The sequence below is a fragment of the Flavobacterium sp. genome (genome assembly GCF_044357305.1).
GTDB lineage: Bacteria > Bacteroidota > Bacteroidia > Flavobacteriales > Flavobacteriaceae > Flavobacterium.
The window spans coordinates 57,672-115,342 of record NZ_JBIKPS010000005.1; the positions used below are offsets into that span (position 1 = coordinate 57,672).

At 33.1% G+C, this 57,671-nt stretch carries 49 protein-coding genes and 1 pseudogene (2 of these 50 cut by a window edge); 31 read left to right on the plus strand and 19 right to left on the minus strand.

All coding sequences use genetic code 11. The features are described from left to right. The 3 genes from ACIQ2J_RS05325 to ACIQ2J_RS05335 all read right to left on the minus strand — a co-directional run. Window positions 1–72, minus strand: partial view of an OmpA family protein gene (locus ACIQ2J_RS05325; protein WP_396167357.1) — the start only. It extends 1,941 nt beyond the left edge of the window; only the first 72 of its 2,013 coding nucleotides appear in the window; its start codon is at window positions 70–72; its stop codon lies off the left edge, out of view. Between the two features lie 12 nt (window positions 73–84). Further along, window positions 85–993, minus strand: coding sequence for a type IX secretion system membrane protein PorP/SprF (locus ACIQ2J_RS05330; RefSeq protein WP_396167358.1), 909 nt, complete (start codon window positions 991–993; stop codon window positions 85–87). 78 nt (window positions 994–1,071) lie between these two features. Further along, window positions 1,072–8,214 carry a gliding motility-associated C-terminal domain-containing protein gene (locus tag ACIQ2J_RS05335; protein ID WP_396167359.1) on the minus strand — a complete coding sequence of 2,381 codons (7,143 nt, stop codon included), beginning with the start codon at window positions 8,212–8,214 and terminating at the stop codon, window positions 1,072–1,074. Window positions 8,215–8,544: 330 nt separating this feature from the next. On the opposite strand from ACIQ2J_RS05335, the gene ACIQ2J_RS05340 reads away from it, so the two are divergent. Both ACIQ2J_RS05340 and ACIQ2J_RS05345 read left to right on the plus strand, forming a co-directional pair. Further along, the gene (locus ACIQ2J_RS05340; protein WP_396167360.1) at window positions 8,545–9,390 is read left to right on the plus strand and encodes a transketolase; all 846 of its coding nucleotides are present in this window, start codon (window positions 8,545–8,547) and stop codon (window positions 9,388–9,390) included. Window positions 9,391–9,458: 68 nt separating this feature from the next. Further along, window positions 9,459–10,412 carry a transketolase family protein gene (locus ACIQ2J_RS05345; protein WP_396167361.1) on the plus strand — a complete coding sequence of 318 codons (954 nt, stop codon included), beginning with the start codon at window positions 9,459–9,461 and terminating at the stop codon, window positions 10,410–10,412. A gap of 74 nt (window positions 10,413–10,486) precedes the next feature. Here the strand turns inward: ACIQ2J_RS05345 and ACIQ2J_RS05350 are convergent, their stop codons facing one another. Further along, complete coding sequence (locus ACIQ2J_RS05350; protein WP_396167362.1) at window positions 10,487–10,837, minus strand: 4Fe-4S dicluster domain-containing protein; 351 nt, start codon at window positions 10,835–10,837, stop codon at window positions 10,487–10,489. A 115-nt stretch (window positions 10,838–10,952) separates the two neighbouring features. Here ACIQ2J_RS05350 and ACIQ2J_RS05355 point away from each other — a divergent pair, with 115 nt between their 5' ends. Beyond that, a complete protein-coding gene (locus tag ACIQ2J_RS05355; protein WP_396167364.1) occupies window positions 10,953–12,011 on the plus strand; it encodes an acyl-CoA reductase in 1,059 nt (352 codons plus the stop codon). Here ACIQ2J_RS05355 and ACIQ2J_RS05360 read toward each other — a convergent pair. After that, the gene (locus ACIQ2J_RS05360; protein WP_396167365.1) at window positions 12,008–12,625 is read right to left on the minus strand and encodes a Uma2 family endonuclease; all 618 of its coding nucleotides are present in this window, start codon (window positions 12,623–12,625) and stop codon (window positions 12,008–12,010) included. The two genes, ACIQ2J_RS05355 and ACIQ2J_RS05360, sit on opposite strands and share 4 nt — an antisense overlap. A 193-nt stretch (window positions 12,626–12,818) precedes the next feature. Here ACIQ2J_RS05360 and serC point away from each other — a divergent pair, with 193 nt between their 5' ends. The 7 genes from serC (at window position 12,819) to ACIQ2J_RS05395 (ending at window position 17,825) form a co-directional block, all read left to right on the plus strand. Then, window positions 12,819–13,889: a 3-phosphoserine/phosphohydroxythreonine transaminase gene (serC, locus tag ACIQ2J_RS05365; protein WP_396167367.1), complete on the plus strand. Its 1,071-nt coding sequence runs from the start codon at window positions 12,819–12,821 to the stop codon at window positions 13,887–13,889. A 30-nt stretch (window positions 13,890–13,919) separates the two neighbouring features. Then, window positions 13,920–14,531, plus strand: a complete 612-nt coding sequence (locus ACIQ2J_RS05370; protein ID WP_396167368.1) for a hypothetical protein — start codon at window positions 13,920–13,922, stop codon at window positions 14,529–14,531. Between the two features lie 2 nt (window positions 14,532–14,533). Beyond that, on the plus strand, window positions 14,534–15,127 hold the full coding sequence (locus tag ACIQ2J_RS05375) for a GNAT family N-acetyltransferase (RefSeq protein WP_396167369.1): 594 nt from the start codon (window positions 14,534–14,536) through the stop codon (window positions 15,125–15,127). Between the two features lie 51 nt (window positions 15,128–15,178). Next, window positions 15,179–16,132, plus strand: a complete 954-nt coding sequence (locus ACIQ2J_RS05380; RefSeq protein ID WP_396167370.1) for a D-2-hydroxyacid dehydrogenase — start codon at window positions 15,179–15,181, stop codon at window positions 16,130–16,132. A 124-nt stretch (window positions 16,133–16,256) separates the two neighbouring features. Then, a complete protein-coding gene (locus ACIQ2J_RS05385) occupies window positions 16,257–16,820 on the plus strand; it encodes a DUF937 domain-containing protein (RefSeq protein ID WP_396167371.1) in 564 nt (187 codons plus the stop codon). A 200-nt stretch (window positions 16,821–17,020) separates the two neighbouring features. Then, window positions 17,021–17,425 (plus strand): hypothetical protein, encoded by a 405-nt coding sequence (locus ACIQ2J_RS05390; RefSeq protein WP_396167372.1) that lies wholly within the window; start codon window positions 17,021–17,023, stop codon window positions 17,423–17,425. A gap of 70 nt (window positions 17,426–17,495) precedes the next feature. Continuing rightward, the gene (locus ACIQ2J_RS05395; RefSeq protein WP_396167373.1) at window positions 17,496–17,825 is read left to right on the plus strand and encodes a DUF6787 family protein; all 330 of its coding nucleotides are present in this window, start codon (window positions 17,496–17,498) and stop codon (window positions 17,823–17,825) included. 32 nt (window positions 17,826–17,857) lie between these two features. Here ACIQ2J_RS05395 and folE read toward each other — a convergent pair whose 3' ends face one another. Then, entirely contained in the window at window positions 17,858–18,475 is a 618-nt protein-coding gene (gene folE / locus ACIQ2J_RS05400) for a GTP cyclohydrolase I FolE (protein WP_396167456.1), read from the minus strand. A gap of 212 nt (window positions 18,476–18,687) precedes the next feature. Here folE and ACIQ2J_RS05405 point away from each other — a divergent pair, with 212 nt between their 5' ends. From ACIQ2J_RS05405 to ACIQ2J_RS05415, 3 genes are all read left to right on the plus strand, one after another. Then, window positions 18,688–19,350, plus strand: a complete 663-nt coding sequence (locus tag ACIQ2J_RS05405; RefSeq protein WP_396167374.1) for an ABC transporter ATP-binding protein — start codon at window positions 18,688–18,690, stop codon at window positions 19,348–19,350. A gap of 76 nt (window positions 19,351–19,426) precedes the next feature. Then, window positions 19,427–21,127 carry an LIC_10190 family membrane protein gene (locus ACIQ2J_RS05410; protein WP_396167375.1) on the plus strand — a complete coding sequence of 567 codons (1,701 nt, stop codon included), beginning with the start codon at window positions 19,427–19,429 and terminating at the stop codon, window positions 21,125–21,127. Then, window positions 21,120–21,884, plus strand: coding sequence for a TIGR02757 family protein (locus ACIQ2J_RS05415; protein WP_396167376.1), 765 nt, complete (start codon window positions 21,120–21,122; stop codon window positions 21,882–21,884). The genes ACIQ2J_RS05410 and ACIQ2J_RS05415 overlap by 8 nt, the downstream gene beginning before the upstream one ends. Before the next feature lies 1 nt (window position 21,885). Here ACIQ2J_RS05415 and ACIQ2J_RS05420 read toward each other — a convergent pair whose 3' ends face one another. Then, window positions 21,886–22,635 (minus strand): hypothetical protein, encoded by a 750-nt coding sequence (locus ACIQ2J_RS05420; RefSeq protein WP_396167377.1) that lies wholly within the window; start codon window positions 22,633–22,635, stop codon window positions 21,886–21,888. Between the two features lie 192 nt (window positions 22,636–22,827). Here ACIQ2J_RS05420 and udk point away from each other — a divergent pair, with 192 nt between their 5' ends. From udk to scpA, 6 genes are all read left to right on the plus strand, one after another. Then, entirely contained in the window at window positions 22,828–23,436 is a 609-nt protein-coding gene (udk, locus tag ACIQ2J_RS05425) for a uridine kinase (protein ID WP_396167378.1), read from the plus strand. Between the two features lie 16 nt (window positions 23,437–23,452). Beyond that, window positions 23,453–23,806, plus strand: coding sequence for a septum formation initiator family protein (locus ACIQ2J_RS05430; RefSeq protein WP_396167379.1), 354 nt, complete (start codon window positions 23,453–23,455; stop codon window positions 23,804–23,806). A 338-nt stretch (window positions 23,807–24,144) separates the two neighbouring features. Beyond that, window positions 24,145–25,530 (plus strand): methylmalonyl-CoA mutase subunit beta, encoded by a 1,386-nt coding sequence (locus ACIQ2J_RS05435; protein ID WP_396167380.1) that lies wholly within the window; start codon window positions 24,145–24,147, stop codon window positions 25,528–25,530. A gap of 27 nt (window positions 25,531–25,557) precedes the next feature. After that, on the plus strand, window positions 25,558–25,905 hold the full coding sequence (locus ACIQ2J_RS05440; protein WP_396167381.1) for a hypothetical protein: 348 nt from the start codon (window positions 25,558–25,560) through the stop codon (window positions 25,903–25,905). Beyond that, window positions 25,895–26,194, plus strand: a complete 300-nt coding sequence (locus ACIQ2J_RS05445) for a type II toxin-antitoxin system RelE/ParE family toxin (protein ID WP_396167382.1) — start codon at window positions 25,895–25,897, stop codon at window positions 26,192–26,194. Before ACIQ2J_RS05440 ends, ACIQ2J_RS05445 begins: the two co-directional genes overlap by 11 nt. A 7-nt stretch (window positions 26,195–26,201) precedes the next feature. Continuing rightward, window positions 26,202–28,334, plus strand: a complete 2,133-nt coding sequence (gene scpA, locus ACIQ2J_RS05450) for a methylmalonyl-CoA mutase (protein WP_396167383.1) — start codon at window positions 26,202–26,204, stop codon at window positions 28,332–28,334. A 391-nt stretch (window positions 28,335–28,725) separates the two neighbouring features. On the opposite strand, the gene ACIQ2J_RS05455 is transcribed toward scpA, so the two are convergent. Beyond that, the gene (locus tag ACIQ2J_RS05455; RefSeq protein WP_396167384.1) at window positions 28,726–35,469 is read right to left on the minus strand and encodes a leucine-rich repeat protein; all 6,744 of its coding nucleotides are present in this window, start codon (window positions 35,467–35,469) and stop codon (window positions 28,726–28,728) included. Between the two features lie 237 nt (window positions 35,470–35,706). On the opposite strand from ACIQ2J_RS05455, the gene ACIQ2J_RS05460 reads away from it, so the two are divergent. From ACIQ2J_RS05460 to ACIQ2J_RS05470, 3 genes are all read left to right on the plus strand, one after another. Then, a complete protein-coding gene (locus tag ACIQ2J_RS05460) occupies window positions 35,707–36,873 on the plus strand; it encodes a helix-turn-helix domain-containing protein (protein WP_396167385.1) in 1,167 nt (388 codons plus the stop codon). A gap of 795 nt (window positions 36,874–37,668) precedes the next feature. Beyond that, the gene (locus tag ACIQ2J_RS05465; protein ID WP_396167387.1) at window positions 37,669–38,022 is read left to right on the plus strand and encodes a helix-turn-helix domain-containing protein; all 354 of its coding nucleotides are present in this window, start codon (window positions 37,669–37,671) and stop codon (window positions 38,020–38,022) included. 17 nt (window positions 38,023–38,039) lie between these two features. After that, window positions 38,040–38,522 carry a hypothetical protein gene (locus tag ACIQ2J_RS05470; RefSeq protein WP_396167388.1) on the plus strand — a complete coding sequence of 161 codons (483 nt, stop codon included), beginning with the start codon at window positions 38,040–38,042 and terminating at the stop codon, window positions 38,520–38,522. 136 nt (window positions 38,523–38,658) lie between these two features. Here ACIQ2J_RS05470 and ACIQ2J_RS05475 read toward each other — a convergent pair whose 3' ends face one another. After that, window positions 38,659–39,027, minus strand: coding sequence for a winged helix-turn-helix transcriptional regulator (locus ACIQ2J_RS05475; RefSeq protein WP_396167389.1), 369 nt, complete (start codon window positions 39,025–39,027; stop codon window positions 38,659–38,661). 100 nt (window positions 39,028–39,127) lie between these two features. On the opposite strand from ACIQ2J_RS05475, the gene ACIQ2J_RS05480 reads away from it, so the two are divergent. From ACIQ2J_RS05480 to ACIQ2J_RS05520, 9 genes are all read left to right on the plus strand, one after another. Beyond that, a complete protein-coding gene (locus ACIQ2J_RS05480) occupies window positions 39,128–39,397 on the plus strand; it encodes a hypothetical protein (RefSeq protein ID WP_396167390.1) in 270 nt (89 codons plus the stop codon). A 183-nt stretch (window positions 39,398–39,580) separates the two neighbouring features. Continuing rightward, complete coding sequence (locus ACIQ2J_RS05485; RefSeq protein WP_396167391.1) at window positions 39,581–40,462, plus strand: SDR family oxidoreductase; 882 nt, start codon at window positions 39,581–39,583, stop codon at window positions 40,460–40,462. A gap of 135 nt (window positions 40,463–40,597) precedes the next feature. Then, window positions 40,598–41,365: a ParA family protein gene (locus tag ACIQ2J_RS05490; RefSeq protein WP_396167392.1), complete on the plus strand. Its 768-nt coding sequence runs from the start codon at window positions 40,598–40,600 to the stop codon at window positions 41,363–41,365. A 3-nt stretch (window positions 41,366–41,368) separates the two neighbouring features. Further along, a complete protein-coding gene (locus ACIQ2J_RS05495) occupies window positions 41,369–42,268 on the plus strand; it encodes a ParB/RepB/Spo0J family partition protein (RefSeq protein ID WP_396167393.1) in 900 nt (299 codons plus the stop codon). 56 nt (window positions 42,269–42,324) lie between these two features. Continuing rightward, entirely contained in the window at window positions 42,325–42,828 is a 504-nt protein-coding gene (locus tag ACIQ2J_RS05500; RefSeq protein WP_396167394.1) for a DUF5683 domain-containing protein, read from the plus strand. A 50-nt stretch (window positions 42,829–42,878) separates the two neighbouring features. After that, the gene (gene dapB / locus ACIQ2J_RS05505) at window positions 42,879–43,592 is read left to right on the plus strand and encodes a 4-hydroxy-tetrahydrodipicolinate reductase (RefSeq protein WP_396167395.1); all 714 of its coding nucleotides are present in this window, start codon (window positions 42,879–42,881) and stop codon (window positions 43,590–43,592) included. Between the two features lie 72 nt (window positions 43,593–43,664). Further along, window positions 43,665–44,027, plus strand: coding sequence for a four helix bundle protein (locus ACIQ2J_RS05510; protein ID WP_396167396.1), 363 nt, complete (start codon window positions 43,665–43,667; stop codon window positions 44,025–44,027). A gap of 55 nt (window positions 44,028–44,082) precedes the next feature. Then, window positions 44,083–45,636 (plus strand): signal peptidase I, encoded by a 1,554-nt coding sequence (gene lepB / locus ACIQ2J_RS05515; protein ID WP_396167397.1) that lies wholly within the window; start codon window positions 44,083–44,085, stop codon window positions 45,634–45,636. 43 nt (window positions 45,637–45,679) lie between these two features. Next, window positions 45,680–46,300: a WbqC family protein gene (locus ACIQ2J_RS05520; protein ID WP_396167398.1), complete on the plus strand. Its 621-nt coding sequence runs from the start codon at window positions 45,680–45,682 to the stop codon at window positions 46,298–46,300. 11 nt (window positions 46,301–46,311) lie between these two features. Here ACIQ2J_RS05520 and ACIQ2J_RS05525 read toward each other — a convergent pair whose 3' ends face one another. The 10 genes and pseudogenes from ACIQ2J_RS05525 to coaBC form a co-directional block, all read right to left on the minus strand. Then, window positions 46,312–46,968 (minus strand): HAD family hydrolase, encoded by a 657-nt coding sequence (locus ACIQ2J_RS05525; RefSeq protein WP_396167400.1) that lies wholly within the window; start codon window positions 46,966–46,968, stop codon window positions 46,312–46,314. An 83-nt stretch (window positions 46,969–47,051) separates the two neighbouring features. Further along, complete coding sequence (locus tag ACIQ2J_RS05530; RefSeq protein ID WP_396167401.1) at window positions 47,052–47,756, minus strand: response regulator transcription factor; 705 nt, start codon at window positions 47,754–47,756, stop codon at window positions 47,052–47,054. 6 nt (window positions 47,757–47,762) lie between these two features. Next, window positions 47,763–49,346 (minus strand): sensor histidine kinase, encoded by a 1,584-nt coding sequence (locus tag ACIQ2J_RS05535; RefSeq protein WP_396167402.1) that lies wholly within the window; start codon window positions 49,344–49,346, stop codon window positions 47,763–47,765. Window positions 49,347–49,417: 71 nt separating this feature from the next. Then, window positions 49,418–50,134: a dephospho-CoA kinase gene (coaE, locus tag ACIQ2J_RS05540; protein ID WP_396167458.1), complete on the minus strand. Its 717-nt coding sequence runs from the start codon at window positions 50,132–50,134 to the stop codon at window positions 49,418–49,420. Further along, a pseudogene (locus tag ACIQ2J_RS05545) lies at window positions 50,120–51,115 on the minus strand (glycosyltransferase); the annotation flags it as partial. The gene coaE and the pseudogene ACIQ2J_RS05545, both read right to left, overlap by 15 nt. An 89-nt stretch (window positions 51,116–51,204) precedes the next feature. Beyond that, window positions 51,205–53,313: a T9SS type A sorting domain-containing protein gene (locus ACIQ2J_RS05550; protein ID WP_396167403.1), complete on the minus strand. Its 2,109-nt coding sequence runs from the start codon at window positions 53,311–53,313 to the stop codon at window positions 51,205–51,207. 126 nt (window positions 53,314–53,439) lie between these two features. Next, a complete protein-coding gene (gene fabV / locus ACIQ2J_RS05555; RefSeq protein ID WP_396167404.1) occupies window positions 53,440–54,630 on the minus strand; it encodes an enoyl-ACP reductase FabV in 1,191 nt (396 codons plus the stop codon). Window positions 54,631–54,705: 75 nt separating this feature from the next. Continuing rightward, window positions 54,706–56,358 (minus strand): DNA repair protein RecN, encoded by a 1,653-nt coding sequence (recN, locus tag ACIQ2J_RS05560; RefSeq protein WP_396167406.1) that lies wholly within the window; start codon window positions 56,356–56,358, stop codon window positions 54,706–54,708. A 10-nt stretch (window positions 56,359–56,368) separates the two neighbouring features. After that, window positions 56,369–57,253, minus strand: a complete 885-nt coding sequence (locus ACIQ2J_RS05565; protein ID WP_396167407.1) for a DUF4835 family protein — start codon at window positions 57,251–57,253, stop codon at window positions 56,369–56,371. Continuing rightward, window positions 57,246–57,671, minus strand: partial view of a bifunctional phosphopantothenoylcysteine decarboxylase/phosphopantothenate--cysteine ligase CoaBC gene (gene coaBC, locus ACIQ2J_RS05570; protein ID WP_396167409.1) — the end only. Its footprint extends 783 nt past the window's final position; only the last 426 of its 1,209 coding nucleotides appear in the window; its start codon lies off the right edge, out of view — the gene reads right to left on this strand; the stop codon is at window positions 57,246–57,248. Before coaBC ends, ACIQ2J_RS05565 begins: the two co-directional genes overlap by 8 nt.

Sequence of the window (57,671 nt, forward strand, 5' to 3'; positions counted from 1 at the left end):
TTCCAATTGAGAATATCCATTAAAGGATAAAAAACTCAAACCTACTAAATAGATTTTTATTAAATTTTTCATGATTTTGTAGTTTTAAAAGAACAATCTTGGTGAAGTAACTTTGTTTTTATTATCAAATAATTCAAATCGCAAAAAAACTTCGTGCGAACCTGAATTGTATTTTCTCAATTTAGTAGTTTCTAAATCATAGGCATAGCCAATATACAAACCATCACTAACTTGAAATCCTGCCATGACAGAAACGGATGCATCCCATCGATATGAAGCTCCCATTACAAATTTATCATTGAACATAAAAGTTGCTGAAGCATCAACCTGCAAAGGAGTTCCTCGTTCAATCTTGGTTAATAAAGCTGGTTTAAATTTTATTTCTGGATTCAATTGATAAATATGACCTGCGATGAAATAGTAAGTTATGCTTTGAGTAAATATTTTCAAATCATTATTATTAAACCTTTTGGTGTCAATAAACTGAGGAATTGAAAACCCCAAATAGGTTTTATTGGAATGAAAATAAACTCCGGCTCCAACATTAGGATAAAATTTACTAAAATTTTGAAATTGAGGATCATTTTGATCGGTCGGATTCAACTGAGAGGCATCTAAATTCATAAAACTTCCTCTTCCTTTTACTCCAAAGGACAATTTATAGGTTTCTGAAGTTGGAATAGTATAGGAAGCATCCACCGAAATTGAATTTTCTATAGTTGGTCCAATTCTATCGTTTAAAAAAGATGCTCCTATCCCTACCCTACTATTATCAATTGGAGTATGCATAGAAAAAGCATTGGTAACGGGCGCTCCATCTATTCCAACCCATTGCGTTCGGTGTAACCCGAACAAACTTAAAACTCCCCTAGACCCAGCATAAGCAGGATTTACAGTAATAGTATTATACATGTACTGTGAATATTGTGCATCTTGTTGTGCAAACGATACAAAACTTGTAATTAAAACGAAAAACCGTATAATAGTTTTCATAAGTAGTTATTTTTAATTATTTATAGATTTTTTTATTTTAACCCAGTAATTTTAATTACTGGGTTTTTATATAGCAACTTATTTTGAAAGATAGACGTATCCTTTTTTATTTAAATATTCACCTTCACTTGTAGTATAATTTAATATATAATAATAGGTTCCTGTTGGTAATTCCATGGCTCTATCTATTGTAACTCTTCCTTCAGAAATACCTTTAAAAACTCTTGAATTATTATCGTATTGATCGGTTTCATAAACAAGTACTCCCCATCTATTATATATTTCAACCCTATTAGATGGAAAACAAATTGTGTTTTCAATATTTTCAATGTTAAAAAACTCGTTTAATCCATCATTATTTGGTGAGAATGCGTTATGAACAATAAGATCCTCTTGAGTTACAGCTACATTTTGGTTGACCGTAATACTATTTCCATGGCCATCATCAAAAGTCCAATGAACAATATAATTACCGTGTAAAGAATACGTTAACGGATCAGTAGTAGTACCTGTCAATAGCTCAGCACAATTATCGGTTGTAGTTGGTATATCAACTGTTACAGAACAAATGCCTGATATATTTGCCAACATTAGTGTCACTGGAGGCGTTGTGTCGCTTATAATCACACTTTGATTCACCGTTATAATGTTACCATTTCCATCGTTAAATGTCCAATGAATTATGTGAGTTCCTTGCGTGGTATATGTCAACGGATCAGTTGTAGTTCCGTTTATGGTTCCTGCACAATTATCTGTGGTGGTTGGTGTTACTGCCGTTGCCGAACACTGACCCGTTACATCCACTAACATTGGTGTCAATGGGTTAGTGTTATCCTGAACAATCACATTTTGATTTACATTGATACTATTTCCGTTACCATCACTAAAGGTCCAATGAATAATATGGGTTCCTTGCGTGGTATAAGTTAAAGGATCGGTTGTGGTTCCATTTATGGTTCCTGCACAATTATCGGTTGTTGTTGGAGTCGTTGCAGTTGCAGAACATTGCCCTGTAACATTGGCTAAAGTTGGTGTTACAGGATTAATCGTATCGTGTACAATCACATTTTGGTTTATAGAAATACTATTGCCATTGCCATCACTAAAAGTCCAATGAATTATGTGGGTTCCTTGCGTGGTATAAGTTAACGGATCGGTAGTAGTTCCGTTTATAGTTCCAGCACAATTATCGGTAGTTGTTGGAGTTGTTGCCGTTGCAGAACATTGTCCCGTTAGATCCACTAACATCGGGGTTATTGGATTAATAGTATCGTGTACAATCATATTCTGATTTACAGAGATACTATTGCCATTGCCATCACTAAAAGTCCAATGAATTATGTGAGTTCCTTGGGTGTTATATGTTAACGGATCGGTTGTAGTTCCATTTATTGTCCCTGCGCAATTATCCATAGTCGATGGAACTGTTGCAGTCGCAGAACATTGACCTGTAACATCGGCCAGTTCTGGTGTTTCAGGATTGATTGTGTCATCCACAATCACATTTTGATTTACTTGGATACTATTACCGTTGCCATCATTAAATGTCCAATGGATGACATGAGTTCCTTGGGTGTTATATGTTAACGGATCGGTTGTGGTTCCATTTATTGTCCCAGCACAATTATCCATAGTCGATGGAACTGTTGCAGTCGCAGAACATTGACCTGTAACATCCGCCAATTCTAGTATTTCTGGATTAGTTGTATCATCAACAATCACATTCTGATTTACTTGGATACTGTTACCGTTACCATCACTAAAAGTCCAATGGATAATATGAGTTCCTTGGGTGTTATAAGTTAACGGATCGTTGGTAGTTCCTAAAATTGGCATTATTGACATTTCAGAACAATTATCGTATGTAGAAGGAACTGGAGCTGTAGCAGAGCATTGTCCTATAACATCTTCTAATACTGGTGCCATCGGAGGTGTAGTATCGTGTATAATCACATTCTGATCTACTAGAATTATATTTCCATTACCATCATTAAAAAGCCAATGGATTACAAAATTTCCTTGCATATTGTAAGTTAATGGATCTGTGGTTGTTCCAACAATAGGTAATTGAGAACAATTATCGGTTGTTGTTGGAGCAGTAGCTGTTGCATAGCATTGACTTATAATATCATTAAGTATTGGTGTGTCTGGATTGGTAGTGTCATCTACAATCACATTTTGAGTTACAGTGATGCTATTACCATTTCCATCATTAAAATGCCAATGAATTATAAATGTCCCTTGTGTAGTATAGGTTAATGGATCATTTGTGGTTCCGGAAATTGTTCCTGCGCAATTATCGGTTGTGGTTGGAACTGTAGCTGTTGCAGAACATTGTCCCGTTACATTGGCTAGCATTGGTGTTATTGGATTGGTAGTATCATCTACAATCACATTTTGATTTACAGTGATGCTATTGCCATTGCCATCGTTAAAATTCCAATGAATTACATGTGTTCCTTGCGTAGTATACGTCAATAGATCATTTGTGGTTCCGTTTATAGTTCCTGCGCAATTATCTGTGGTCGTTGGAACGGTTGCTGTTGCAGAACATTGACCCGTTACATTGGCTAACATTGGCGTTACTGGATTGGTAGTATCATCTACAATCACATTCTGATTCACAGTTATGCTATTGCCATTGCCATCACTAAAAGTCCAATGGATAATGTGTGTTCCTTGCGTAGTATACGTCAATGGATCGGTTGTAGTTCCGTTAATTGTTCCTGCGCAATTATCAGTTGTGGTTGGAACGGTTGCTGTTGCAGAACATTGACCCGTTACATTGGTTAACATTGGCGTTACTGGATTGGTAGTATCATCTACAATCACATTCTGATTCACAGTGATGCTATTGCCATTGCCATCACTAAAAGTCCAATGGATAATATGAGTTCCTTGTGTAGTATACGTCAATGGATCATTTGTGGTTCCAGAAATTGTTCCTGCACAATTATCGGTTGTGGTTGGAACGGTTGCTGTTGCAGAACATTGACCCGTTACATTAGCTAACATTGGCGTTACTGGATTGGTTGTATCGTGAACAATCACATTCTGATTCACAGTTATACTATTGCCATTGCCATCACTAAAAGTCCAATGGATAATATGAGTTCCTTGTGTAATATAAGTCAACGGATCATTTGTGGTTACAGAAATTGTTCCTGCACAATTATCGGTTGTTGTTGGTGTCGTTGCTGTTGCAGAACATTGACCCGTTACATTAGCTAACATTGGTGTTATTGGATTTGTAGTATCGTGAACAATCACATTCTGATTTACAGAGATACTATTGCCATTGCCATCGTTAAAAGTCCAATGGATAATGTGTGTTCCTTGCGTAGTATACGTCAATGGATCATTTGTGGTTCCAGAAATTGTTCCTGCGCAATTATCTGTGGTCGTTGGAACGGTTGCCGTTGCTGAACATTGACCTGTTACATTGGCTAACATTGGTGTTATTGGATTAATCGTATCGTGAACAATCACATTCTGATTCACAGTGATGCTATTTCCATTGCCGTCACTAAAAGTCCAATGAATTACATGTGTTCCTTGTGTAGTATACGTCAACGGATCGGTTGTAGTTCCGTTAATTGTTCCTGCGCAATTATCGGTTGTTGTTGGTGTCGTTGCTGTTGCAGAACATTGACCCGTTACATTGGCTAACATTGGCGTTACTGGATTGGTAGTATCATCTACAATCACATTCTGATTCACAGTTATGCTATTGCCATTGCCATCACTAAAAGTCCAATGGATAATGTGTGTTCCTTGCGTAGTATACGTCAATGGATCATTTGTGGTTCCAGAAATTGTTCCTGCACAATTATCGGTTGTTGTTGGTGTCGTTGCTGTTGCAGAACATTGACCCGTTACATTAGCTAACATTGGCGTTACTGGATTGGTTGTATCGTGAACAATCACATTCTGATTCACAGTTATACTATTGCCATTGCCATCACTAAAAGTCCAATGGATAATATGAGTTCCTTGTGTAATATAAGTCAACGGATCATTTGTGGTTCCAGAAATTGTTCCTGCACAATTATCGGTTGTTGTTGGTGTCGTTGCTGTTGCAGAACATTGACCCGTTACATTAGCTAACATTGGTGTTACTGGATTGGTATTATCGTGAACAATCACATTCTGATTCACAGTGATGCTATTGCCATTGCCATCGTTAAAATTCCAATGAATTACATGTGTTCCTTGCGTAGTATACGTCAATGGATCATTTGTGGTTCCAGAAATTGTTCCTGCACAATTATCGGTTGTGGTTGGAACGGTTGCTGTTGCAGAACATTGTCCCGTTACATTGGCTAACATTGGTGTTATTGGATTAATAGTATCGTGAACAATCACATTCTGATTTACAGTAATACTATTGCCATTGCCATCACTAAAAGTCCAATGGATAATGTGTGTTCCTTGCGTAGTATACGTCAATGGATCATTTGTGGTTCCAGAAATTGTTCCTGTACAATTATCGGTTGTTGTTGGTGTCGTTGCTGTTGCAGAACATTGTCCCGTTACATTGGCTAACATTGGCGTTACTGGATTGGTAGTATCATCTACAATCACATTTTGATTTACAGTTATACTATTGCCATTGCCATCACTAAAAGTCCAATGGATAATATGAGTGCCTTGCGTAGTATACGTCAATGGATCATTTGTGGTTCCGGAAATTGTTCCAGCGCAATTATCGGTTGTATTTGGAACGGTTGCTGTTGCAGAACATTGTCCCGTTACATTGGCTAACATTGGCGTTACTGGATTGGTAGTATCATCTACAATCACATTTTGATTTACAGTGATGCTATTGCCATTGCCATCGTTAAAATTCCAATGAATTACATGTGTTCCTTGCGTAGTATACGTCAATGGATCATTTGTGGTTCCAGAAATTGTTCCTGTACAATTATCGGTTGTTGTTGGTGTCGTTGCAGTTGCTGAACATTGTCCCGTTACATTGGCTAACATTGGCGTTACTGGATTGGTAGTATCATCTACAATCACATTTTGATTTACAGTTATACTATTGCCATGACCATCATTAAAAGTCCAATGAATGATATGAGTGCCTTGGGTATTGTAGGATAAAGAATCAGTTGTTGAACCAGTTATTGTACCAGAACAATTATCTGAAGTGGTTGGAGTAGTTGCCGTTGCCGTACATTGACCTGTTACATTGGCTAACATTGGAACAACTGGAGGTGTTGTATCATGAACTTTCACATTCTGATTAACTTGTGTACTATTTCCATGGCCATCGACAAAAGTCCAGTGAATTATAAAATCTCCCTGGGAATTATAAGTTAAGGAATCTGAAGTAGTTCCTGCAATAGGTGTTTGTGAACAATTATCCGTTGTAGAAGGGACTGTGGCCGTTGCAGAACATTGCCCAATTACATCCGTTAATATTGGTGCTTCGGGAGGAGTCGTATCATGAATAATCACATTCTGATTCACTTGAGTGCTATTACCATGGCCATCATCAAAGTTCCAATGAATAGTAAAAATTCCTTGAGTGAAATACGTTAATGAATCAGTAGTAGTACCAGTGATCAGTGTTTGAGAACAATTATCTGTGGTAGTTGGAGTTGTTGCTGTCGCAAAACACTGACCTGTAACATCCGAAAGCATTGGCGCAACTGGAGGTGTCGTATCAAAACTTCTAATTAAATTTTGAGTAACATTAATCGTATTCAAACAAGCATCGGTTACACTATAAGTTCTAATTCTAGTTTCGGTGCATCCGTTTACTATTGGACTACCTTCGCTCACAAAGGCTACCGTTGGTGTTGAACAAGTGTCGGCTTCATCGGTTACTACATTTATATCTGGTGATGGAAAAGTTCCGTTATATCCAGTTAAAACTATAGAAGTAGGATTGCTTGCCGTTGGCAATGTAATATCTTGAATAGTAATAACTTGATTGTCACTTCCAACATTGTTGCATATATCTTTTACTCTAAAGGTTCTTGTAACCAAAATAGGACAGGAACCCGAAGTTACATCCTGATACGTTATACTCGATAGTGCAGAAGCATCAGTATAAGAACCTCCCATTTGATTAAAAACTGCTAAAGAAATAGTAGTTTCTGTTGTTGAAAATGCGGGTAAACTATTTGTAGCTATAGTTGCTGTATCACAACCTTCATAAATAGCATTAGCAGGCGCAACAACTTGAGGATTATCCGAATCCCCATTGCCAATAGTTTCACTTAGAGTTTTTTGGCAGTTATTAAAATCGGTTACAGTAACAGTATAATTACCCGCAGTTAATCCTGAAATATCTTGAGTAGTCGCTCCATTATTCCAAGCATAACTATAAGGAGGTGTTCCACCTACAACACTTAAATCTATAGAACCTGAAGCATTTCCATCACAACCTACATTAGTAGCAACTGCCGAAAGAATTAATTCTGTCGGAAGAATAATATTCTGTGTTTGAGTATTCGATAATAACTGTGCATCGGATGCTGTTAGTATTGCAGTATTTCCTGATCCAGAATAAATATGAGTTGGGTTTGCAAGAGTAGAATCGGTAATTCCATCATTATTAAAATCCCAAGCAAAAACATAAGGCGCAACTCCACCAAGAGTTGTAGAGGTAAAATGTACTGTGGTGGAAGTTCCTACTGTACATGCTTTATAAGTAAACTGAACAGCAAATGGCTTTTTTATAGCAGTATTAGGACTAAAATCACATTGCGCAGCGCTATAATCATCACACGTATAATTCTCTCCTGGATCATTATTTTCGTTCGTTTTCCAAGCAATAATAGTATTAGCGAGTGCCAGTTCCTGTCCACAAACATAATTAAATGGTCCATAAATTTGAACTTGTCCTCCACCTGGAGCAACAGTTCCTAAATCAACATTTATAAAATGATGTACCCCATTAATTATTAAATCCGCATTTAATCGAACAAAATGAATTTCAGCAGAAGAATTGGAAGTGTAATCTAACATAATATAGGCCGTACTAGTCGTTCCAGGAGTACAAGTAGTATTAGAAAGTGGTACAGAACCCGGAGTATTTGTAGCACTTAAAAATACATCATCCAAAGTAAAATTATTTGAAGTGCAATGATAATTACAATCGAATAAATTTACTTGAGAAAAAGAATGGCTTACACAAAACATAAAAATAAATACAAACGCTGTTCGTACCATTTTTGGAATTGGGAATGGATGGGTAATTTTTTTCATAATTTTTATTTTTTAAAATTTATTAAACAATAATAATTTGATAGTACGTATAATCCAACAATGCTTGAATACTTGTTATTTATCAAATAATTACTAGATTAAAGTTATTAAAGAATTATTATCAGTTTGTTATACAAAAACTTAAAAATTTAACAAGATTCTATAGAAAATAGGATTTCAAATACTAAAAATGCTATTAGTCAAAATCAGATTTAAATTTTTAATTAATCTAAAACCTTAATAACTTTTGAAAAGTCTCGTATCTATTAACCTACCATCTATTATCTAAAAATCTTATCTTTGACGCATTATAATTTTTAACTACACAAAATGTCTGACATTAAACAACTACAAGATTTCACAACGCAAGTACGAAGAGACATCCTTCGAATGGTTCACGCAGTAAATTCAGGTCACCCAGGTGGTTCTTTAGGCTGTGCCGAGTTTTTAGTAGCTTTGTACCAAAACATCCTTACCCGTAAAGAAGGTTTTGATATGGACGGAGTTGGAGAAGATTTATTTTTCCTTTCTAATGGTCATATTTCTCCTGTTTTTTATAGCGTTTTAGCTAGAAGCGGATACTTTCCGATAGCAGAATTGGCTACTTTTAGAAAACTTAACACGCGTTTGCAAGGGCATCCAACTACCCACGAAGGTCTTCCAGGCATTAGAATTGCTTCTGGATCTTTAGGTCAAGGTTTATCGGTTGCGATTGGTGCTGCTCAAGCAAAAAAACTAAACAACGACACTAATTTAATTTATGCACTTACTGGCGATGGCGAATTGCAAGAAGGTCAAAATTGGGAAGCCATCATGTATGCTGCCGCAAAAAAAATAGATACTTTAATTGCTACAGTAGATTTAAACGGAAAACAAATTGATGGATCTACCGATGAAGTATTGAATATGGGAAGCGTTCGTGCTAAATTTGAAGCATTCGGTTGGGACGTTTTAGAAATAAAGGAAGGAAACAACCTAGAAGCAATACTTGTTGGAATGAGTGAAGCCAAAGCAAGAACAGGTAACGGAAAACCAGTTTGTGTTTTATTACATACCGAAATGGGGAATGGCGTGGATTACATGATGCATACCCATGCTTGGCACGGTAAAGCACCTAACGACGAGCAATTAGCAAAAGCATTAGAACAAAACCCAGAAACTTTAGGAGATTATTAAATGCGATAAGCTATAAGCCGTATGCTTTATGCCTACTGCCTATAGCCTAAAGCCTACAGCTATTAAAAATGAAAAAATATACAAACACAGGAAGTAAAGATACCCGTTCGGGATTTGGTGCAGGAATGACCGAATTAGGACAAAAAAATGAAAACGTTGTTGCTTTATGCGCCGATTTAATAGGCTCATTAAAATTTGACGATTTCAAAAAAAATCACCCAGAACGTTTTTTCCAAATTGGAATTGCAGAAGCCAACATGATTGGAATTGCTGCCGGATTAACTATTGGAGGAAAAATTCCTTTTACAGGAACCTTTGCTAACTTTTCTACTGGAAGAGTTTACGATCAAATTCGCCAATCAGTTGCTTATTCCGATAAAAATGTAAAAATTTGTGCTTCGCATGCAGGTTTAACCCTTGGTGAAGATGGCGCAACCCACCAAATATTAGAAGATATCGGTTTAATGAAAATGCTTCCAGGAATGACGGTAATCAATACTTGTGATTACAACCAAACCAAAGCGGCTACATTAGCCATTGCAGACCACCACGGACCTGTTTACTTGCGTTTTGGAAGACCTGTAGTGCCAAACTTTATGCCATCTGATGAACCTTTCGTAATTGGGAAAGCAATCTTGCTAAACGAAGGTACCGATGTAACGATAATTGCTACCGGCCATTTAGTTTGGGAAGCATTAATTGCCGCAGAAGCATTGGAAGCAAAAGGAATATCTGCCGAAGTAATCAACATACATACTATTAAACCGTTGGATGAAGAAGAGATATTAAAATCGGTTGCTAAAACAGGTTGTGTAGTTACTGCCGAAGAACACAATATCCTTGGCGGATTAGGAGAAAGCGTTGCAAGAACCTTAGCATTAAACAATCCAAGACCACAAGAATTTGTTGCGGTTCAAGATTCATTTGGCGAAAGCGGAACTCCAGAACAATTGATGGAGAAATACAAGTTAAACAATCAAGCCATTGTAGAAGCTGTAGAACGAGTGATTAAGAGAAAGTAATTCTTTCATTCAATTATAAAACAATAAAATCCCGAAATATTTCGGGATTTTATTGTTTTCAATGCAATTGGATTTTATTCGTTATGCAAAAATGCTTTTCTATTTAAAAGCGTTTCTTCGCTTTCTACATGACTGTCATCTGGAATACAACAATCTACAGGGCATACTGCGGCACATTGTGGCTCTTCATGAAATCCTTTACATTCAGTACATTTACCAGGAACAATGTAATAAACATCATCGGAAACCGGAGTTTGGGCCGCATCCGAATCGACTTCAGTTCCATCCGGCAAAATAACTTTCCCTTTTAGTTTAGTACCGTCCTTGTAACGCCAATCGTCTGCACCTTCATATATTGCCGTATTAGGACATTCTGGCTCACAAGCGCCACAATTAATACATTCGTCTGTTATAATTATTGCCATTTTTAAATTTTAGATATTAAAATTTAGATATTAGATTTAAAAAATCTATTTTCCTAAATGATTTGTTTAATTTTGTGCAAAATTACAATCAAAACCATTCATAAACAAGTTACAAATGTTACAAATCGAAAAAAAAAACTGCTTTATTGCATTAGGGAAGTTTTTAAGCCAATTTTCATTAGATAATTCTGCTAAAAACCCTTCCGTTGTAAACAATGATTTGTTTTATGAGGATTTCTTAAAGTTAATTGATTTATCGCAATCCCACAACGGATGGTTTACTCCCAATCAAGTTCATTTTGCTATAGAATCCTGGGCAGAAGCACTTACCGAAGAAAACATAAATCTTTGGTTGTCTAAATACGATTTCAGTACCGTGCAACCCAAAACCATTGCATTAATTTTAGCAGGAAATATTCCGCTAGTAGGTTTTCATGATTTTTTATCGGTTATAATTTCCGGACATAAAGTATTGGTAAAAACATCTTCTAACGATCAAAAACTGTTGCCTTTTTTAGCCAAATATCTTATTTCAATACATCCTGAATTAGAAAACTACATTACCTTCACCGAAGGAAAAATGGAAGGTTTTGATGCCGTTATTGCCACTGGAAGCAACAATACAGCACGTTATTTTGAATATTATTTTAAAGACAAACCGAGTATTATTCGAAAAAGCAGAAATTCGGTTGCAATATTAACTGGAAACGAAACCTCTGACGATTTAGCAAATTTAGGTGAGGATATTTTTAGATATTTTGGCTTGGGATGCCGAAATGTTTCCAAGCTATTTGTTCCAAAAGGCTATAATTTTGATGCTTTTTTTCAAGCAATTTACGAACAAAAGGATGTTATTTATTACGAAAAATATGCCAACAATTACGACTACAATAAAGCAGTTTTCTTGATGAGTAATTTCAAATTATTAGATAATGAGTTCTTGACAATTAAGGAAGATACGAGTTACGCCTCTCCTATTTCCTCCGTGTTTTATGAATATTACGAAGATGTAAACGAAATCAAAAATCGTTTAGAAATGGATGCTGAGCAAATTCAATGCATTGTTTCTAATGGGATTACAGAAAATAGCATACCTTTTGGGCAAACCCAAAAACCAAACCTTTGGGATTATGCGGACAATGTAGATACTTTGGAGTTTTTGTTGGGAATTTAGGTAACTTCAAATTTCACGTTATCGTAAATATCGGATAATCTTAATTTAATTTCAAGTGCTTCAATTTCGAAACTATCTTGAATCGATTTATATTCCGTCATCAACCAACTTTGGTCTTGATTTCTGTAATATTTAATAACATTCAATTGTTCACTATCTATTAAAATATATTCTTTTAAGGTTTCAATTTGTCTATACAATTCAAATTTTTGACCTAAATCATAACTTCTAGTTGTTTTAGATAATATTTCAAAAATTACAATAGGATTTATTGCAGTATCGGTCTCGTTGTTTAAAGTTTCTGCTTCGTTACAATATACACTAATATCAGGATAAGTATATAAGGTGTTTTCGGGGATATTTACTCTTAAATCACTTCCATAAGGACGGCAAGGTTTTCCTTTTAATTTATGTTTTAATTCATAAATACAATTGGCCGATATTTCATTATGGACTTTAGATGCTCCACTTATAGCAACTATTTCCCCTTTTGTATCTTCATATCTATGTAAAGGAAAAACTTCCCCTTTGTAATATTCATGTTTATTTAATGCCAATCGCTCAGCATCAAGATACTCTTGTTCAGTGATGTAATGTATCTGTGGAATTCCCATTGCAAACCTTTTGAAATACAAATATACTATTTATTTTAATTTTTAATAATTAAATTTTAATTGAAATATAGACAAAACAGGTTATAAACTATTACGTTATCGTTAATAAAACAGGCCAATTATTGCCAAATTCTAACCCCTATTTCCAACACTATTTCCGAAATTTGCACCTTTAGAAATTGGAAACTACACCATGAAAAAACACAACTACAGCGCAGGACCTTGTATCTTACCACAAGAAGTATTCGAAAAATCGGCACAAGCCATTTTAAATTTTAATAATTCCGATTTATCTTTATTGGAAATTTCACACCGTAGCAAAGATTTTGTTGCCGTAATGGACCAAGCAAGAGCCTTAGTTTTAGAACTTTTAGGATTAGAAGGTAAAGGATACCAAGCCTTATTTTTGGCAGGTGGAGCAAGTTTAGAGTTTCTTATGGTTCCTTATAACTTAATGAAAACCGATGGAAAAGCGGCTTATTTAGACACGGGAACTTGGGCAAACAATGCCATTAAAGAAGCTAAACATTTTGGAGAAACCCTTGTAGTTGCATCCTCAAAAGAAGAAAATTACAACCACATTCCAAAAGTATATTCTATTCCTACCGATGCTTCTTATTTTCACTGTACCAGTAACAACACGATTTTTGGAACCCAAATGAAATCGTTTCCAGAAACAGATCTTCCAGTGGTTTGCGATATGAGTTCGGATATTTTTTCTAGAACATTAGACTTTTCTAAATTCGATTTAATTTACGCTGGAGCACAAAAAAACATGGGTCCTGCAGGAACTACTTTGGTAGTTGTTAAAGAAGAAATATTAGGAAAATCAGGTCGTTATATTCCGAGTATGTTGGATTATGAAAAACATATTAAGGCTGAGAGTATGTACAACACGCCACCAGTTTTCCCAATTTATGCATCACTTTTAACGCTAGAATGGTTGAAAAACCTTGGCGGAATTGCAGCAATAGAAAAAATTAATGAGGCTAAAGCAGCATTACTTTATTCAGAAATTGACAGAAATCCTTTATTTAAAGGGGCTGCCGCTGTAGAAGACAGAAGTATTATGAACGCAACTTTCTTATTAAACGATGAAAGCCACGCTCCTACCTTTGACAAAATGTGGAAAGATGCTGGGATTTCTGGATTGCCAGGACACCGTTCGGTTGGTGGATACCGCGCTTCTATGTATAATGCGTTACCATTGGAAAGCGTTCAGGTATTGGTAGATGTGATGCAAGCGTTGGAAAAAAGTATTTAATTTTTTCAGTATATTTGAAGTCTAAAAATAATGAATGATGAAATACAACATATCATTTCAAGAGAGAGCCAAATTGGGCAAGGAATTGTTATCAAAACAATTACCGATTTCCTTGCAAGATGCCAAGAAGCAAGTGGAATGGCTAAAACAGATAAGCTCTTCAAAGAAAAAGAAACAAAGAATTTAATTAAGTTTATTGAAATTGAGAAACTTTGGTATTCCTCTATTAACATTAATGATTATATTGCGGAAGGTGCCGAACAAAAAGTTTACATTAAAAATGACAAAAGCGTATTAAAACTTAATGATTCTATTTATTATCTTTCTTGGATAGATTATTTTCAAAATTTACTACTTCATAATTATTTTTTCCCTGACACTTCCTACGATTTATTAGGTTTTCATCTACATGAAGAAATATTATATGCTGTTGTACAACAACCATTTGTAAAAGCAACTAAAAAAACTGATTTAGATTTAGTAAAACTTTTTTTAACCAATAATGGATTTCAAAACACAAGAAATAATGATTATTTTAATCCAGAATTAGGATTAATTTTAGAAGATTTACACGATGAAAATGTGCTTACTCAAAATGGAATATTGTATTTTATAGACACCGTTTTTTATATTACAGATTGATAATGACTTTCAACTTTAAAGAAAAATATATTTTAGAAAATGAAGTTGTAAGGTTGGAGCCTTTATCTATGAATCATTTTGATGCATTAGTACAATTTTCAATTAACGAACCCGAGCTTTGGAGTTTTAATGCAAATGGTCCTGATAGCCCAGAAGATTTAAAGAAGTATATTGAAAAAGCGTTGTCTCAAAAGGAAAAACTGGTAGAATATCCATTTATTGTTTTTGATAAAATTAAAAATAAAATTGCAGGAAGTACCCGTTTTTATAATATAAGTCTGGAAACTAAAAATTTAGAAATAGGATTTACTTGGTACGGAAAAGAATTTCAAGGAACTTTGCTAAACAAAAATTGTAAGTATTTACTTTTGGAATTTGCATTTGAAAAAATGAATTTAGAAAGAGTTGGTTTTAGAGCCAATAATTTAAACAAAAAAAGTATCAATGCTATGAAAAGCATTGGATGTATAGAAGAAGGTATATTAAGAAATTTCAGTACCGATGCCAAAGGAGATAGAATTGATGCTATTATTTTAAGCATTATAAAAAATGAATGGTTTAATGGTACGAAAGAAAATTTGAAAAATAAAACATAAATAATCAACTGAGTCTAAACTTTTAAACTCTTAAACTCATAAACATAAAAAATGAAAGTATTAGCTAACGACGGAATTTCTAAAAGCGGAATTAAAGCCTTAGAAAAAGGAGGTTTTGAAGTAATCACCACTAAAGTGGCACAAGAACAAGTTGCCAATTTCATCAACAATAATGATGTATCGGTACTTTTGGTAAGAAGTGCAACCAAAGTGCGTCAGGATATTATTGATGCTTGCCCAGGCCTAAAAGTTATTGGTCGTGGAGGTGTTGGTATGGATAATATTGATGTAGAATATGCTCGTGCCAACGGAAAACAAGTAATTAATACTCCTGCTTCTTCCTCGGAAAGTGTGGCCGAATTAGTATTTGCTCATTTATTTACAGGAGTTCGTTTCTTGCACGATTCTAACAGAACCATGCCTCTTGAAGGAGATACCAACTTTGATGGTTTGAAAAAAGCCTACGCTAACGGAATTGAATTGCGTGGTAAAACTCTAGGAATTATTGGTTTTGGCCGCATTGGTCAAGCGGTTGCAAAAATGGCTCTCGGACTAGGAATGAAAGTTATCGCTGCCGATAAATTTGTAAGTAAAGCCGAAATTAGAGTTGATTTTTACACAGGGCAGTTTATTAATGTAGATATTATCACCGAACCATTGGAAGATTTATTCAAGCATTCGGATTTTATTACATTACACGTTCCTGCGCAGGAAGGTTATGTTATTGATAAAGAAGAATTGGCACAAATGAAAGACAATGTGGGTATTGTAAATTGTGCTCGTGGTGGAGTCATCAATGAAGTTGCGCTTATAGAAGCATTGGACAACAACAAAGTTTTATTTGCTGGATTGGATGTTTTTGAAAACGAACCAACTCCAGAAATTCAAATACTAATGCATCCAAGAATTTCGTTAACTCCCCATATTGGTGCTGCTACATTAGAAGCCCAAGATAGAATTGGAACCGAACTTGCAGAGCAAATTATTGGTATATTAAAAAAATAATTTTTCTGTTTTGAATTATAAATCCAAATTTTAAACCTTTAAAATTTGGATTTTTTTTTTGCTTTTTTGTTATAAAATATTTTGGATTTTTTTTAACTTTGTTTAAACTAAAAACTTAATGCCTATGTTTGATCAATTATCAGAATTAGTAAAACAGTTTGGTGGAGAAGCAGTTGTAAACAATCCTGCTGTTCCAAACGAACAAAATGAAGCCGTTCTTAATGAAGCCGGTAGCTCTATTTTGGATAGCCTAAAAGGAATGGTTGCCAACGGAAATATTTCTGATTTGACAAGCTTATTTCAGGGTGCTAATGCATCCGACAGCTCCAATACAGCAGTACAACAAATTACAGAAAAACTATCTGGAACCTTGGGAGAAAAATTCGGATTAAGTTCGGAAGCAGCTTCTGGAGTAGCTGGAAGTTTAATTCCAAAAGTATTGGGTTCTTTAGTTAACAAGGCAAAAGACCCTAACGACTCCAGTTTTCAAATATCGGATATTGTGGGGGCTTTAACCAATGGTGATAGCACCGCTGGTAGTGGTATTATGGATACTATTTCTAAATATGGAAGCCAATTTGGTTTAGATCAAGATGGTGATGGAAAAGTTGGCGTCAGTGACGCTATGGCTGCAATAGAAAAAAAGGGGGGCATTGGTAGTTTAATAGGAAAACTATTTGGCAAATAACAATCTATTTATTACAATAGGAAATCACGCTAATTGGCGTGATTTTTTTTGCTTATTTAATAAAAAAATATGGGATTTATGTAAATCTAATAGTTCATTATATAACATAAATCACTTAGTTTTTATCAAATTTGGTAGAGCAAATATTCCTGAAAAACCTCTTATAGGAATTAAATACTTCAACTTAAAATTTTAAAATCATGGAAGCAATTAAGAAAAAACTTGGAATTTGGATGGATCATTCTAGTGCGCATTTAATCGAATTTTCTTCAGAAGCTGTAGACACCAAAACTATTACTTCTGATTTTTCGAATGAAGATAAAGTAGAAACTTTAAAACGTAGCGAAAGTGAAATGCACCATAAAGAAAATCAGAAACTAACCACTTATTACAAAAATTTAGCAGAGATAATAGGAAATTTTGATGAAGTCCTTCTGTTTGGCCCAACGGATGCCAAATTAGAATTGTTCAATTTTTTAAAAGAAAATCACAAATACGACAACATCAAGATTGAAGTGAAAAATAGTGATAAAATGAGTGATGTGGAGCAACATCATTTCGTTAGAGATTATTTTAAACGATTTGACTTAAAAAAAACAAACTAAACTTATCCAAGAAAACTAACAGAATTTGTTGGAAGTCTATAAATTTACTAGATTTGCAAGAGACTCTATTATGGGAAATTTTAAACAACGTTGGAACCTTACTACTAACTGGCAAATTTTTGTCATCCTTTTAGTATTTGCTATTACAGGTTCTTCTGCAGCAATATTATCCAAACCCATTTTATATTGGTTTGGGATTTCGAAAGAAACGCATCACATTGCTTTGTATTCACTGCTTTATATTTTATTTATTTTTCCAATTTACCAAATACTGTTAGTAGCAATCGGGTTTCTTTTTGGACAATTCAAATTCTTTTGGGCATTTGAAAAAAAAATGCTTCGGAGTATGAAACTAGGGTTCGTAATTGATTTATTAGAAAAGAAAAAAGGAACCAAATAGGCTCCTTTTTTCTTTTCTAATTAATTAATAAATTACTTATCTGTTTTTATCAAATTAAAAAAGTCGTTTCTATTTTCTTTTTCGTCAAATATACCGCCGTACTGAATGGTTGAAGTATAACTAGATTCGTCTTTAATACCGCGACTGGAAACACAAAGATGGGTGGCTTCCATTACAACAATTACATTATCGGTTTCTAAAACGGTTTTCAATTCATTGAAAATTTGCATAATCAATCGCTCTTGCACTTGAGGACGACGCGAATAATAATCTACAATTCGGTTTAATTTAGACAATCCAATTACTTTTCCACTAGAAACATAGCCAATATGCGCTTTACCAACTATTGGTAAAAAATGATGCTCACAAGTAGAATTAAAACTAATATTGGCTTCCACCAACATTTTATCGTAATTATAACTGTTATCAAAAACAGATATTTTAGGTTTGTTCGCAGGATTTAAACCAGAAAATATTTCTTGAATAAACATCTTTGCTACTCTGTGAGGCGTACCTTGTAGACTATCGTCCGTCATATCCATTCCCATTTCTTCCATAATTATATGGAAATGTTTTTCAATGGTAGCCATCTTTTCGGCATCCGATTTATCAAAAGCATCCGCTCTTAAAGGAGTTTCTGCAGACGTCATTTGATGGTTATCGCCAATCAATTCGTAAATTTCTTTTTCAATTAATGTGTTCAAGGCTTTTTTTTGTTTAGATTTATTTTGTTTAACAAATGTACATATATATTAAACAAAAATACTTATTTAACTTTAATTTAAATGTTATTCAACTATAAAAAAAATCTATATTTCCTATTTTTAATAAAATACTTTGTTACTTTGTGAAAAATTGAAGCATGATTACAGCCAAAAATATTCATAAATATTACGATAGTTTACATGTGTTGAATGGGGTTGACCTTCATATTGAAAAAGGTGAAATTGTATCTATAGTAGGTGCTTCTGGTGCCGGGAAAACAACACTTTTGCAAATACTAGGAACGTTAGACAAACCAACTATCGAAAACGGAACCTTATTGACCATCAACAATCAAGACATATTGAATATGAATGACAAAACGTTATCCAAATTTAGAAACCATCATTTGGGATTCATTTTTCAATTTCACCAATTATTACCCGAATTTACTGCTTTAGAAAACGTATGTATTCCTGCTTATATTGCAGGAAAAGAAAAAGCAGCAACCGAAACAGAAGCCAAACGATTGTTAGATTACTTAGGTCTTTCACACAGAATTGACCACAAACCCAATGCGCTTTCTGGCGGAGAACAACAACGCGTTGCAGTTGCTAGAGCATTAATAAACAAACCTTCTGTTATTTTTGCAGATGAACCTTCGGGTAATTTAGATACCGCTTCTGCCGAAAATTTGCACCAGTTATTTTTTAAACTCCGAGAAGAATTCGGGCAAACCTTTGTAATTGTCACACATAACGAAGAACTTGCTAATATGGCCGATAGAAAATTGGTTATGGTGGATGGATTGATTAGCAACTAAAGTTGGAAGATGGGAGTTGGAAGATGGGAGATGGGAGATGGAAGATGGAAGATTAAAAAATTGAACCTTTTATAAAATGCTACTAATAATTTTATCTTGGATTTACATTCTCATTACTACCATTCATCTAGGATATGGATTAGATAAATGTCTTAGTTTAAACAACAAAAACTTTGTAATAACTTCGGTATTAGGATTGTTTTCTGCAACAATTCTAGGAAGTATATGGGCAATTTTTGGAAGAATCAATATTGAATTTCATGTTTTTTTATTAGCATTAAATGCCTTTATTTTTTTTCGATATAAATCGAATATTTTAGAAATTTATAAAACATTTATTTTTGATTTTAAAGAATTAAACTACAGTTTAAAACTCTATTTAGTAGGAATCCTTGTACTAATTATTGCCCAATGCGCAGCCAAACCGTATGTTATTGATAACGAAAGTTACTACATCCAAACCATTAAATGGATTAACGAATACGGCTTTGTAAAAGGATTGGCAAATCTGCATATTTTCTTTGGGCAAACCAGTGGATGGCATATTGCACAAAGTGTTTTTAATTTTTCATTTTTGTATCCCAACTTCAATGATTTAAGTGGTTTTTGCCTAATGCTGGGAACTATTTTTACAATTTTTAAACTGAATTCTTACTTTGAAAATGGTATAAAAATCTATCTTATTATTGGTTTATTACCCATTGCCAATGTATTGTTATTCCAGTTCATTAGTGCACCTTCGCCAGATTTACCTGTTTATGTTTTTTCGTTTATGCTGTTCTTTTATTTTGTTACCTATTTCAACAAACCTTCCCAACAAAAATTCAATCTATTAGTAATTTTAGCATTATTTGTAGTTTTCATAAAACCAACAGCCATTGCAATGCTTTTAATTCCGTTGCTGTTTTTTATTACAAATTTCAAATTGCTAAAATCCAAACTTACAACTAGTTTAGTCATAGGCGTTTTGGTTTTAGCGCTTTTTCTGATTAAAAATACAATAATAACAGGGTATCCCCTCTACCCTACGCAATTATTCAGCAATGCCAACTTTGATTTTAAAGTTCCTAAAGTGTTGATTTCATTTTATTTTGATGAAACTAAATTATATGGTTTTTATAGTACCCGAGCGGAATTTCAATCCATGAACCAAATTCAAATTTTCATTAAATGGCTAACTATTTACAACATAAACTCTATTTTCAATATATTAAATGTGCTCTTAGTTTTTATTAGTTCCTATTTTATTTATAAATATTACAACCATAAAAAATATTGGTTACTCTATTTTATAATGGTTTTTCAATTTGGTTTGTTGCTAATTACCTCACCTCAATTCCGTTTTTTTATTCATTTCTTACTCTTTTTTAGTTTTCTGATTTTAGTTTGTTTTCTAAATTCCAAAAGACCTATAATTATTTTACTTTACGTAAGTTCACTTATGGTAGCATTATTGGTGTTGATTCCGTTAAATTACTCTGCAATAACTACCAATAAATTACTATCCGAAAATAGCCATTTTAGTATTTCCGAAATTGTATATCCGCATCCTAATTCCAAATTAAAAACCCATTTTTACAAACATAAAATTGGAAATCTAGAATACATTTCTCCGGATAAAAATTCCTATTTTTGGACAAATGGCAGTGGGAAATTACCCTGCGTTAATCTACAACAGATCAATTACTTCATAGTTAATTACCACTATATCCCACAAATGAGAACCAAAGATTTAAAAGACGGTTTTTATTCTAAAAAAGTTTCTACCAATGAATAAATCCGAACTAAAATCCTTTCTAGACGAAAAAGTCTTGCAATACAATACGTTAGATTTTATCGAAAGTGACCCGGTTCAAATTCCGCATTTGTTTTCTCAAAAAGAAGACATTGAAATTGCAGGATTTCTATCGGCAACTATAGCTTGGGGAAACCGAAAAATGATTATACAAAACTCCCATAAAATGATGGATCTATTAGGTAATTCTCCTTATGATTTTGTACTAAACCACCGAGATCACCATCTGGAAAAACTTGAAAATTTTGTACATAGAACTTTCAATGGGCAAGATTTTATAAGTTTTATTAAAAGTTTGCAAAACATCTATACCAACCATGGCGGACTAGAAGCCATTTTTACCAAACACCAAGAACCCGATTCCCTTCAAAATGCCATAACCGAATTTAAGAAAGTGTTTTTCGAAATAAACCACCAAAACCGAACCGAAAAACACGTTTCTGACCCAAGTAAAAATTCTTCTAGTAAAAGAATCAATATGTGGCTTCGTTGGAACTGCCGCCAAGATACCAAAGGCGTTGATTTAGGAATTTGGAAAAACATTTCTCCCTCCAAACTCAGTTGCCCTTTAGATGTACATTCGGGCAATGTAGCACGAAAACTAGGCTTACTTTCTAGAAGTCAAAATGATGCCAAAGCAGTAGCCGAACTCGATGCCAACTTGCGTTTGTTAGACCCCAACGATCCCGTGAAATACGATTTTGCTTTATTCGGTTTGGGAGTTTTTGAAAAGTTTTAAATTAATCTTTTGTAGTTCTCATTTTTTTAAACTCAACATTCTTAACCATTAAAAAATCCATAACCATTAATGTATTTAAGTTTACTACAATATCCTTGGATTTACTATCCTTCGCACAAAATTCAATAAAAAGAGGAATTTCATATTGCTCTAACTTTAATGTTTTAGCATAAAATTCAGCATCTATGTTCGTTTCAATAAATTTTTTAAACTCAATTGGTTTAGGCATTTTCACAGGTTCCGAATCTTTTTTAAAAACCTTTTTTAAAATATTAAAAAAATCACCCCCCATTCTAATAAAATCCATTCCATTCTCTATGGTTCCGTCATAAACCCCTATTACTTTAGGAGTTACTTGCTGTTTTGCTAATTTCAGTTCATCCGAAAATGCTTGATTAGAATAAATATGAGGTAAATAAGATTTAGTAATTTTAACTTCTTCAAGTTCAATAGGCTTTTTTTCTAGTTTAATTTGTAAATTATTAATCTCAAAATCGCTATTAATTAAAGTAATTTTTTTGTCTAAATAATCTTTTTCAATGATAAGAAAAACATCTCCAACATTGGCATAAATACTAAACTCTCCTTTACTATCTGTTCTTGCAACTTTTTTAGTACTATAATTTATAACATCAATTCCAGCAATTGGCAGATTCAAATTCATGACTTTTCCACTTATCAACTTTTCATTTTGAGAATAACAAAATTGAAAGGAAACTAACAAAAAAAAGAAATAGTATTTTACCTTCATATAGAATAATTTAATTTGATAAAAGTATCGGAATCCTTCAAAATAAAAACTTAAGTAAAAAATAATCTTATGTTAAATACTAAAATAACATTTATTATTTCACAAACTATATATCTATTAATTCGTAATTATTAATTCCTAATTTCCAATTTTTATTCTATTTTTGTAAAAACCAAAACACTAAACACAAACATGCTAATTATAGGAATCGCTGGCGGAACAGGATCAGGTAAAACTACTGTTGTTCACCAAATTATGAACGAATTACCAGAAACCGAAGTTGGGATTATCTCCCAAGATTCTTATTACAAGCAAAACGTTGGCATGAGTTACGAAGAACGAAGCAACATCAACTTTGACCATCCACGTGCCATCGATTTTGAACTTTTAGTACAACAACTTAAAGATTTAAAAGCCGGTAAAACCATCGACCAACCCGTGTATTCCTTTGTCACTCACAATAGAACCGACGATACGATTAGCACCCATCCAAGAAAAGTAATGATTGTAGAAGGAATTTTAATCCTTACCAATCCCGAACTTCGCGACATGTTTGACATCAAGGTATATGTCCATGCCGATTCTGACGAGCGATTAATTCGCCGCCTAAAAAGAGACATTGCCGAACGTGGTCGCGATATGGAAGAGGTGCTTAACCGCTACCAAACTACACTAAAACCAATGCACCAACAGTTCATCGAACCAACCAAAGCATTTGCCGATATCATCATTCCCAACGACAAATACAACACCGTGGCAATCGACGTGGTTCGCGCAGTAATCAACCAACGATTAACTTAATTTGTAACTTTATCAAATGAAAAATTGGTACCAAAATCTTATCCTAAACTATCCCTACCTAAAATTTTTAGGAAGTCGATACACCTTGGTACTCCTGTTTTTCATCGTATGGATGCTCTTCCTAGACAACCAATCGTATCTAGATCAAAGAATTCTGAACAAACAAATTGATGAATTAGAAGACAACAAAACCTACTATAAAGAAGAAATTGCCAAAGACCAACAAAGCATAAAAAACTTAAAAAATCCCGGGCAAACCGAACGATACGCTCGAGAAAAGTACTACATGAAACGCGACAGCGAAGATATTTACATCATTGATATTGAAGATGATAAAATAAAAGATAGTTTAGAAGAAGCGAAACAGTAGGCATTTCTACAATTGCAATTCCTGCCATCCGTTACAATCTGTCATTGCGAGGAACGAAGCAATCTAATAACATTATTCCTTTATCGCAATGCCAGGATTTCCACTTCTGTCAGGGCTATACAGCCAACTCTAAACAAGATTTCCCATTCCAAAAGAACTTTCGTTTCTAAATAAGAAAATACCACAAAATAAAAATTTCCTATAGAGAATTCTTAGTTTCCAGCATTACAAATTGAGTTATGTTTAAGACATATACCTAATTTGCAAAAAATTCTATTTATTTCCCCAAAAAACATTTTTTTTACCCTAAATTTGAAGTACTAAAAAGCACTATAATTGTGAGCACAAATAACCCACTTTTTTCAGAATTTGAAAACGTTAGTTCCCAAAAATGGAAACAACAAATTCAGTACGAACTTAAAGGAGCCGATTACAATGACACCCTTGTTTGGGAAAGCCCAGAAGGAATCAAAGTAAAACCCTTTTACCACAACGACGAGTTGGAAACAAAATTCCAATCTATAACTCCCAAAAATGCCTTTGCCATCGTACAAAACATCTTCGTTCACGATGTTAAACTATCCAACCAAAGAGCCTTAGATACCCTAAACCGCGGTGCCGAAAGCATCCGATTTACCATAGAAAACGAATCGATTTCTATAGAAGATTTAATGCAAAATCTGCCAACAGAAAAAGCAACCTATTCTTTTAATTTGCCATTTCTCTCTGTCGATTATGCAACTAAAATTCAAGATTATGCTTCCAAAAACAAGGTAAATTGCACCATTTTATTAGATCCAATTGGGCAACTAACCAAAGACGGAAATTGGTTTGAATCCTTAGATAAAGATTTTGAAAAACTAAATACTATAGTTAACTATTCCCCTCCTCTGGAGGGGTGCCCGAAGGGCGGGGTGGTTTCTATCAACGCTAGCATTTACCAAAATGCAGGAGCAACAATGGTGCAACAATTAGCCTATACTCTTGCTCATGTAAATGAATATTTCAACCGATTAACTTGTATACCACAACCCATTACCATAGAAGTATCCGTTGGAACCAATTATTTTTTTGAAATTGCAAAACTTCGTGCTTTGCGAACTTTATTTGCAATCTTGGCTAAAGAATACAACCACAATTTCGATTGTGTTATTGTAGCAACTCCTACCAAACGCAACAAAACTATTTACGATTACAATGTAAATATGTTACGAACTACCACCGAATGCATGAGTGCAATTCTAGGTGGAGCCAATGCTGTGGCTAATTTACCTTATGATGCTTTGTACCATAAAGACAATGAATTTGGCGACCGAATTGCCAGAAATCAACTATTGGTTTTAAAACACGAGAGTTTCTTTGATAAAGTAAACAATCCGGCTGATGGTGCTTATTATATAGAATCCCTAACCGAACAATTAGCAGAAAAAGCCCTTACTTTATTTAAAGAAATAGAAGCAAATGGCGGATTCATAACACAATTAATTGAAGGTAATATCCAAAGAAAAATTAGCGAAAGCGCACAAAAAGAACAAGATTTAATGGATAGCGGCAAAGAAGTTTTATTAGGAACCAATAAATACCCTAACAAAAACGACCGCATGAAAAATGATTTGGAATTATATCCGTTTTTAAAACAAAATCCGCGTAAAACGTTAATCACTCCAATCATTGAAAAACGATTGGCAGAGAAATTAGAACAAGAACGATTGGCAACAGAATAATTTTATACCTTTATTAAAAATAAAACTATGGAAGCAATAAGACAAACTGTAAAAGTTAAAGATCATAAAATAAGTATCACTCTTCCAGATGATTTTAATGCAGAAGAAGTAGATGTAATCATTTTACCATCCAAAAATGAGGAATATGTTATTCCTCAATGGCAAATGAATGTTGTTAACGAAAGAACAGAAAAATACTTAAAAAATCCAATAGCGATAACCGATTTTGATGATACAATGAAGGAATTGGATACCGATTTTATTTTAACCGATGAACAAATGAAAATTTTAGACGAAAGAGCAAAAGAAGATAGGTCTACATTTATAACTGCTGAAGAGTCATTGTTACAGATTAAAAAGAGGTATGAATTATAAAATTATTGTTTCTAAAAGGGCGCAATTTGAAATTTTAGATATTACTGATTATTATTTTCAAATTAACTTAGAACTAGTATATAAATTTTATTTAAAATTAGAAGAAACTTATGATTATTTAAGAATGTACCCCTATTTTCAAAAAAGATATAAAGAATTTAGAATAATTAGTATAAAAAAATTCCCTTATATTCTTGTTTTTGAAATTGATGAAAATAACAAATCTGTTTCTATTTTGTCGTGCTTTCATACATCTCAAAATCCTGAAAAGTATCCTTTAAAAAATTAAATTAAAAGTGAGAAAAAACATACAACATATAACATTAGAAAATTCCAAAAAAGAAATTCTAAATACCACTAACTCGGAACTCGAAACTTTCCGAACTGCTGAAAACATTGAACTAAAACCCATCTATACCAAAGAAGACACGAAAGGATTAGAACATTTAGGTTTTGGGGCAGGATTTTCACCTTATTTAAGAGGTCCTTATGCAACGATGTACGTTCGTCGCCCATGGACGATTCGCCAATATGCAGGATTTTCAACAGCCCAAGAAAGCAATGCTTTCTATAGAAGAAACCTTGCTGCTGGACAAAAAGGACTTTCCGTTGCCTTCGATTTAGCCACTCATAGAGGGTATGATTCCGATCACGAACGCGTTTTTGGAGATGTTGGAAAAGCGGGTGTTGCCATCGATTCGGTAGAAGATATGAAAATATTATTCGACCAAATTCCACTGGACGAAATGTCGGTTTCCATGACTATGAACGGTGCCGTTTTACCTATTATGGCATTCTATATTGTTGCTGCCGAAGAACAAGGCGTTGCTCCTGAATTACTTTCGGGAACCATCCAAAACGATATTTTAAAGGAATTCATGGTGCGAAATACCTATATCTATCCGCCTACTCCTTCCATGAAAATCATTGCCGATATATTTGAATATTCAAGTAAGAATATGCCGAAATTCAACTCTATTTCTATCTCGGGTTACCACATGCAAGAAGCCGGTGCCACTGCCGATATTGAATTGGCCTATACTCTAGCAGATGGTTTAGAATACATCCGAACTGGTTTAGCAACTGGTATGAAAATTGACGAATTTGCTCCGCGATTATCCTTTTTCTGGGCCATTGGAATGAACCATTTTATGGAAATTGCTAAGATGCGTGCCGGAAGAATGTTGTGGGCAAAATTGCTAAAACAATTTAATCCAAAAGACGAAAAATCATTGGCATTGCGAACCCATTGTCAAACTTCAGGTTGGAGTTTAACCGAGCAAGATCCGTTTAATAATGTGGCACGAACTGCTATTGAAGCATCGGCAGCAGCATTTGGAGGAACACAATCGTTACACACCAATGCATTAGACGAAGCCATTGCATTACCAACCGATTTCTCGGCACGAATTGCTAGAAATACCCAAATATTTTTACAAGAAGAAACCAAAATTTGTAAAACCGTCGACCCTTGGGCAGGAAGTTATTATGTAGAAACGTTAACCAAAGAAATTGCGGATAAAGCCTGGGCGTTAATTGAAGAGGTAGAAGAATTGGGGGGCATGACCAAAGCCATCGAATCGGGAATTCCTAAATTACGAATTGAAGAAGCAGCTGCGAGAAAACAAGCACGTATAGATAGTAGCCAAGATATTATTGTTGGAATCAATAAATACCGTTTAGAAAAAGAAGATCCACTTCAGATTTTAGATGTAGATAACGACATGGTGCGCAACCAACAAATAGAACGTTTGCATCAAATAAAAGCCACTCGAGATACTGCTAAAGTAAAAGAGTGTTTGGCAAAATTAACCAATGCTGCTAAAAATTCTAACGGAAATTTATTATCTTTAGCCGTAGAAGCAGCAAGAAACAGAGCCACATTAGGTGAAATTAGTGATGCTCTCGAAGAAGTTTTTGGAAGATATAAAGCACAAATTAGATCCTTTAGCGGCGTGTATAGTAAAGAGATAAAAGACGATAAAAGTTTTGAAAAAGCAAAACAATTAGCCGATGCCTTCGCTAAAAAAGAAGGACGTCGCCCAAGAATTATGATTGCCAAAATGGGACAAGACGGTCACGACCGTGGTGCCAAAGTAGTAGCCACAGGTTATGCCGATGTAGGTTTTGATGTAGACATTGGTCCTTTGTTTCAAACCCCTGCCGAAGCCGCTAAACAAGCCGTTGAAAACGACGTACATATATTAGGTGTTTCTTCGCTTGCAGCCGGACATAAAACTTTAGTACCACAAGTTATTGAAGAACTTAAAAAATACGGACGCGAAGATATTATGGTTATCGTTGGAGGAGTTATCCCAGCGCAAGATTACCAATTTCTTTTTGATGCTGGAGCCGTTGCTGTTTTTGGTCCTGGAACTAAAATTAGTGAAGCCGCAATTAGTATTTTAGAAGTTTTATTGAAGGATTAGAAACAATCAAGTCATTACGAGGAACGAAGCAATCTCATAAAAAACATTAAACACCATCTGAAAGTTGGTGTTTTTTTTATTATGATTTATTAAAAACTTTGAGATTTAATAAAATTAGAAGTTTTGAAATAAATTTAACACCTTGAAACAGTAAGATTCTAATTTAATTAAGGGTTTAATATCTTCATAATTATCTTTAATAAAAGAAAAAAAATCTACTTAAATCTTTTATTTTTCGTCACAATACCCTTTATTTTCCGAGGTCCTATTTTGTTTCCCTCATTATTAAGTATTGCAGCTGCTTTCTTATTTATCCTTTTAACTTATACTACATTTCAAAAAAAAGCCCTTCTCAATCGAGAAGGGCTTTAACCAATTAATAACAAACAAACTATCGTTTTATAACACGTATAACTTTAGTATTTTCTCCTTGGGTTAGAATTAAATTATAAACTCCAGTAGGAAAAGTATTACCTATTTCAAGTGTGTTAACAGTAGATGGTTCCACTTCATTAACCTCTATTAATCTTCCAGTCATATCATATAGACTTATCTTAATTAATTCTGTATTTGAAGTTTTTAAATCTAATCTAAAAGAATTAACAAATGGATTAGGATATGCTTTAACATCTAACAATGTATTATCCGCTAATTCTACTTTACTAGTAGTTGGTGCTACAATAGCACAATTTTTAGCATATACTTTAACTCCAACGGCACTAGTTTGAGTTGTTGAGCAAGGTGAACTTGTCAACCTAACCTTAAAGTACTTAACAGCAGTTGAACTAGGGAAATAATCATAGGTAGATCCTGTTGCTCCTGGAATAACTGTATAAGTTCCGTTTAATGTATTAGCAATAAGCCATTCTATAGTTCCTACATAACCAGCTGATAAAGTTAATGTTTGGGATGCACCCACACAAACTGGTGTTGTTACAGTATTAAATCCAGTAATAGCAGTAGCCTTAGCTGCTGGATTTACTGTTATTACTATTGGTAGTGAAGAAGATGTTGCACAAACTCCATTTGATACTATTACTTTATAAGCTGTTTTAGCAGTTAAGTTTCCTGTTGTTAATGTTGTAGTGTTTCCAGTAACAGTTGTAAACGTTCCTGTTACTCCATTAGTAACTGTAGCTTTTTGCCAAGCAATAGTTCCAACAGCGGAACTTAATGTTATTGTAGTTGGTGTTCCTGTACAAACAGTTGAGTACAATGCGCTTAATGTTCCAACAGCTGTTGGTTGACTAACCGTAACTGCAACTGCAGCACTTGTTGCTGAGGAACAGGCACCACTACTCGCAACTATTCTATACCATGAAGTAACGTTTGGACTTACTGCTAAAGAAACTGGATTAGTAGCACCATCGATGTTAGCAAAATCTGTTGCTGTAGCCGATGTAGTTGAAGATTGCCACTGGATTGCACCAACTGAACCGGCAACTAAAGTAAGTGTTTTTGATGTTCCTCTACAAATAGCGCCTGCACCACTAATGGTTTTGGCAACAGATAATGGACTTACAGTTATTATTGTAGTTTGTGAAGTTGATGTAGAACAAGCACCACTAGATACTATAACTCTATAAGCAGTCGAAGTAGTTAAGTTTCCTGTTGCTAATGATGTGCTGGTGTTTCCTGCAACAGTAGTAAACGATCCTGTTAATCCATTGGTAACTGTAGCTTTTTGCCAAGCTATAGTACCTATAGCGTCACTTAACGTTATAGTAGTTCCTGTTCCTTTACATAAAGTTGCGTTCAATGCACTTAGTGTTCCTACAGCAGTTGGTTGGCTAACCGTTACTGCTACTGCAGCACTAGTTGCCGGTGCACAAGTACCACTAGATGCAACTACTCTATACCATGTAGTAACGTTTGGACTTACTGTTAAAGAAACTGGATTAGTAGCACCATCGATAGTAGCAAAATCTGTTGCTGTTGCCGATGTAGTTGATGATTGCCATTGGATTATACCAACAGAACCCGTACCTAAGGTAAGTGTTTTTGACATACCATTACAAATAGCTCCTGCACCACTAATGGTTTTAGCCACCGCTTTTGGACTTACTGTTATTATAGTTTGTGTGCTAGAAGAAGCACAAGCACCACTAGATACAATCACTTTATAAGCAGTTGAAGTAGTTAAGTTTCCTGTTGCTAATGAGGTACTAGTGTTTCCAGTAACAGTTGTAAACGATCCTGTTACGCCATTTGTAACTGTAGCTTTTTGCCATGCTATGGTTCCTGTAGCGGCACTTAATGTAATATTCGTTCCTGTAGCAGTACAAATAGAGGGACTTAATGCACTTAATGTTCCCACAGCAGTTGGTTGGCTAACTGTTACTGCTACTATAGAACTAGTTGCTGACGGACAAGTACCAAAGCTTGCATAGGCTCTATACCATGTGGTAACAGCTGGAGTTACAGTTAATAAAACTGGATTGGTAGCGCCACTTATGTTTGTAAAATCAGTAGCCGTAGCCGATGTAGTTGACGATTGCCATTGGATGGAACCAAAAGTACCTGAAGCTAAAGTAAGTGTTTTGGATGTTCCATTACAAATAGCTCCTGCTCCACTAATTGAAGTAATTTTTGGTTGACTTCCTGTCACAACCCAACTACATAAAGAGGTATTGAAAGTTGCTGTTTGGTAACATAGTAATGACGTAGGGGCTGCAGGTTGTGTTCCTATAATATCATATTGGCACGAATCAGAATTCCAAGAAGCCGTTTCATAACAAGCTAATGTTGGTACTAAAGGTTGTGTACCTGTTACAACCCATGAACAAGATAAAGTATCAAATGTAGCTGTTTGGTAACAAGCTACTACTGGTTGTACAGGTTGCGTTCCCGTAATATCCCAAACACATGTAGTCCCATTCCAAGTAGCCGTTTCATAACAAGCAACTGCTGGTTCTGAAGGTTTTTCACCAGCAATATCATAGTTACATGTAGAGGCATTCCAAATAGCTCTTTGGTAACATAATAAAGTTGGTTCTTCTGGTAAATTACCAGTAATATCATATTGACAAGAAGTAGCGTTCCAAGTAGCAGTTTCGTAGCAATTAACTACTGGCTCGTCAGGCATAGAACCTGTTACAACATAATCACATATAGATTCATTCCAGGCAACTGTTTGATAACAATCAACTTGTGGAGCTGAAGGAAGATCTCTAATTACGTCCCATTCACAAGTAGCAGCATTCCAAGTAGCTGTTTCGTAACAAGATAAACTTGGTTGCGCTGGTTGTGTCCCTGTAATATCGTAAAGGCAAGTATCATAATTCCAAACCGCTGATTGATAACAAGCAGTTGATGGAATAGCTGGAATAGTAGTTACAATATCATATTCACAAGTAGTAGCATTCCAAGTTGCAGTTTGAGAACAACTAAGTAGTGGCGCATCAGGTTGTGTTCCTGAAATTATCCAAGAGCAAGTTGTATCATCCCATTCTGTTGATTGATAACAATTAACAGTTGGAGCTACCGGCAAATCAGCAAAAATTTCATAATCACTAATTTCCTGGTTCCATACAGCTACTTCAAAACAAGATAAACCTGTTGGTGGAGCTGGTTGTGCTAAAATTGTCAAGTTTAAATTCTTAGTTTCACATTCTGTTACTAAACTATAGGTGCCATTGGTGGTATAAGTCTGACCATTAACTGACCAGGTATAAGTATTATAAGCTGTTATAGTAGTTGTATTTACCGTTGGATTAGCGCAATTAATAGGCGCAAAATATCTCCAAATATCTGCAGCACGATAAGCAGCAAGACTTGTATTAGGAACTATTAAACCACGACCTGCATAACTTGTTGCCCAAAAAGCATCGTGGTTAACTGTTGGTGGTGTAATTGCATTGCAAAAAATAGTAATTAAACTTTCAAGTCTAGTAAAGGCAGTTGCACCAATACTCGTTACCGAATTAGGAATAGTAATATATTGTAAATTTCTACAATAATTAAAAACACCAGTGTTAATTCTCGTTATTTGGTTTGGAATTACCACAGAAGTTAAACCTGACCATTGAAAAGCATAATCTCCAATGCTAGTTAGCGAATTTGGAAGAGTTACCGTAGACAAGTTATTACAATATTCAAAAACATTTTTGCCAATGCTCGTTACCGAGTTTGGAACCACAAAAGAAGTTAAATTGGAATTATTAGAAAAAGCACCTTCATCAATTCTAGTTATCGAGTTTGGAAGAGTTACCGATGTTAAACCAGAACAACCATAAAAAGTCCATACATTAATGGTCGTTACAGAGTTTGGAATAGTTACCGATGTTAAACTAGAACAATTTTTGAAAGCCCCTTCAACAATGCTTGTTATCGAATTTGGAAGATTAATTGAAGTTAAACTAGAACAATCTCTAAAAGCTCTATTACCAATGCTAGTTATTGAATTTGGAAGAGTAACTGAAGTAATACTAGTATATTCAAAAGCATATTCACTGATACCCGTTACTGCATAAGTACCACAACTATTAGTTACAGAAGCGGGAATTACAACAGCCCCAGTTGCACTTGCATTTCTACCAACAGATAAAGTGGTTGGCGAAGTAAGTTCATAATTAATACCACCACTGGTTATTGGAATTGATAGAACTAAAATCTCTGTAAGACATCCTGTATAATATTTGTAAGTTCCAGATTTTAAATAAGTTTGACCGTTTACAGACCATGTATAACTGCCACAAGTAGTAACTGTAGTAGTATTTTCCGTTTGATTTACACATAAAACTAAAAAACTGTTCCAAGTATTCGCCGCTCGATAAGCCGCAATAGATGCATCAGGAACTGTTAAAGTACAATTATCACTATACCCACTACCGTTAAAAACCATCCAATTAATAGGAGGAGGTATACTACTATTACAAATAATCGAAGATATAAGACTCCACTGAGTTGCAAAAGCAAAATTACCAATGCTCGTTACCGAAGTTCCTATAGTAACCGAGGTTAAACTAGAACAATCTTTAAAAGCGTAATAACCGATGCTCGTTACCGAATTTCCTATAGTAACCGATGTTAACCTTGGACAAGGATAAAAAGCATAATCACTAATACTCGTTACCGAATAAGTTCCACATGCAGTAGTAACAGAATCTGGAATAACAACAGCACCAATTGAATTACCACCTACTACAGATACAGTAGTTGGCGATGTAACAACATAATTAATACCACCACTACTAAAATTGGTTGGTGGAGCTGTAATTGTTAAATTTAAATTTTCTGTTACGCAATTTACCGTTAAACCTGAATAAAGACCAGAAGATGTGTAGGTTTGGTTATTATTTGCCCACGTATAGCTGCAGGAAGCCGAAGCTGTAGTTGTATTAGAAGTGCTTGGAGTAATTGTTAGAACTAAAGTCTCTGTATTACAACCTGTAACTTTAGTATAAGTTCCAGAGGTAGAATAGGTTTGATCGTTTACTGACCAAGTATAACTACCACAAGCCGAAGCTGTAGTTGTATTAAAAGTGCTTGGAGTAATTGTTAGAACTAAAGTCTCTGTATTACAACCTATAACATTAGTATAAGTTCCAGAGGTAGAATAGGTTTGATCGTTTACTGACCAAGTATAATTATCACATGCAGAAGCTGTAGTTGTATTAGAAGTATTTGGAGTAATTGTTAGAACTAAAGTCTCTGTATTACAACCTGTAATATTAGTATAAGTTCCAGAGGTAGAATAGGTTTGATCGTTTACTGACCAAGTATAACTACCACAAGCCGAAGCTGTAGTTGTATTAGAAGTATTTGGAGTAATTGTTAGAACCAAAGTCTCAGTATTACAACCTGTAACATTAGTATAAGTTCCAGAGATAGAATAGGTTTGATCGTTTACTGACCAAATATAATTATCACATGCAGAAGCTGTAGTTGTATTAGAAGTGCTTGGAGTAATTGTTAGAACTAAAGTCTCTGTATTACAACCTGTAACATTAGTATAAGTTCCAGAGGTAGAATAGGTTTGATCGTTTACTGACCAAGTATAACTATCACATGCAGTAACGCTAGTAGTATTTACCGTTGAATTATTACAAGTAATTGGAGCAAAATTTTGCCAAACAGCCGCCGCTTGATAAGCAGCAACACTTGCATTAGGCACTGTTAAACTACAAGCACTTTGGCTTACACCCGTAAAAACATTGTTAGGAATAGATATAGGGGTAATTGCGTTGCAAATAATTGAGGTTAAACCGGAACAACCTTCAAAAGCATTCCCATTAATGAAAGTAACCGAGTTCGGAATAATAAACGAAGTTAAACTTGTACAACCCCTAAAAGTAGCATAAGGAATGTCCGTTAACGTATTTGGAATTGTAACCGAACTTAAATTAGTACAGCCATCAAAAACAAGATTACCCCAGCTCGTCACCGTATTTGGAATAGTAAACGAAGTTAAACTACTACAACCACTAAAAACAGAAAAACCAATACTTGTTATCGAACTTGGAATAGTAAACGAGGTTAAACTAGAACAATTAAAAAAAGTATACCATGGAATACTCGTTAACGAATTTGAAATTGTAGCTGAAGTTAAATTAGTACAAGCATAAAAAACTTGCTCACCCATGCTAGTAACGGAGTTTGGAACAGTAATAGATGTTAAACCTGAGCTTTGAAAAACAGATGGACCAATGCTCGTTACCGAGTTAGGAATAGTTATCGAGGTTAAAGCACTACAACCCATAAAAGCGCCGTAATTAATGGTCGTTAAAGAGTTTGAAAGAGTAATAGAACTTAAACTATAACAAGCTGCAAACGCCTCGTTACCTATGCTCGTTACCGAATCCCCCATAATAACCGTAGTCAAATTATTACTACAAATGAAAAAAGCTTGATTACCAATGCTTGTTACCGAGTTGGGTATAGTAACCGAGGTCAAACCATTACACGCAAAAAAAGCTCTTTCGTCAATGAGCGTTACCGAATAGACATTACCATCATTTGTAACTTGTGAAGGAATAGTAATAACTCCACTTGGATTCTCATTAGTATTACGAACTACCTTTACGGTGTTTGGCGATGTAATACTATAAAATAATGGACCACTTGTGAATGTTTGCGCTAGTGCGCACTGCCATCCTACAAGTATAAAAAACAAAAAAAATAAATTTCTTTTCATAATTAAATTAGATTTTAAAATATTTGGCAATACTACTACACAAAAGTAAAAGAGAAAAGACATGACAAATAGACTTGCCGTTTTTTTAAATAAATAGTAAGAATTTACAATTTTTAGTAACAAAAAAAAAACTTAAATTATTTTAATTTGTATAATTTAGCATTTACTAAAAATCGAAAAATAAAGCTTTTATCTACTAAATAAAATTAAAAAGTAATTAATAAAACCATGCCCCCTATGACTTCTAACATTATACTAATATTCTCGGCTTTTCTGAGTTATATCGTTATTTTTTTAGCCCTTAAAAATTATAAAAACAATAGAATATTAAACTTTTTCTTATTGTTTATATTTCTTATTTCAAGCACCAGATTGATGATAGGTGGCATTGCAGAAATTTACAATATTGCTGATTTAAAAACTTTTTCTTTAAAAATTAATATTTATATTTCTTTACTTTTACCGTCTTTTTATATATATTTTAAATATTTAATTAAGGATCATAAACATATTTTTTTTAAAGATTTACTACATATTATATTTCTTTTTTTAGCAATAATCGAACGAGAATATTTAATATTCGACAGTATATTTAAATATAAATTGAACTATTACTTTAGTCAATTTTTTGCTATTTACTCTCTCGTTTATATTCTATTAATTTTTTTATTACTTAAAAAAAATGTGTGGAATAAAAAAGCAACTTTAAGTTTTATAATAACCCAAAATGATTTAATCAAGAAATGGACAATTGTATTATTTATTGTTATAAATGCGTTTTTGTTGCGATTCTTTCTTTTATATTATAAGCAATATTTATTTTATGAACCTGTAGTTATTGATGAAATAAAGTTTCTTTGGATTACTGCATTAGTTTGGATTGTGTTATATATAATAATTTTATCTAATCCAGAAATACTTTTCGGATATTCTTATTTACAGGTAGAATCCACTAAAACTAATTCCGATTTAAAAAGAAATAATTATTGGAATATACATTCAAAAATTAAAATAAATAATAACCAAGACCAATTGTTAAAAGAAAAAATGGGGACTAAAATTGAATCATACCTATATGAATTAAACGCTCTTCTATTTAACAATAGTTATTTTACAAATCCGGAATTTTCTATGAAAGACTTAGCTCAAGTACTAAACATTCCTGTTAGTCATTTGAAATATATTTTAAAGTACCATTCTAAACTATCCTTCTCAGATTTTAAGAAAATATCAAGAATTCAAAATTCATTAACTTTAATTAATAATAATTATTTAGCTACAAACACTCTGGAATCACTATCAAAAGATGTAGGATTTAGCTCATATAATCCATTCTTTACCTGTTTTAAAGATGTTGTAGGGAAGTCGCCACATCAATACATTTCATCCATAAATAGTAATTAAAATAATTAGTGATCAATAGTAATAAGTCCCTATCAACGATTTTACATCAAAAAGCATACAAAAAATATAATTTTTTATATTTACAATAATATCAGATAATACATATCGCAATGTGAAATATAATTTCATAAAATATTGGTTTTAATTAGTATTGCAAATCATTGTTGTCCGATAAAACTAACTATTTGCTTTATTAAGTCTTACAAATAGTACGAAATTTTAGACTCAACTTAATTTTTAATATATTCTCGCTAAGATACAAAGTCGCAAAGAACTCAGATATAAACTGCGACTTCGCGCCTTTGCGAGAAAAAACATATAATGTTTTTAGCAATAAATATTTTAATCGGACAATAATGATTGCAAATACTAATTCACCAGTTTAGCGGTTTTTTATTTTATAGTATTAAGTATTGCAGCTGCTTCCCTATTTATCGTTTTTTAAAATCCTAATCAAAAAATAATATTTACCTATTTAGTTATACTTTTTAACAATTAAAATATAATTTTTGCTGTATTACATTTTATTTATGACGATTTAAAAATAATTTATGCTAATTTTAAAATAAATTTTACTTAATTTAATATATATTTTAATTAAATTAAAATAGTTTTTGATGATTTTAAAATATTTTTTGATGATTTTAAAATAGTTTTTGATGATTTTAATAGCATTTATACCATTTATAATATTGTTTTTGCCTTATTATTATAAAATTTTTATAGGATACTATTTTAAAACCTAAAAATGATTTATTAATTTTACTTAATACATAATCTAAAAACTAAGAAGATATGCTTTACTTAAACCTAAAATCTGTATTAGAAGCGCGCCAAATAGAAAAACCACACTCTTTTTTGGTGAGAATTGGTATTAATCCACATACTGCTCATAAAATTTTAAACAATAATACCCACGTTATGCGTTTAGATAACCTCACCCTAATATGCAAAGCTCTATATTGCCAACCCAACGACCTCTTACTGTTCAAGGAAGACCCTAATCATCCGATAGAAAAAAACCATCCATTATCTAAACTAATCCCAACAATAGAAGACAACAGTTGGCAAAAACAATTAAAAACAATGCCTTTGGATAAACTAAAACAATTCAGTAAAATGCTGGATGCCGCTGAAAATCCAGAATAATATCTAATTAAGCCGTTATGAATAAAATACTTTATTTAAAGGAAGTCCCATTTGCAAAGAAATTATTCGGATTTGTCCTTCTAATTTTAGGGTTATATTTTTTCATCTATAACATAATTATGGGATCCATTTTTATTGCTATTGGGTTGAATTTAATTTCTACAGAAGGTTCTGAAATTAATTTAGAAAATAATACTTATCGAAATCTTAAATCTATTTTCGGAATTCATTTTGGCAAATGGAAACCTTGCCCACAATTTGAATACGTATCCGTATTTAAAACTAAGGAAAACCAAACCATCAATGTAATTAGTGCTACAACTACTATAACTAGTGACATTATTTATTTGAATTTATTCTACAATAAAAACAAACACCTCACATTTTATAAAACCGAAGATAAAGAAGATGCCTTTAAAGTGGCAAAAAAAATACAATCAAAATTAGGAATTGACGTATTGGACGCTACCGAAAAAGAGAGTAAGTGGATCGAAGAGTAATAAATTGAATAATACTCCTTATTAAGTAATAAAGTTACCTGCTTAAAATACAGCATCCTGCGAGACATAGTGCAAACTTCTGATTCTATTCTCTTTTTTAGGAAAAACAAGTAACTATTTATAAAAGAAAAAAAAATTATATTTCTTCACAATATCCTTTATTATCCAAGGTACTATTTTGTTTGCCCCACTGGTACATACTGTCAATAATTGGTAATAAAGGACTTCCGTAAGGCGTAATCTTGTATTCAACTCTTGGCGGAATTTCAGCATAAATAATTCGTTCTAGAATTCCATCTGCCTCTAATTCTCGTAACTGATTGGTTAATGTTTGTTTACTAATTTCTGTGATGTTTTTCAATAAAATACTATATCTATTTCTATCCGTTCGTATCATGTGAATAATACTTGGCTTCCATTTTCCTCCAATAATATTCATACAATATACTACAGGACAATTGCCTGGATTGAAATCTTTTGTCTTCCTTACTTTAGTATTTTCCATTAGTCTAATATTTTAGTCTATATCAATGATTGTTGCCTATATTGATTATTTAGACAGAAATAATAATTTTGCTAATTATAAATTTAAAATCATCTAAAAAATGAAAAGAATAGCAGTAATTACGATTAAAATAACAGCCAATCACCAAGGGGTAGATTTTGAAGCATTAAAGAAAAAAGAGATGCCTTTTATTCAGAAATGGAAGGAAGAAGAAGTATTAGAAAATTTCTACATAAATTCAGATACTAATGGGGCAGTTCTTATTTTTAAAAATTTAGAAATGGAACAGGTTATTAAAAATATGGAAGGACTACCCTTCTTTCCGTATTTAGAAAAATTGGAGTATATAGAAATTAATAAAATATTTTAATCCCAAAAGGATGTGCAAGAGGATTTATATCCTCTTTTTTTTGTTGCTACAATTTCAGAAATTTAGTCTTGCAAAATTGGCTTCAACCAAATATTGGTATTCATTTGAATTATAAAATTATAATAATACTATGCGCGCCTACCATTTATTTTTAGTATATTTGAAAAACAAATTATACGAATTATGGATTTTTCAGCAAAAATGCTTCGCGATGATGCCCTTAAAGGGAAAGTAATTGTAGTAACTGGTGGTGGAAGTGGATTGGGTAAAGCCATGACTAAATATTTCTTAGAATTGGGAGCCAATGTTGCCATTACTTCTAGAGATCTTGAAAAACTAAAAGCAACTGCATCCGAATTGGAAACTGCAACTAGTGGAAAATGTTTGCCATTGCAATGCGATGTTCGGCATTACGACCAAGTAGAAGCAATGCTTGCAGAAGTCCTTAACGTTTTTGGTAAAGTAGATATTTTATTAAATAACGCTGCCGGAAATTTTATTTCTCCTACCGAACGCCTTTCGGCAAATGCTTTTGACACTATTATTGACATCGTTCTAAAAGGTTCTAAAAACTGTACTTTGGCTTTTGGAAAACATTGGATTGCCCAAAAACAAACCAATTGCAACGTATTAAATATTGTTACTACTTATGCCTGGACCGGTTCTGGATATGTAGTTCCGAGTGCTACTGCCAAGGCTGGAGTACTTGCCATGACTAGAAGTTTAGCCGTAGAATGGGCAAAATACGGCATCCGAATGAATGCCATTGCACCGGGTCCATTTCCTACCAAAGGAGCATGGGATAGATTACTTCCTGGTGACTTAGCAGAAAAATTTGACATGGCTAAAAAAGTCCCTTTGCGAAGAGTTGGCGATCACCAAGAATTAGCAAATCTTGCTGCATATTTAGTTTCTGATTTTTCTGCATATATTAACGGAGAGGTTGTAACCATAGATGGAGGCGAATGGCTGCAAGGTGCAGGTCAATTCAATATCTTAGAAAAAATACCCCAAGAAATGTGGGATATGTTAGAGGTTATGATAAAAAATAAAGGAAGTAAATAAAAAAGTTTTGGGTTTAAAGTTTCAAACTCAAAACTTTAAACCCGAAACTTTAAACTTTAAACTATTGTTAACAAATAACACTTTTATAAACCATAAAAAATTGTATTTTTACCACTCAAAATTTGAATAGTATAAATGGGTAAAATCATTGCAATAGCCAACCAAAAAGGTGGTGTAGGAAAAACGACTACTTCGGTTAATTTAGCCGCATCACTCGGTGTTTTAGAGAAAAAAGTATTATTAATTGATGCCGACCCGCAAGCCAATGCGAGTTCGGGATTGGGCATTGATGTAGATAGTGTAGAGATTGGAACGTACCAAATTCTAGAGCACAGTAACATCCCAGAAGATGCGATTATTAAATCGTCTTCACCTAATGTTGATGTCATTCCAGCACATATTGACCTTGTTGCCATCGAAATTGAATTGGTAGACAAGGAAAATAGAGAGTATATGCTTAAACAAGCATTAGAAAAAATTAAAGACCAATACGATTACATCTTAATTGATTGTGCTCCATCTTTAGGATTACTTACACTAAACGCTTTAACCGCTGCCGATAGTGTGATTATCCCTATTCAATGCGAATATTTTGCCTTAGAAGGATTGGGTAAATTATTGAATACAATCAAAAGTGTTCAAAAAATTCACAACCCTGATTTAGATATTGAAGGACTTCTTTTAACCATGTACGATTCGCGTTTACGTCTTTCCAACCAAGTGGTAGAAGAGGTTCAAAAGCATTTTAATGATATGGTTTTCAAAACTATCATCCAAAGAAATGTAAAATTGAGTGAGGCTCCAAGTTTTGGAGAAAGTATAATTGCATTCGATGCTACAAGTAAAGGAGCCACCAACTACTTAAACCTTGCAGAAGAGGTTATTCAAAAAAATAGCAAATAATTTATGGCAAAAGCAATAAAAAAACAAGCCTTAGGTCGCGGTTTATCGGCGCTTTTAAAAGATCCAGATAACGACATTAAATCCGTAGACGATAAAAATGCAGATAAGGTTGTAGGAAATATCCTTGAAGTGGATATCGACACGATTGAAATAAATCCGTTTCAGCCAAGAACCAATTTTAATGAAGAGTCTTTGAAAGAATTAGCCTCTTCCATTAAGGAACTTGGGGTTATTCAGCCAATTACCGTTAGAAAATTAGAATTCAACAAATACCAATTGATATCTGGAGAACGTCGTTTGCGTGCTTCAAAATTAGTTGGATTTACAACAATTCCGGCTTACATTCGTATTGCAAATGACAACGAATCGTTAGTAATGGCGTTGGTAGAAAACATACAACGACACGATTTAGATCCTATTGAAATTGCGCTTTCGTACCAACGATTAATTGAAGAAATTCAACTTACACAAGAGCAAATGAGCGAACGTGTAGGAAAAAAACGTTCTACGATTACCAATTATTTACGTCTATTAAAATTAGATCCAATAATTCAAACTGGTATTCGAGATGGCTTCATCAGTATGGGGCACGGACGTGCTATGATTACTATTGAAGACCAAGATATTCAGACGGATATTTACCAAAAAATTGTTAGTCAAAATCTTTCAGTTCGAGATACCGAGGCTTTGGTTAAAAAACACCAAGATGGTTTAAAACCTGCTCCTGCAATAGCCAAACCAAGCGCATCATTTACTATTGAAGAAACCCAAAAGAAAGCGTTTACCAATTTCTTTGGTGCTAAAGTAGAAGTAAAAGTTGCTGGAAATGGCAAGGGAAAAATTGCAATTCCATTCCACTCTGAAGAAGATTTTAATCGAATCATAAAACTAATCAACGGTTAGTGGCTCGGTTTTTTTACATACTCCTTTTTACCTTCCTTTTAGGCAACACTACCCTATTGGCACAAACCGAATTAGGGGAAGATTTACGCGTTACGGATACTGTAAAAAAAACCAAAATCAATATGCTTGCTCCATCTAAGGCTGCTTTTTATTCGGCAGTTTTTCCTGGTCTTGGTCAAGTTTATAATAAAAAATATTGGAAATTACCTTTAGTTTATGGTGCCTTAGGGACTACCATTTATTTCTACATGAGTAACAATAAAAAGTACCATTTGTATAGAGATGCTTACAAGCGAAGACTAGAGGGCTTTACTGATGATGATTATACTTATCTGGATAATGCCCGACTGATTTCGGCTCAAAAATTCTACCAAAAAAATAGAGATTTATCGGCTTTACTTACTGGATTATTTTATGTTTTAAATATTGTAGATGCCAATGTAGACGCGCATTTAATGCAATTTAATGTAAACGATAATCTTACATTTAAACCCGATTTATACCGAAACGAATTCACAACAAAACCAGATTTAGGAATTTGTGTAACTTGGAAATTGTAAAGTTTTCTTAATATTTGTTACAAACCAAACTACACACCAACTAACCTTTAATGAAAATAGCACTACTAGGATACGGAAAAATGGGAAAAGTAATTGAAAAAATTGCTTTAGAACGTGGACATGAAATTGTACTCCGAAAATCTAGCGACACTACTTATTCTGGATTAGAAAATGCCGATGTTGCTATCGATTTTAGCGTTCCTACTTCTGCTGTTGCAAATATTTCAGAGTGTTTAAATTCTGGTATTCCAGTAGTTTCTGGAACAACTGGTTGGCTAGAAGAATATTCAAAAATGGTAGCACTTTGTGAGAACAAAAATGGTTCTTTTATTTATGGTTCTAATTTTAGTTTGGGTGTGAATTTATTTTTTGAATTGAATACTTATTTGGCAAAAATGATGTCGAAATTCAAAAATTATTCTGCTACTATGGAGGAAATTCACCATACCCAAAAATTGGATGCACCAAGCGGAACGGCAATTACATTAGCAAAAGGAATTATCGAAAATTCCGATTATACAAATTGGACTTTGGATAAAAATGCCAAGGATAATGAAATTTACATTGATGCACAACGTATTGAAAATGTACCAGGAACGCATAGTATTTTTTATACTTCGGAAGTGGATACTATAGAAATAAAACATACAGCACATAGTCGTGACGGATTTGCCCTAGGTTCCATCATTGCAGCTGAATGGCTGGTTGGTAAAAAAGGAGTTTTCACGATGAAAGACGTATTAGGAATAGAGAATAGAATATAGAGAAGAGAATATAGAGAATAGAATATAGAGAAGAGAATATAGAGAAGAAAATATAGATTAAAATTATAAACTATGGGATCTAATAGACGTCATAATTATAAGAATTTAAAAATCTGGCAATTAGGAATTGAAATTGCAAACGATGTTTCGGATATATTAGTTGATTTTCCTAAACATGAAAGATATGATTTAAGTTCTCAAATAAGTCGATGTTCTGTTTCAATGCCAAGTAATATAGCCGAAGGATCTTCAAGAACAGATAAATCTTTTAGTCATTTTTTAGATATTTCATTAGGATCCTCATTTGAATTAACAACTCAATTAATCGTTGCAAAACATAGAAAATATATAACAGAAATAATATATCAAAAATTAGAAATAAAAATAGAAGAAATTCAAAGAATGACTATGTCATTCCAAAACGGACTTAATTAGGTCTATTTTCTTTTCTCTATTTTCTATTTTCTTTAACCACAAAAACTAAAAAACTATGAACATTTATCAATGGTTTATCTTTTTTCTTGGAGTTCAACTAATTCATTATTTAGGAACTTGGAAATTATACGAAAAAGCAGGTAGAAAATCCTGGGAGGCAGGAATTCCAATTTACAACTCTATTGTTTTGATGAAAATCATCAATCGCCCAACTTGGTGGACTTTCTTGTTATTTATTCCTATTATTAATTTAATCATGTTTCCTGTAATTTGGGTAGAAATTTTACGCAGTTTTGGTAGAAGATCTACGTTAGATACGTTTTTAGGTATAGTAACTTGTGGACTTTACATTTACTACGTTAATTACACACAAGAAGTCATTTATTCAACTGAAAGAGATACCACCGCTGCAAGTAAAACCGGCGACACGGTTAGTTCGCTTTTGTTTGCAATAATTGTTGCAACTTTTGTACACACGTATTTTATTCAACCCTTTACTATCCCTACGGCATCGTTAGAAAAATCGTTGTTGATTGGCGATTTTCTTTTTGTAAGCAAAATGAATTATGGCGCTAGAGTACCTATGACAACCGTTGCTGCACCGATGGTTCACGATACCTTGCCATTAATTCATACCAAGTCGTATCTTAAATTGCCACAATTGCCTTACTTTAGATTTCCAGGTATTGAAAAAATTAAAAATAACGATATTGTAGTTTTCAACTGGCCAGTAGATACAGTGGAAAAATTCTTCGATACCTCTGGTAGAAAAGCAGATAAACCTGTAGATAAAAAATCGAATTACGTAAAACGATGTGTAGGTATTGCTGGGGATTCCCTAACAATTAAAGATGGAATTATTTTTGTAAATGGCAAGAAACTAATAATTCCTGAAAGAGCAAAACCTCAGTTTTCTTACAAAATGGCAATTGACCCAGCAGTTTCTATTGACTTCGAATCGTTGTTTAAAGAATTGGATATTACCGATAGATATGGAATCAACAATACTAAAGACACCATCTATTTTAGTGCTTTACCAGCGACTAGTGTAGAGCGTTTTAAAAATGTTCCTGGAATTAAATCGGTTACCAGAATCATTCATAAAGAAATAGATAAATCCATTTTCCCACATACAGAAAATTGGAATGTAGATAATTTTGGTCCAATTTATATTCCTCAAGCAGGAAAAACGGTGGCATTAAATTTGGAAACTTTACCTTTTTATAGCAGAATTATTACCGAATACGAAAAAAATAAATTAGAGATAAAAGGTTCCGACATTTATATTAATGGTGCTAAAGCCAATTCGTATACCTTCCAACAAAACTATTATTGGATGATGGGAGACAACCGTCATAACTCGGAAGACAGCCGTTTTTGGGGATATGTTCCAGAAGATCACATTGTAGGAAAACCAATTTTTATTTGGATGAGTTGGGATACAAATGGAGTTGGAATCCTAAATAAAATCCGATGGAACAGATTGTTTACTACAGTAAGTGGTGAAGGGCAGCCACAATCTTACTTTAAATTTTTCTTAGGTTTATTGGCATTGTATTTTGTAGGAGAATATTTCTGGAAAAAACGCAAAGCAGATAAAAAAGTTTAAACGTTTAGGAAGTACTTCTTTAAACAAATTAAACCTTGCATTAATGAACAATATCATAATTCACCCAAGTTATTTTCCTTCTATAAGTCACTATGTTGCTTTAGCAAATGCCGACACAGTGACTTTAGAAATGGAAGATAATTTTCAGAAACAAACCAATCGCAACCGAATGTACATTTATAGTCCGAATGGCATTCAGTTATTGAATATTCCTATAAAACATTCTGATAATGCGCATCAAAAAATACAAGATGTAAAATTGGAAACTGCATTCGATTGGCAAAAACAACATTTCAAATCGCTTGAAGCAGCCTATAGAACTTCTCCTTTTTTCGAATATTTTGAGGATGATTTACGTCCGATTTTCACTAAAAAGCATACTTTTTTAATGGATTTGAATTTACAAACAATGGAACTTGTTTCTAAATGTTTGGGGATGGATTTTACACCTGAAAAAACTACAGAATATTTTCACGAAATAAAGGACAAAACCGATTATCGGAATTTAATTAACGGTAAAAAAGACACTACACAATTAGAGTCGTACAACCAAGTATTTGGCGATAAACATGGTTTTATCAATAACCTTAGTATCTTGGATTTGTTGTTTAACGAAGGACGTTATGCTAAGGATTATTTGAAGAATCAAGTTTCCTTTAAATAGTTAAATAAACACTACTTTATTCTAATTATCTTATCAAAATTCAATTCTGAAAAGTTGCTAATAATCATATCTGCTATAGAATAATCTTGAAGTTTAGTATTGGCACTATCATAACCAATGCAATAAATCCCAGCGGCTTTAGCAGCAAGTATTCCATTAGTACTATCTTCGATAACAATACAATTTGCAATTGGAGTACCGGATAATTTAGCAGCATGCTCAAAAATTGCAGGATGTGGTTTAGAGTTAGGGAAATCTTCACCCGAAACTAAATAAGTGAAATATTGATGTAATCCAAATCGAGTGAAAACTCTATCAATCGTAACGTTAGCCGATGAAGATGCTAAAACAAGTTGCATTCCTTTGCTGTGTAATTCTTTTATTAAATCTTCTACTCCGTCAATTAAACAAAGGTCTTCTTTACAGTCAAAAGCATCGTTAAACAAATTGCGTTTAGTTTCAACCAATGTAGCAACATCTTCTGAAATATCAAAATTTACTTTAAGTTTTTCAAAGGTGTTTTTAGTGGAATTTCCTGTAAAAGAAGCATATAGTTCTGGAGAAACTTCGATGTTCAATTGTTTGAAATGTTGGTTATAGGCATAATGGTGCACTGGTTCGGTGTCTACAATTACCCCATCCATGTCAAAAATTACAGTTTGTATCATGTTTTGTTAAATTATCTAAATTTAATTGAAGATTGAAATAAATAAATTTAAAAAAAACTCCAATTTCTTGGAGTTTTAAAGTATTATTTTTTAACTACTAATCTAAATCCTTCACCATGGATGTTTAGAATTTCTACGTTTGGATCTTCTTTAAGATACTTGCGCAGTTTGGCAATATACACGTCCATACTTCTGGAAGTGAAATAATTATCATCTCTCCATATTTTAGTAAGAGCCAATTCTCTTGGCATTAAATCTTCTACATAAACAGCTAACATTTTTAACAATTCATTTTCTTTAGGAGATAATTTAATTGGTTCATTTCCAGGAAAATCAAGAAAACGAAGTTTAGAGTTCAAATGAAATTTTCCTATTTGAAATTCGAATTGCACATTTTCAGGCTTTACTTCAGAGGATTTTCTAAGCATGATAGCTCTTATTTTCATTAATAAAACTTCTGAATCAAAAGGTTTATTAAGATAATCATCGGCTCCAACTTTGTATCCCTTAAGCACATCTTCTTTCATGGTTTTAGCAGTTAAGAAAACAATAGGCACTTCTTTATTTTTATCACGAATTTCTTTTGCTAATGTGTAGCCATCTTTGTAAGGCATCATAACATCTAAAATACACAAATCGTAAGTGTCTTTTTTAAATTTTTCAAAACCCTCCATACCGTTTTTAGCTAAAGTAACATCAAAGTCGTTTAGCATAAGGTAGTCTTTAAGAATTGCACCAAAATTTTGGTCGTCTTCTACTAATAGTATTTTTTTGTTTTCTGCTTCCATAATCTTTTAATTTATCAATGGTAATTTTATTATAAATATACTTCCTTTTCCTTTTTCGCTTTCAACGAAAATTTGACCGTTATGGTCTTCAACTATTCTTTTTACATACGCCAAACCTAATCCGTGACCTTTAACGTTATGTAAATCACCAGTATGCTCCCGATAGAATTTTTCAAAAATTCTTTTTTGAGCTGCTTTATTCATTCCGGAGCCTTGATCTTTAATTTTAATGAGAATAAAATCATTTACATTCTCGGTGTATATATCAATAACTGGATTTTCGGGTGAATATTTTATTGCGTTGTCTAAAATATTGACTAATACATTGGTAAAATGAACATCATTTAATAAAACGGAAGTTCTATTAGCATTAAAATGTGTTGTTATTTCACCTTGTCGGTCTTCAATAATTAGATGAACGTGCTCTATGGCATCTTCTATTACTTGTTGTACGTCAAGCGATTCTTTAGCGATGTCCAATTCTTTTTTCTCTAGTTTGGATATTCTAAGAACGTTCTCAACTTGGGCATGCATTCTTTTATTTTCGTCTCGAATCATTTGTAGATAACGTAAGACTTTTTCTTTATCGTCAATTACCTTTGGATTTTTAATGGCGTCTAATGCTAAATTGATTGTTGCAATAGGAGTTTTAAACTCGTGGGTCATATTGTTGATGAAATCGGTTTTAATTTCTGAAATTTGACGTTGTTTTATTAATTGATGCAAAGCATTAGCGTATGCAATAATAATAATTAATGTAAAGATTATAGATAATAGTGTAATTCCTAAAATTTCAGAGAACAAAAACTTCTTTTTTTGTGGAAATGTAACCAACAACATATATTTGTTATTTCCATCGTTATCAATAAAAACAGGAATAGAATAAGTTGAATATTTATCATAATAAAAATGTTCTGATTTTATTTTAGTTGCTAATCCATTACTATAGATATCAAATTCAAAAGGGGTTTTGACACCATACTCTATTAATTCATTTTCAAGCAACTTTTGAATCATCTCCTTAGAAACACGATCTTGAATGGAATAATTGGCAGCAATATCTTTGTAGGCAATTTCAAATTGTGCACTTTCTAATAATTCTAAACTACCTGATTTTTCAATTGTTACATCTGGTGTTAATTTATTTTGTATTCCTAAATTATCCAAAGAATTGTTGTTAAAAATCTCTGTTTTTCGTTTTGCTGTAAAATTTTTAATTTTTACACTGTCTGTTTTTTTATCAAAGAACGTCGAAAAAATATCGTAATCTTCGGATATTATGCTATTGGAATAAATTATTGTTTCGTTAGTTTTAGCATTTCGTTGGTAATAACCATATTCCAATAAATCGTTTTTTAGTGGTGCTTTACCCGTGCTATCTTTTAACTTTTTATATTTATTATAAAAAGTGTATTCTTCTTGTTTTTGTAACTTTTGGGATACATTTCCTAAAACTTGTTTAACATGAAATCTAAACTGTTCTTCGTTGTTTTCTAAAGAAGTATTGAACCAATAAACTTGAACAAAAATTATCCCCAATAAAGACAAGCTCATTAATAAAACCAATAACCTAAAAACAAACTTATTCATAATAACAAATTTAGCATTTTAACATTTAACCTGTTAATGTATTAACCAAACATTAACATTGGTTTATTTTTTTATATATCTTTCAATAAATTCAAAATATTGTCCATCTGAATTTTAGTTTGATCAAAATTTTCATTTGTGATTACATATTGGCTTTTAGCAATCCTTTCATCATCCGAAATTTGGTTATTAATACGCTGAAGAACTTTTTCTCTTGTAGATGCATCCCTTTCTAAAACTCTATTAATTCTAGTTTCCATGGGAGCACAGACAGTAATGATTGCATCGCAATCTTTATAACTTCCACTTTCAAAAAGGATAGCAGCCTCCTTAACAAGGTAAGGAAAATTTTTATTATTCCCTACCCATTGTTCAAAATGTTTTTTTACAGCTGGGTGAACTATAGAATTGAGCTGCTTTAATTTATCTGGATTATTAAACACAATAGAAGCTAATTTATCTCTATTTAAAGTATCGTTTTCTCCTAAAATATCGGCTCCAAAAATAGCTACAATTTGACTTATAATTTCTGGAGATGCCATTACTTTTTTTGCTTCTACGTCCGAAATATAAACTGGAATTCCTTTAGATTGAAAATAATTAGCAACAGTTGTTTTTCCGCTTCCTATTCCTCCTGTCAAGCCAATTATCTTTGGTTTGTTAAGATTTTTAAAATCTTCATCAACAATAAAAGGTGACTTTGAAATAGGTGAGGAAATTTGTTTTATTTCTGGAATAATCGGAGAAGTAATTGTACTATCTACATTGGAGTTAATTTTAAAAAACAATTCTGGAAATGCAACTTGAGGTTCTTTTTTAAGAATACTAATTTTAAAAAAAGACTTCAAAAAACCAAAACCGTAGCCAAAAAATTGTTTCCAAACTGCTACAACGGATAGAATTCCTATTAACGGGTTTCTATTTTGGATGGAAGAAACAGTAAAAATTAAGACAAAATAGGCAAAATAAAATTTTAATGCCCAATCAAAAAGTGCGAAAAGCAAAACAAAAGACACAAGGAATCCCAATACAAATAAGGAAGGAAACCAATAGGTTATTTTGCTGTATTCAGGATACCATGAGTTTAATATAGGTCTGGCTTTACCAAATTTAGAAACTTGAATACTGAATTTGTCCCAGTCAATTCTTCGTTTATGATAAACATAAGCAGAAGTGAATAATCGAGTATCATACCCTAATTTCCATAATCGGATGGATAAATCTGGGTCTTCGCCTGGGTGGATGTTTCCGAAACCTTTAGAATCTAGAAATGCTTTTTGGGAAATTCCCATATTGAAACTTCTCGGCTGGAATTTATTTATTTTTTCAGATCCACCTCTAATTCCTCCTGTAGTTAAAAAGGATGTCATAGCAAAATTTATTGCCTTTTGTATATTAGAAAAGGATTTTAATGCTTTATCAGGCCCGCCAAAACAATCTACATAATTGGATTTTAGTTCCTTTTCTACTTCATTTAAATATTGGCTTGGAATGATACAATCCGAATCGAAAATAATAAAATAATCTCCATTCGCTTTTTGCATTCCAAAATTTCTAGAATCTCCAGGTCCTGAATTTTTTTTAAAATAATAAGAAATATTTAAACTGTTGGAATATTTTGCAACAACCTCTTCACAAGTAATAGTCGATCCATCTTCTACAATTACAATCTCATAATCATTTGTATAGGTAGATTGAAGCAAACTTTCTAGTAGTTCTTTTATTTCGTCGGGTCGGTTATAGACAGGTATAATAATTGAAAAATACATTCTGAAAAATTTTAACAAATATACTCTTTCTTAAAAAAAAAGTCCTGCCGAAGCAGGACTTTTAATAAAAAAAATAAATATTTTTTTTATTATTCTTTAATCACTTTGATAGTTTTAACTTGATCTTCAGAAGTTACTTTTACTAAATAAGTTCCAGTAGAAAGAGGTGACATATCTATTTGACCTTGAGTATCATTCATTGTTTTAACAATCATTTCTTGTCCTAATAAATTAATTACCTGAACTTTAGAGATGTTTTGTGAGTACGATAAATTTAATTCATCTTTAACAGGATTTGGATAGTAAGTAAAAGTTTTAGTATCAAAATTAGTATTAGCTAACGAAGCATCGTAAGCTGACAATTGAAAATTGCCATCGACACCAAATGTAGAATTGTATGTCCAAACCCCAATGTACAAAGTAGTTCCCGGTGTCAATGCTGACAAAACAACTTTAGAGAAATTACCATTTCCTGAATCATCATCACATCCAACTTCCATTAAAGAACCACATGTTCCACTAAATACGGATAATACTGAATCCGTCATTGTTGTTCCATCTGTAGTATCCGTTTCAACAGTTAATGTTCCTGAAGCAGGAACAACTACTGTATACCAAACATCATTTTTTCTATTTGTTTGACATGCAAAAGTCAAACCATTCATTGTCAAACCACCAATTGTAGTTCCTATAACAGGAGAATCAGTAAAAACAGATCCTGCAGTTATTGAGATTGCATTCATACAATTGTCATTAGAAGGTGGAGTTGCAAGAGTTGTAAATGAAACAGTTAACCATGCACTATTTGAAGTGGATGAACATTTTGCTCTAACGTGAAAATAATAAGTCGTTAAAGGATTTAATGCTGTAGCACTAAAGCTTATTGAAGTAGTCAATACACCAGCAACAGTTGGATCTGTAGCTATTTCATCTAAAACATATTCGTATCCAGATGGATTGGAAACAGAAGCAGTCCAAGATAAATCGGCACTAGTATCTGTAACTCCAGAAACTGCTAATGGACTTGGTTCAACACAACTTGGAAGTGGCTCCCAAATTACATCATCAATTAATACACTATTTGAAGGAACACCTGTATGTCTAAATGCTAATACTTGATTTGCACCAGGAGTAGTTCCTAAAATTGCAGAAAAATAATCAAATGTATTTGTTGATGTTGTTGTAAAAGTTTGTAATCCAACAAAAGTTGTAGCATCAAAAGGGTCGGTTAAATATCCAACTTCTATAACACCTCCAACTGTGAAATTACTTCTTGCTCTAAAACGAAGTCTATGAGTACCATCACCTGCATTAGAAACAGGTATCATAGAAACTATACCTAAATCGGTAGCGCTCCAGCTAGCAAAATATAAATTATTAGGTTGAGAAGTTGTTGTTCCAGAAGTTTGAACATAGGCACTTCCTCCAGTTCCGACTTTTGCCCAACAAACTGGTAAATCAAGAGAATCATCAAAACTTTCAGAAAAATCGGTTACAGGATTACACAAAGTTGGAAAGCTTACTACTGAACTCCATCCAGAGGTATCTGTTGCACTACAGATTGATCGAACCCAAACATAATAGACTGTTGCAGGTGTTAAAAATGTTAAACTAGTTGTTGTAACTCCAGGAGCCTCGCCTGCAGTTGCAGGGTCTGTTGGAAGTGGAGTAGTGCTAGAGGTTGATAAATAATATTCATATCCAAAAGCTGGATCTGTTACTGAAGTAGTCCAAGAAACAGTAGCTGATGTAGTAGTAATATTAGAAGAAACTAAATTAGTTGGAGCTATACATGTTGGTGGGATACCACAAATTACATATCGTGTTCTACAAGTATTTTGTGAACCACAAGCTCCATCATCTAAACTAGTATAAAACCATATATCACCAGTAACTGTGGCAACCCAGGAAACACTTCCGGTTCCGAAAGTTTCGGCAGTAGCGCCTGAATCCGTACTTATTGTAACAATATCAGTTGTAGCAGAACTTCCAAAAGTATAAGTCTCTCCTTCTACAACAGTTACTACGGAATATTCACTAGCGTAGCCACAAGTTGTAACATTATTTTGAGTTAAACCATCACAAATATCAATTGAATAAATATTTAATGGATACTGACCATTAACGGAAGTTAAACATTGCGCAGACATTAAGGAAGAAAATCCTAACATCAGCAATAAAAAAGTAATTTTTTTCATATGTGTTTGGGTTTTAAAATTAGTATAAGCAAACTTACAAAAAAAAACCCAAAATATTAATTTTGAGCTTAATTTTTGTAATAAAATAAGGGTTTTTTTAATTTCAATTAAACATTTGTTAAAAATCTAACCTATACTCGGTATAGTAACCATTTCATTAGTATCCGCTTCATAATCTACTCCCTCAAATCCAAATCCAAATAAATTTAAGAAATCTTGTTTATAGCCTGCTAGATCCCCTATTTCTGGTAAAGTTTCAGTGGTAGCTTTGGTCCATAAATCCGCAACTTTTTCTTGGACATCGTCACGCATTTCCCAATCGTCTATTCTAATTCTTCCGTTAGCATCCGTTGGAACTTCTTTACCTGAGTATAATCTTTGGCTGTACAAACGTTGGATTTGCTCAATGCAACCTTCGTGAATTCCGTCGGCTTTCATAATTTTATACAATAAAGAAATATACAAAGGAATAACTGGAATAGCGGAACTTGCTTGAGTAACTAAAGCCTTATTAACAGAAACATAGGCTTTTCCGTTAAGATCTTTTAAAGCATCTGTAATAGTAAATGCAGTTGCTTCTAAGTGGTCTTTAGCTCTTCCGATGGTACCTTTTCTATAAACTGCTTCGGTAACCGATGGCCCTATGTAAGAATAAGCTAAAGTAGTTGCTCCAGGAGCCAACAAATTAGCGTCTTTTAAATCATGCATCCACATAGCCCAATCTTCACCGCCCATAACTACAACGGTGTTATCGATATCTTCTTGATTAGCAGGTTCTATAGAAACTTGCGTTACATTACCAGTATGAAAATCAACGGTTTTATTTGTAAAAGTAGATCCAATAGGTTTTAAAGTGGAACGGTGCAAAACACCTGTTTCTGGGTGCATTCGCACTGGAGAAGCCAAACTATAAATAACTAAATCTATCTGACCCAAATCGGCTTTAATAGTGTCTATAACTTGTTGTTTTACTTCTTTTGAAAATGCGTCTCCATTAACACTTTTAGCATACAAACCAGCTTTTTTTGCTTCATTTTCAAATGCTGCCGAATTGTACCATCCAGGAGAAGCAGTTTTACCTTCTGTTGGTGTCTTTTCAAAGAAAACGCCAATAGTAGCAGCGCCACAGCCAAAAGCACTAGAAATTCTAGAAGCTAATCCAAATCCTGTAGATGCGCCAATAACCAAAACTCGTTTGGCACCAGCAATAGGTCCTTTGGATTGTACATATTTTATTTGATTTTTTACGTTTTGCTCGCAACCTTTTGGATGTGCTGTTAAACAAATAAAGCCGCGCATTCTTGGTTCTATAATCATAATTTGAAAATTTCGTGTTTAATAATTACTGCTTTTTTGGGTTCTAAAAACAGCAAACAAATATAAATCTATTTTTTAGTTAAGCAATTCCTTTGCGTGATTTAATGCCGATTCGGATATAGTAGATCCCGAAAGCATTTGTGCAATCTCTATAACTCGCTCATCTTTAGTAAGTAATTTCAATTCGGATTGCGTTTGATTTTCTTTAACCACTTTAAAAACTTTAAAGTGATCTTTTCCTTTTCCTGCTATTTGTGGCAAATGGGTAATGGCAAAAACTTGCATATTGACACTCATTTGTTTCAATATTTCACCCATTTTATGGGCTATTTCACCAGAAACTCCGGTATCAATTTCATCAAAAATTATGGTTGGAAGTTTTGAATATTGCGATAATACCGATTTTACAGCCAACATAATTCGAGACATTTCGCCACCAGATGCTACTTTTTTCAACAAACCAAAATCAGATCCTTTATTGGCTGAAAACAAAAATTGAATTTCGTCTTTTCCATTTGTGAAATAGACTTCCTTAGTAGTTAATTGTATGTCAAATCTTGCATTTACCATACCAAGTGGCTCTAAAATTAGAGCTAATTTATTGGTTAAAATAGGTATTGCTTTTAGTCTATTACTATGAATTTTAACTGCTAAATCATTCAATATTTGTTCAGAAGAAGTAATTTGATTTTCAATAGAACTAATTTCCGATTCTAAAGTGACTACCGAAACTACTTTGGCATCCAAGTTATTTTGAATTTCTAATAATTCTTCCACCGTAATTACTTGGTGCTTTTTTTGAAGTGAATAAATTATTTGCAACTTATCATTGGTTGCTTCTAATTCCTCTGGACTTGAAAACACACTTTCCGATAATTGGTTTAATTCTTTTTCAATATCATCAAACTCAATTAAAACACTTGAAACTCGCTCGTTTAAAGCATTAAATTCAGCTGAAAATGGAGCGATTTTTTGAATAGAAAGTTTAATTTCTTTTAAATTTTGAAGCACTCCAAATTGTTCTTCATTTGCAATAGAAAGTGATTTAAGCAGATTTTCTTTTATAAATTCTACATTATTAAGTTTTTCATACAGTGCTTCTAGTTCTTCTTGTTCTCCCGATTTTAAATTGGCGGCAAGCAATTCCTCCAATAAAAAAGCATTGTAATCTTGCTCTTTTACAACAGATTGCAGCAATTCTTTTTTAGATTTTAATTCGGAATTTAATTTTTTATATTCTTTTAAATTGGAAGTATATTGGGCAATAACTTCCCAATTGGATGCAACCGAATCAATAATTTGAAACTGTACCGCGTCATCCGAAAGTTCTTGAGTTTGGTGTTGCGAATGAATATCAATTAAGTAATTGCTCAATTCCTGCAATTCATTTAAGTTTACTGGAGTATCGTTTATAAAAGCTCTTGATTTTCCGGAAGGAAGAATTTCTCTACGAATGATAGTTTCTTCATCATAATCTAAATCATTAGCTTCAAAAAAAGATTTTAGATTGTAATTTTTTATTTGAAAATGTGCTTCAATAATACACTTTTCTTCTTTATTTTTTAATGAGGATAAGTCGGCACGTTTTCCTAAAACCAAACCTAAAGCACCTAAAAGAATCGACTTTCCAGCACCTGTCTCTCCCGTAATAACTGAAAATCCATCAGAAAATCTAACAGACAATTTTTCAATTAAAGCAAAATTTTCGATGGATAAAGATACAATCATAAAGGGATTACTATTTAATATTAACCCATTTAGAAGAGTTAGTAGGGGAAATTCGAGATAATTTATCTACCAATCCATCTAAAGAAACGCTTGGACCTCCTGTGAATATAGAAACAATTTCGTCTGCTTTAGCATCAAAAAATATTCTTGTTAAATAGGCATTTGGACGAATTTCGTGCAAAGCAACTAAAGTATTTATAGAGTTAATAATAGCTTCTTTAGAGCCTTTTAAATCTTTACTCATGTTGTCCATTCCATTAAAATGGTATTGAAACATAGCCTCACGAAAAGGTTTAAATGTTGCAGACAAAAGATTATTAACTAAATAATATCTATTTTGAATTTTATCGGTTTGTGACCAACCTGCTCCTCCTGAAGGCGCAGCTAAGCTAACAATTTGTTGTGCTGATTGAAAATAATCGGTACCACTATCTAAATCAAAACTTTCTGCATCTACCCCTAAAATAATGTAACTATAAAAAGCTATAGTTGAAATTAAATTGGATTCGTAACTATTTGGACTGTAGAATAAATTTTGAAATTCAGTATATTGAAATGAAAAATCTTTATCATTAATATTTAATAATGGAGTTGTGAAACTAGAATTATAAATTGGTCTAGAACATTGCACTTGGATGTTTGCCTCAAAATTAGTAGCATCGTACGAGTTTAAAGTAATAAACATAGTACAATTAATTTTCTCGGCGGCTTTATAGGTTTTTTCGGTCCAAGCGGTTTTATTTACAAAATCATTCAAAGAAGACTCCAATGTCTTGAATATTTGATTGTTAGTATTTGTTATTTTATCGTAATTAACAATTACTTTGCAATTAAGTTCTTGTCCTTGCACGCTTGCAAAAAAACAAATAATAAGGATACTGAAAATTTTACGCATGATAATGATTTATTACTTTATTTAAAATATCTACTGCTACTGCTTCTTTCAACTTCAATTCCATAGGTTCAATATGGAAATTCTTATCGATAAAAGTTACTTTATTGGTTGGTTTTCCAAATCCTGCTCCGACATCTTGAAGTGAATTTAAAACAATCAAATCTAAGTTTTTTTTCTGAATTTTCAACTTTGCATTTTCAATTTCATTTTCAGTTTCTAAAGCAAATCCAATTAAAAATTGATTTTTCTTTGCTTTTCCTAAAGCTGCCAATATATCTTTGGTTTTTTCTAATTCAATTGAAAAAGACTCTTCTGTTTTTTTTATCTTTTGATTTGCAACAAATTTTGGCTTATAGTCGGCAACTGCTGCTGCTGCAATTACTACATCCATAGCTTCGTAATGCTCTAAACATTTGTC

Coding starts and splice junctions, on each gene's coding strand:
- ACIQ2J_RS05410 (WP_396167375.1), top strand. CDS start 19,427: ATGCTACTAATAATTTTATCTTGGATTTACATTCTCATTACTACCATT.
- ACIQ2J_RS05345 (WP_396167361.1), top strand. CDS start 9,459: ATGAAAAAATATACAAACACAGGAAGTAAAGATACCCGTTCGGGATTT.
- ACIQ2J_RS05470 (WP_396167388.1), top strand. CDS start 38,040: ATGAATAAAATACTTTATTTAAAGGAAGTCCCATTTGCAAAGAAATTA.
- ACIQ2J_RS05440 (WP_396167381.1), top strand. CDS start 25,558: ATGGAAGCAATAAGACAAACTGTAAAAGTTAAAGATCATAAAATAAGT.
- ACIQ2J_RS05385 (WP_396167371.1), top strand. CDS start 16,257: ATGTTTGATCAATTATCAGAATTAGTAAAACAGTTTGGTGGAGAAGCA.
- ACIQ2J_RS05340 (WP_396167360.1), top strand. CDS start 8,545: ATGTCTGACATTAAACAACTACAAGATTTCACAACGCAAGTACGAAGA.
- ACIQ2J_RS05395 (WP_396167373.1), top strand. CDS start 17,496: ATGGGAAATTTTAAACAACGTTGGAACCTTACTACTAACTGGCAAATT.
- folE (WP_396167456.1), bottom strand. CDS start 18,475: ATGACGTCTGCAGAAACTCCTTTAAGAGCGGATGCTTTTGATAAATCG.
- ACIQ2J_RS05420 (WP_396167377.1), bottom strand. CDS start 22,635: ATGAAGGTAAAATACTATTTCTTTTTTTTGTTAGTTTCCTTTCAATTT.
- udk (WP_396167378.1), top strand. CDS start 22,828: ATGCTAATTATAGGAATCGCTGGCGGAACAGGATCAGGTAAAACTACT.
- ACIQ2J_RS05460 (WP_396167385.1), top strand. CDS start 35,707: ATGACTTCTAACATTATACTAATATTCTCGGCTTTTCTGAGTTATATC.
- ACIQ2J_RS05370 (WP_396167368.1), top strand. CDS start 13,920: ATGAATGATGAAATACAACATATCATTTCAAGAGAGAGCCAAATTGGG.
- ACIQ2J_RS05485 (WP_396167391.1), top strand. CDS start 39,581: ATGGATTTTTCAGCAAAAATGCTTCGCGATGATGCCCTTAAAGGGAAA.
- ACIQ2J_RS05375 (WP_396167369.1), top strand. CDS start 14,534: ATGACTTTCAACTTTAAAGAAAAATATATTTTAGAAAATGAAGTTGTA.
- ACIQ2J_RS05455 (WP_396167384.1), bottom strand. CDS start 35,469: ATGAAAAGAAATTTATTTTTTTTGTTTTTTATACTTGTAGGATGGCAG.
- serC (WP_396167367.1), top strand. CDS start 12,819: ATGAAAAAACACAACTACAGCGCAGGACCTTGTATCTTACCACAAGAA.
- ACIQ2J_RS05535 (WP_396167402.1), bottom strand. CDS start 49,346: ATGAATAAGTTTGTTTTTAGGTTATTGGTTTTATTAATGAGCTTGTCT.
- ACIQ2J_RS05445 (WP_396167382.1), top strand. CDS start 25,895: ATGAATTATAAAATTATTGTTTCTAAAAGGGCGCAATTTGAAATTTTA.
- ACIQ2J_RS05380 (WP_396167370.1), top strand. CDS start 15,179: ATGAAAGTATTAGCTAACGACGGAATTTCTAAAAGCGGAATTAAAGCC.
- ACIQ2J_RS05480 (WP_396167390.1), top strand. CDS start 39,128: ATGAAAAGAATAGCAGTAATTACGATTAAAATAACAGCCAATCACCAA.
- ACIQ2J_RS05335 (WP_396167359.1), bottom strand. CDS start 8,214: ATGAAAAAAATTACCCATCCATTCCCAATTCCAAAAATGGTACGAACA.
- lepB (WP_396167397.1), top strand. CDS start 44,083: ATGAACATTTATCAATGGTTTATCTTTTTTCTTGGAGTTCAACTAATT.
- ACIQ2J_RS05525 (WP_396167400.1), bottom strand. CDS start 46,968: ATGATACAAACTGTAATTTTTGACATGGATGGGGTAATTGTAGACACC.
- recN (WP_396167406.1), bottom strand. CDS start 56,358: ATGATTGTATCTTTATCCATCGAAAATTTTGCTTTAATTGAAAAATTG.
- dapB (WP_396167395.1), top strand. CDS start 42,879: ATGAAAATAGCACTACTAGGATACGGAAAAATGGGAAAAGTAATTGAA.
- ACIQ2J_RS05565 (WP_396167407.1), bottom strand. CDS start 57,253: ATGCGTAAAATTTTCAGTATCCTTATTATTTGTTTTTTTGCAAGCGTG.
- ACIQ2J_RS05430 (WP_396167379.1), top strand. CDS start 23,453: ATGAAAAATTGGTACCAAAATCTTATCCTAAACTATCCCTACCTAAAA.
- ACIQ2J_RS05355 (WP_396167364.1), top strand. CDS start 10,953: ATGTTACAAATCGAAAAAAAAAACTGCTTTATTGCATTAGGGAAGTTT.
- ACIQ2J_RS05415 (WP_396167376.1), top strand. CDS start 21,120: ATGAATAAATCCGAACTAAAATCCTTTCTAGACGAAAAAGTCTTGCAA.
- ACIQ2J_RS05495 (WP_396167393.1), top strand. CDS start 41,369: ATGGCAAAAGCAATAAAAAAACAAGCCTTAGGTCGCGGTTTATCGGCG.
- ACIQ2J_RS05405 (WP_396167374.1), top strand. CDS start 18,688: ATGATTACAGCCAAAAATATTCATAAATATTACGATAGTTTACATGTG.
- ACIQ2J_RS05350 (WP_396167362.1), bottom strand. CDS start 10,837: ATGGCAATAATTATAACAGACGAATGTATTAATTGTGGCGCTTGTGAG.
- ACIQ2J_RS05330 (WP_396167358.1), bottom strand. CDS start 993: ATGAAAACTATTATACGGTTTTTCGTTTTAATTACAAGTTTTGTATCG.
- ACIQ2J_RS05360 (WP_396167365.1), bottom strand. CDS start 12,625: ATGGGAATTCCACAGATACATTACATCACTGAACAAGAGTATCTTGAT.
- ACIQ2J_RS05490 (WP_396167392.1), top strand. CDS start 40,598: ATGGGTAAAATCATTGCAATAGCCAACCAAAAAGGTGGTGTAGGAAAA.
- ACIQ2J_RS05475 (WP_396167389.1), bottom strand. CDS start 39,027: ATGGAAAATACTAAAGTAAGGAAGACAAAAGATTTCAATCCAGGCAAT.
- ACIQ2J_RS05550 (WP_396167403.1), bottom strand. CDS start 53,313: ATGAAAAAAATTACTTTTTTATTGCTGATGTTAGGATTTTCTTCCTTA.
- ACIQ2J_RS05520 (WP_396167398.1), top strand. CDS start 45,680: ATGAACAATATCATAATTCACCCAAGTTATTTTCCTTCTATAAGTCAC.
- ACIQ2J_RS05530 (WP_396167401.1), bottom strand. CDS start 47,756: ATGGAAGCAGAAAACAAAAAAATACTATTAGTAGAAGACGACCAAAAT.
- fabV (WP_396167404.1), bottom strand. CDS start 54,630: ATGATTATAGAACCAAGAATGCGCGGCTTTATTTGTTTAACAGCACAT.
- ACIQ2J_RS05510 (WP_396167396.1), top strand. CDS start 43,665: ATGGGATCTAATAGACGTCATAATTATAAGAATTTAAAAATCTGGCAA.
- ACIQ2J_RS05465 (WP_396167387.1), top strand. CDS start 37,669: ATGCTTTACTTAAACCTAAAATCTGTATTAGAAGCGCGCCAAATAGAA.
- ACIQ2J_RS05390 (WP_396167372.1), top strand. CDS start 17,021: ATGGAAGCAATTAAGAAAAAACTTGGAATTTGGATGGATCATTCTAGT.